35 protein-coding genes and 3 pseudogenes are annotated in these 48,683 nt (G+C 58.3%); 23 read left to right on the forward strand and 15 right to left on the reverse strand.

Going from position 1 to position 48,683, the window contains the following annotated elements; genetic code table 11:
• Window positions 1–210, reverse strand: a 210-nt coding sequence (locus BN77_RS24050; protein WP_040678393.1) for a LysR family transcriptional regulator, incomplete at its 3' end; no start/stop codon positions are given.
• A gap of 108 nt (window positions 211–318) precedes the next feature.
• On the opposite strand from BN77_RS24050, the gene BN77_RS24055 reads away from it, so the two are divergent.
• Window positions 319–582, forward strand: coding sequence for a helix-turn-helix domain-containing protein (locus tag BN77_RS24055; protein WP_007536963.1), 264 nt, complete (start codon window positions 319–321; stop codon window positions 580–582).
• Between the two features lie 251 nt (window positions 583–833).
• Here the strand turns inward: BN77_RS24055 and BN77_RS24060 are convergent, their stop codons facing one another.
• Both BN77_RS24060 and BN77_RS24065 read right to left on the reverse strand, forming a co-directional pair.
• A complete protein-coding gene (locus BN77_RS24060) occupies window positions 834–2,819 on the reverse strand; it encodes a CHASE2 domain-containing protein (protein WP_007536965.1) in 1,986 nt (661 codons plus the stop codon).
• Window positions 2,819–6,598 (reverse strand): FecR domain-containing protein, encoded by a 3,780-nt coding sequence (locus BN77_RS24065; RefSeq protein WP_040678397.1) that lies wholly within the window; start codon window positions 6,596–6,598, stop codon window positions 2,819–2,821. The genes BN77_RS24060 and BN77_RS24065 overlap by 1 nt, the downstream gene beginning before the upstream one ends.
• A 114-nt stretch (window positions 6,599–6,712) precedes the next feature.
• Between BN77_RS24065 and BN77_RS24070 the strand changes: the two genes are divergently transcribed.
• Entirely contained in the window at window positions 6,713–7,252 is a 540-nt protein-coding gene (locus BN77_RS24070; protein WP_007536969.1) for a Pycsar system effector family protein, read from the forward strand.
• Between the two features lie 320 nt (window positions 7,253–7,572).
• On the opposite strand, the gene BN77_RS24075 is transcribed toward BN77_RS24070, so the two are convergent.
• Complete coding sequence (locus tag BN77_RS24075) at window positions 7,573–7,920, reverse strand: ArsR/SmtB family transcription factor (protein ID WP_007536971.1); 348 nt, start codon at window positions 7,918–7,920, stop codon at window positions 7,573–7,575.
• Between the two features lie 107 nt (window positions 7,921–8,027).
• On the opposite strand from BN77_RS24075, the gene BN77_RS24080 reads away from it, so the two are divergent.
• The gene (locus BN77_RS24080; RefSeq protein ID WP_007536973.1) at window positions 8,028–8,774 is read left to right on the forward strand and encodes a glucose 1-dehydrogenase; all 747 of its coding nucleotides are present in this window, start codon (window positions 8,028–8,030) and stop codon (window positions 8,772–8,774) included.
• A 572-nt stretch (window positions 8,775–9,346) separates the two neighbouring features.
• Complete coding sequence (locus BN77_RS24090) at window positions 9,347–9,763, forward strand: ACT domain-containing protein (protein ID WP_040678725.1); 417 nt, start codon at window positions 9,347–9,349, stop codon at window positions 9,761–9,763.
• A 434-nt stretch (window positions 9,764–10,197) separates the two neighbouring features.
• Here the strand turns inward: BN77_RS24090 and BN77_RS33700 are convergent, their stop codons facing one another.
• Window positions 10,198–10,563, reverse strand: a complete 366-nt coding sequence (locus BN77_RS33700) for a hypothetical protein (protein WP_157224507.1) — start codon at window positions 10,561–10,563, stop codon at window positions 10,198–10,200.
• A gap of 1,041 nt (window positions 10,564–11,604) precedes the next feature.
• Here BN77_RS33700 and BN77_RS35020 point away from each other — a divergent pair.
• The 3 genes from BN77_RS35020 (at window position 11,605) to BN77_RS24100 (ending at window position 14,237) form a co-directional block, all read left to right on the forward strand.
• Window positions 11,605–11,745 (forward strand): hypothetical protein, encoded by a 141-nt coding sequence (locus BN77_RS35020; RefSeq protein ID WP_244426233.1) that lies wholly within the window; start codon window positions 11,605–11,607, stop codon window positions 11,743–11,745.
• Window positions 11,746–12,623: 878 nt separating this feature from the next.
• Complete coding sequence (locus BN77_RS24095; RefSeq protein WP_007536982.1) at window positions 12,624–13,742, forward strand: DUF4331 family protein; 1,119 nt, start codon at window positions 12,624–12,626, stop codon at window positions 13,740–13,742.
• A 300-nt stretch (window positions 13,743–14,042) separates the two neighbouring features.
• Entirely contained in the window at window positions 14,043–14,237 is a 195-nt protein-coding gene (locus tag BN77_RS24100) for a hypothetical protein (protein ID WP_007536984.1), read from the forward strand.
• A gap of 362 nt (window positions 14,238–14,599) precedes the next feature.
• On the opposite strand, the gene BN77_RS24105 is transcribed toward BN77_RS24100, so the two are convergent.
• The 3 genes from BN77_RS24105 to BN77_RS24115 all read right to left on the reverse strand — a co-directional run bounded on the left by BN77_RS24105 (window position 14,600) and on the right by BN77_RS24115 (window position 22,961).
• Window positions 14,600–14,818: a hypothetical protein gene (locus tag BN77_RS24105; RefSeq protein ID WP_007536988.1), complete on the reverse strand. Its 219-nt coding sequence runs from the start codon at window positions 14,816–14,818 to the stop codon at window positions 14,600–14,602.
• A gap of 1,348 nt (window positions 14,819–16,166) precedes the next feature.
• Window positions 16,167–21,710: a trifunctional serine/threonine-protein kinase/ATP-binding protein/sensor histidine kinase gene (locus tag BN77_RS24110; RefSeq protein WP_007536992.1), complete on the reverse strand. Its 5,544-nt coding sequence runs from the start codon at window positions 21,708–21,710 to the stop codon at window positions 16,167–16,169.
• Between the two features lie 618 nt (window positions 21,711–22,328).
• Window positions 22,329–22,961, reverse strand: coding sequence for a response regulator transcription factor (locus BN77_RS24115; RefSeq protein WP_007536994.1), 633 nt, complete (start codon window positions 22,959–22,961; stop codon window positions 22,329–22,331).
• Window positions 22,962–23,399: 438 nt separating this feature from the next.
• Between BN77_RS24115 and BN77_RS24120 the strand changes: the two genes are divergently transcribed.
• Entirely contained in the window at window positions 23,400–23,795 is a 396-nt protein-coding gene (locus BN77_RS24120) for a response regulator transcription factor (protein WP_007536996.1), read from the forward strand.
• 503 nt (window positions 23,796–24,298) lie between these two features.
• Entirely contained in the window at window positions 24,299–24,523 is a 225-nt protein-coding gene (locus tag BN77_RS24125; RefSeq protein WP_007536998.1) for a hypothetical protein, read from the forward strand.
• 598 nt (window positions 24,524–25,121) lie between these two features.
• Here BN77_RS24125 and BN77_RS24135 read toward each other — a convergent pair.
• Together BN77_RS24135 and BN77_RS24140 are read right to left on the reverse strand one after the other, a co-directional pair.
• Window positions 25,122–25,802, reverse strand: a complete 681-nt coding sequence (locus BN77_RS24135; RefSeq protein WP_007537001.1) for a peroxiredoxin-like family protein — start codon at window positions 25,800–25,802, stop codon at window positions 25,122–25,124.
• Between the two features lie 185 nt (window positions 25,803–25,987).
• The gene (locus tag BN77_RS24140; protein WP_007537003.1) at window positions 25,988–26,353 is read right to left on the reverse strand and encodes a winged helix-turn-helix transcriptional regulator; all 366 of its coding nucleotides are present in this window, start codon (window positions 26,351–26,353) and stop codon (window positions 25,988–25,990) included.
• Between the two features lie 347 nt (window positions 26,354–26,700).
• Between BN77_RS24140 and BN77_RS24145 the strand changes: the two genes are divergently transcribed.
• Complete coding sequence (locus BN77_RS24145) at window positions 26,701–27,120, forward strand: GlcG/HbpS family heme-binding protein (RefSeq protein ID WP_007537006.1); 420 nt, start codon at window positions 26,701–26,703, stop codon at window positions 27,118–27,120.
• 28 nt (window positions 27,121–27,148) lie between these two features.
• Complete coding sequence (locus BN77_RS24150; RefSeq protein ID WP_007537008.1) at window positions 27,149–28,168, forward strand: zinc-binding alcohol dehydrogenase family protein; 1,020 nt, start codon at window positions 27,149–27,151, stop codon at window positions 28,166–28,168.
• Window positions 28,169–28,353: 185 nt separating this feature from the next.
• Here BN77_RS24150 and BN77_RS24155 read toward each other — a convergent pair whose 3' ends face one another.
• The 3 genes and pseudogenes from BN77_RS24155 to BN77_RS33705 form a co-directional block, all read right to left on the reverse strand.
• Window positions 28,354–28,734, reverse strand: coding sequence for a YkvA family protein (locus BN77_RS24155; protein ID WP_040678400.1), 381 nt, complete (start codon window positions 28,732–28,734; stop codon window positions 28,354–28,356).
• 46 nt (window positions 28,735–28,780) lie between these two features.
• Window positions 28,781–30,832, reverse strand: coding sequence for an acyltransferase family protein (locus BN77_RS24160; RefSeq protein WP_007537012.1), 2,052 nt, complete (start codon window positions 30,830–30,832; stop codon window positions 28,781–28,783).
• A gap of 169 nt (window positions 30,833–31,001) precedes the next feature.
• A pseudogene (locus BN77_RS33705) lies at window positions 31,002–31,238 on the reverse strand (IS66 family transposase); the annotation flags it as partial.
• A 221-nt stretch (window positions 31,239–31,459) separates the two neighbouring features.
• On the opposite strand from BN77_RS33705, the gene BN77_RS24165 reads away from it, so the two are divergent.
• The 9 genes and pseudogenes from BN77_RS24165 (at window position 31,460) to BN77_RS24205 (ending at window position 43,159) form a co-directional block, all read left to right on the forward strand.
• Window positions 31,460–32,569 (forward strand): sulfite oxidase, encoded by a 1,110-nt coding sequence (locus BN77_RS24165; protein WP_007537014.1) that lies wholly within the window; start codon window positions 31,460–31,462, stop codon window positions 32,567–32,569.
• Window positions 32,570–33,058: 489 nt separating this feature from the next.
• Window positions 33,059–33,582: pseudogene (locus BN77_RS24170) on the forward strand (P-loop nucleotide/nucleoside kinase family protein).
• 370 nt (window positions 33,583–33,952) lie between these two features.
• Window positions 33,953–35,002, forward strand: coding sequence for a DUF2332 domain-containing protein (locus tag BN77_RS24175; protein WP_007537017.1), 1,050 nt, complete (start codon window positions 33,953–33,955; stop codon window positions 35,000–35,002).
• A 261-nt stretch (window positions 35,003–35,263) separates the two neighbouring features.
• On the forward strand, window positions 35,264–38,872 hold the full coding sequence (locus BN77_RS31525) for a PAS domain S-box protein (RefSeq protein WP_007537019.1): 3,609 nt from the start codon (window positions 35,264–35,266) through the stop codon (window positions 38,870–38,872).
• The gene (locus BN77_RS24185; RefSeq protein WP_040678401.1) at window positions 38,865–39,227 is read left to right on the forward strand and encodes a response regulator; all 363 of its coding nucleotides are present in this window, start codon (window positions 38,865–38,867) and stop codon (window positions 39,225–39,227) included. The genes BN77_RS31525 and BN77_RS24185 overlap by 8 nt, the downstream gene beginning before the upstream one ends.
• Window positions 39,228–39,381: 154 nt before the next feature.
• Window positions 39,382–39,576 carry a hypothetical protein gene (locus BN77_RS24190; protein WP_040678403.1) on the forward strand — a complete coding sequence of 65 codons (195 nt, stop codon included), beginning with the start codon at window positions 39,382–39,384 and terminating at the stop codon, window positions 39,574–39,576.
• A gap of 316 nt (window positions 39,577–39,892) precedes the next feature.
• A complete protein-coding gene (locus tag BN77_RS24195) occupies window positions 39,893–41,212 on the forward strand; it encodes a glucoamylase family protein (RefSeq protein WP_007537021.1) in 1,320 nt (439 codons plus the stop codon).
• 208 nt (window positions 41,213–41,420) lie between these two features.
• Window positions 41,421–41,686, forward strand: a pseudogene (locus tag BN77_RS32510) (hypothetical protein); the annotation flags it as partial.
• Between the two features lie 132 nt (window positions 41,687–41,818).
• The gene (locus tag BN77_RS24205) at window positions 41,819–43,159 is read left to right on the forward strand and encodes an epoxide hydrolase family protein (RefSeq protein ID WP_007537025.1); all 1,341 of its coding nucleotides are present in this window, start codon (window positions 41,819–41,821) and stop codon (window positions 43,157–43,159) included.
• Window positions 43,160–43,324: 165 nt separating this feature from the next.
• On the opposite strand, the gene BN77_RS24210 is transcribed toward BN77_RS24205, so the two are convergent.
• A complete protein-coding gene (locus BN77_RS24210) occupies window positions 43,325–44,011 on the reverse strand; it encodes a DUF1214 domain-containing protein (protein WP_007537027.1) in 687 nt (228 codons plus the stop codon).
• On the reverse strand, window positions 44,002–44,316 hold the full coding sequence (locus BN77_RS35710) for a DUF1254 domain-containing protein (protein WP_007537030.1): 315 nt from the start codon (window positions 44,314–44,316) through the stop codon (window positions 44,002–44,004). The genes BN77_RS24210 and BN77_RS35710 overlap by 10 nt, the downstream gene beginning before the upstream one ends.
• 326 nt (window positions 44,317–44,642) lie before the next feature.
• On the opposite strand from BN77_RS35710, the gene BN77_RS24215 reads away from it, so the two are divergent.
• From BN77_RS24215 to BN77_RS35955, 3 genes are all read left to right on the forward strand, one after another.
• Window positions 44,643–46,991 (forward strand): PAS domain S-box protein, encoded by a 2,349-nt coding sequence (locus BN77_RS24215; RefSeq protein ID WP_007537032.1) that lies wholly within the window; start codon window positions 44,643–44,645, stop codon window positions 46,989–46,991.
• Between the two features lie 150 nt (window positions 46,992–47,141).
• The gene (locus BN77_RS33710) at window positions 47,142–47,987 is read left to right on the forward strand and encodes a response regulator (RefSeq protein ID WP_007537034.1); all 846 of its coding nucleotides are present in this window, start codon (window positions 47,142–47,144) and stop codon (window positions 47,985–47,987) included.
• A complete protein-coding gene (locus BN77_RS35955) occupies window positions 47,977–48,258 on the forward strand; it encodes a helix-turn-helix domain-containing protein (RefSeq protein WP_007537036.1) in 282 nt (93 codons plus the stop codon). Before BN77_RS33710 ends, BN77_RS35955 begins: the two co-directional genes overlap by 11 nt.
• Window positions 48,259–48,683: the final 425 nt, after the last annotated feature.

Consider the following 48,683-nt stretch of genomic DNA (forward strand, 5'->3'; position numbering starts at 1 on the left):
GCGCACACAGCGATCATAGAACGTCTCCCCTGCCCTGGTCAGTTCCACCCGTCTGGTCGAGCGGATGAACAGCGCACAGCCAAGCTCCCGTTCCAGTGCCATCACGTGATTGCTGAGCGCCGGCTGGGCAATCCGCACCCTTGCTGCCGCCCGGCCGAAGTGCAGTTCCTCGGCCACCGCTTTGAAATAGGAGAGTTGGCGGAGTTCCATGTCGACCACCGATCTCGGGCGCCCATCGATGGTCGGTGGCCCGCCATATTGGTAATATGTAGGATATATCCGATGGATTAACGCAATGCAAGATGGTGGCCATGAAACATGGACACTCGTGCTCGCATCGCCTGGAATCTTCGACAGTTGCGCTCAACGCTGGGCGTAACGCAGGAGAATCTTGCTGTCGATGCGAACATCGATCGGACGGTCGTGAGTGACTTGGAGCGAGGTAGGCATAATGCCTCAATCGATCTCCTTGATCGCCTTGCCACCGCGCTCGCTGTAGATATCGCGGTCCTTTTTGCCGAGCCGGATCCCACCGACCCCAGGCCAACACCCCTTCGGCCCGGTCGGAAAGCCACTAAGTGATCGGGCATGGAGGCGGTTTATTCTGCCGTACGGACAATGACCTGCGCCTGGGTGGTCGGTGATATCATTCTGTTGTGAGACGGACGTCAAGCAAGCACCATCCTATGGAAGCATTGCGTTTGCTTCGCGAAGCAATCTCCGGAACGGAACAGATAGGAAAGTTGAATAATGTTTCAGGTGGAGGCGGTACCAAGGCGTGAGTAGCTTGGGTGCCTGTACGCACTTAGCGGATGGACCGCTTTGACGTGCTGCTACTCCTCCGTCGAGCGCGCAAGTTCGCTTCGAATGATCGAATAATAAAGCCGGAGAGATGGAATGGCCGTCTCTAGCTTTTCAAATATAGGATCAAGGGGCGTAAGCGTTTTATTGTACTTTCCCGATAGGAAAGCGGCGTGCATATCCAGATCCTCCGGTCGGGCGCCTTCGATGATGGTAAAGACGGGCGACGGTACCGTTCTGCCCTTTACGACGATACGGTCAAGCTCGACCACGGTGTAAGCGCCCCTGACAAGCCGCGCGGTCTCCTCCCCGAGCAGAATAGCCACCCCGTAGTTCTTCGATGCGCCTTCAAGCCGAGAGGCAAGATTGACCGAATCGCCGAGGCAGGAATAGTCGAAGCGCCGGTTCGACCCCATGTTGCCGACGACACATTCGCCTGTGTTGATGCCGACACCCATCTTCAGCACGTGCAGGGGTGCGCCACTTGCCTTGGCTTCTGCTTCAAGTTCCTTGTTTAGTTTTCCGATGGCGGCCTGCATGGCAAGCGATGCTTGGACAGCGTGAAGCGCGTGTTTGGGGTCATCAAGCGGAGCGTTCCAGAATGCCATGATGCAGTCGCCCATATATTTGTCGATCGTGCCTCCGTGATCCATGACGATATCGGAAAGGGGCGTCAGCAACCGATTGATCAAGCCGGTCAGCTTTTCCGGATCGTCCTTCATCGTTTCGGCAATCGTCGTAAAGCCCCGGACGTCGGAAAAGAGAACTGACAACGTGCGTCTTTCGCCGCCGAGCTTCAGTTGCGACGGATCGTCAGAGAGCTTCTTGACGAGATCAGGCGAAAGATACTGCGAGAACGCCCGCGTAATGCGTTGCTTGTTTCTTCGTTCTTCCGCGAAGTCGAATGCGGCCTGGCCGAAGGCGACAGACACGTAGGCGACCGTTGGACCGAGTGGAGATACAAAGACCTGACCAAAGCGAATGCCTGCATACGACAGTGCGGCAAATGCGAGGATGACACCAACAGTCGCAACGAGCGTTGTCCAACCGGTCGACTTCCACACAGTCGCTGCCGCAAGGAGTGCCGCAAACAGGCTAACCCCGAAAAACGGCAATGCGCCGGTCTGAGCGATGGCCAGCTGTCGGCGTAGATTGTCGTAGATGGTCGCCTGAATCTCTACGCCGGCAGTAAGCTTGCCAGTGTGCATAGTGTAGGGTGTGGCGAAAGCATCAGCGCCCCCCTTATCGAGCTCCGGTGCATTCTGCAGACTAAGGCCGACGAGAACAACGCGATCCTTGAAAGTGCCCTCGGGAAGAAAGTTCTTCGGGTCGAGGGCCTGATAATAGGAGACGGTTGGATAGCTACGCGCCGGGCCGAACGACTGGATCATCGCGCGTTGCGGGATCGCCACGCCGTCATCGCCCGTTGCTCGTAAAAGCGTGACGGCAAAACCATCTTCGTAGAGCGGAATGTTGCGGTAGACGCCATCACCTCCGAGCTCGATGGAAGCAATGCCCGTGTGTGCACCGGCCGCCGTCAGCTGGGGCAACGGCGTCGCCCGGACCAGCTGATCTGCCTGCTGCGTCTGAATGAGCGTCTCGTCGCCCGCGAGCACGACATCCGGGCCAACCGCAGCGGTGATCGCTGCATCGTTTTCGGGCGTCGAAGGCTCGGCCATAATGATGTCGAGGCCGATCGCCTTTGCGCCGGCTGCCCGCAATTGCCGGATCAACTCGGCATGCAGGCTGCGCGGCCACGGCCATTGCGCATTGATGGCTGAAAGTGAAGGCTCGTCAATTGCCACGATCACCGGCCCTCCCTCCGGCGGCGGCAGGTCATCGACCGTCGACAAATAGTCGAAGGACTTCAGCTCCAGCAACGGCCAGGCCGGAAGGCGCGAAATCAGGGAGATTCCGATGATGGTCACCAGAATGAGGACAAGCAGTCGTAGGCTGCGGCTCGTGAACGGTGAACCGAGAAAACCTGTATATTGGCCAGGCGTCGCGGCCCTTTGCATCAGAAACGAACTTTGAGAGTGCCCTTAACGGCACGCCCCCAGCCGGGAACGCCCGGGGTTATCTCAAAATCCTCGTCGAGCAGGTTGAACGCTGCCACCTCAAGAGCAAACCGCTTGTCGAATGGCTCCCAAATCATGTTGGCATCAAGCGTCCAAAAGTCATCAAGCTCTGTCCCGATGTCGTCGCCGTCTCGCTTGCCGATATAATTGGCGGCGATTGTCGCTTTCACCTTCGCTTCGTTAACCCAGGTTAGGGCCACTTGACCCGAGTTTCGCGGGATGAACGGAAGGGCCCCACCGAAGTTGGCGCTTGTTTCATCCTTGTTTTCCGACTCCATGCGGGCGTAAGTCGCTGAAAGACCGAACCCATTGCCCAACGCAACATTGGCTGTGATGCTTGCCCGCTCAATGCTGCCTCGCTCCAGAGGCAGGCTGTCAATCGCCGGCAGCGCCGTCAGCGGCAACCCGATCGTCATGTCATGCAATTCCTGGTGCTGGTAGCCCATGGACGTGAAGAACCGATCAGTCCATTGGGAATCCCATTGCAACGCGACGGTATCGACGTAGCCGTCCAGCCCGACCGCAATCTGATTGGGCTGCAGCCCGACAATGCCGATCGGGGCAAGTGTCGGCACGCCTGTTTCTACGCTCTGGCGCATGAATGCAGCGCGCAACCATTGGTCCTGGATAGGCGCCCAAGCGACACCCAGCCGCGGTTCCAGACGACTGACGTCGGCGCCATCCCCATCCAGTCTCGTTGCATGCAGCGCATATTCTGCTGTCAGGTCTGGCGTAATCTCGTGCAACAAATCAACGTAAGCACGCGCCAGATTTGTTCGGCTGGACGCGTCGTCTGGGCCGCTCGTGATATCCGGGACAATCCCGAGTGGAAACAGCTCAAAAAGCTCGGCGAAGCTACTTCTATGGGTATCAATCCATCCGCCCTCGACACCGTATCGCCAAGTCAGGCCGTTGTCAGTGCCCAGACTGTGGCTGATGGCTGCGACATAGCTCTTGGACGATAAACTTTCCCGGGTTTGCCCGAAGGGGACTAAGTCCGGCGGTGGTCCTCCTAGAAATGGCACGGATGATTGGTCGAACACGAAGTCGTTCGTACTCTCCGACTTGATCTTTGAATAAAGAAGCGCGGCGTTCACGATATTTCGGTAGCCGAAGGTGTGACTCCAGCCTACGCCACTATTGAGATTATCCAGGCTGTTCTGCTGAGTGCGATAGAAGGGCAGTTCCGGTGGTGCGACTGGAACCCCGAAAAGAGGAATGAAAAGCTCATCGTTGAGCCGTGTCGAAGGCGATGGGTCAAGCGTCAACGAATTCAGATCGAAATCGCTGCGGGTCTGGTTGACGAACGCGACCACGCGATCATCTGGGGTGGGCGTGGCCGTTATATAGCCGTTGGCGTTCAGCAGTTTGGTCTCGGTGGAAAAATTGCCGAAGTCCGCATAGTCTCCTTCAGCCGGTATTTCCTCCCACTCGAAATTGCCGAAGAAGCTGATGGGGATTGTCTCGTTGCTAAAGCCCTGGATTTCGGCTTCGGCAACGCGTCCCGTGTGACCGCCAACGCTATTTATGCCGCCGCCAAGTGAGCCTTCAATGAACGGTGTGCGCAGCAACGTGGCCGATCTTGACCGGCCTGACAACATGTGCGGGTCGAGCAACAGTCCTTGAAACAGGGAAGAAAAGCTCGTTGCGTTGCTCGTGTTTTCGATCACGCTATCACCGAAGGTGATCGCATTCTTGAACGGATTGATACTGCCCTTGAGCGCCTGATCCGCAAAGCCGCTGCCTTCGAACGGATCAAAAACCGCGTCGCCATAATATCGCCCCCAGGCATCGAGCCCCTGCAGACGAAAGGCGTTGTTGAGCGTCGAGCCGGCATCCTGGTTGGCTCCAAGTGCGCTGAAATCTCCCCCACGGGCACGGGCGCGCCTCAAAAACTCTTGGGCGTTTGCGATCGCACCATCAGCGTCGTAGTCATCAATAGCGACTGCGGTTCGAAACGCCGAGATGACGGGATCATTCTTATCCAGTCGATCCGCATTTTCGACAGCCTGATTTGAAGGATCCCGCTCCCCTCTTTCGTAATGGCCTGCCGCGAGCATTAGCTGCGCTTGCGAGTAACTCGGATTGGCCGTCGACGCCGCAAGAAGGTCGTCGATCGCCTTTTCTTGTTCACCTGACTGGAGATAGTAGCGTCCACGCGCGAGAAGTGCCACGTCGAAGGCTGGGTCAGCAGCCAATGCCAGGTCGATCTCGCGCTTCGCTTCCTTCATACGCGACTGATCGAGATAAAGGACAGCGAGATTGGCGTGGCTGATCGGGTCGTCCGGATCGAGTTCAATCGCCTTCTTCAAGGCAGCTTCCGCTTCACGGCTAGCACCCCGGGCAGCCTGCAGAAGACCGAGATCGTTCCATGCCATCGAGGAACCCGGTGCCACTTTGATTGCGTTGTTCAGGTCCTTCAGCGCTGCCTCGAGATTACCTTCGAAGTCGGCACGATAGCGCGCGCGGGCCTGGAGGCCATCGGGATCGTTCGGGTCGATGGAGAGAGAACGCTCGATCGCTTCCTTCATTTGGACGCGGTCGTTGATAAGGAGTGCGAGTTGAGCACGCAATGCCGGCAGGCTGGAATCCGTCGGGAAGCGAGATTCCGCTTCCTTCATCGTCCTGATGGCGGCTGGAATATCTTCGAGGAAGCCGGCCGTATAAGCCTTCATGACGGCAGCGTAGGGACCGGTGACGTTGGAAGGTGGCCGCTCTACGTGGTCCGGGTCACGTAAGGATCGCGAATAGTAGCCACCGTAGGCAGCGATACTGCGGCGCTGAGGATCGAGCCCCGGCTCAGCACGCGAAAACAGCTTTGCAGCATCATCGTAACGTTTCTCTGAACCAGCGATCAGGGCTTCGATAAGATCGGCGCGGGCAAGTTGGCTTGCTGAAAGTTTGAGGGCCCGTGCCTTGGCCAACGACTTAAGGGCCTGCTGACGCCCATCGAACGACATCTGCACTTCGGCAAGTGTCAACCAATCTTCTGCAGTTCTTGCTTCCGGCGCCTTGGCCTCGATGCGGCTGCGTTCGGATCGCATTTTTTGCATCGGCAACGGCGAAGCGGGCATGAATGTAAAGCCGCTGCGCAGTGTCAGATAAAACAGCATCTGCTCGCGATCGTCAGGGGTAACGATGACCAGCTTGCGCGGCGCCTGCCCAATCGTTGCGACCGCCGCTTCACCCTGCGCGACCTCGACGCTGCCGTGCTCGTTCTTGAACTCGACCCGCCCCTCAAGCACGATCAGCGAGGTCTGGTCGCCCTTGACCGTCAGCGTCCAGTCAGTCCCGCGAATGGCGGCAGCAGCCGCCGGCGTCTCCACCGTCAGTCCCTGGCCACCGCGCTGAGCACGCGCCCACATGGTGCCAGATTGCAGATTGAGAACCGTATCGCCATCGGCGGCCATCTGCTTGACCTGCAGCGCGGAATTGCGGCCCAGGCGAACCTGCGTGTGATCTGCAAACAAGATCGCCAGCTGACCATTGGCATTGGTGCGCAGTACGTCACCGCCGAGCAGGTCCTGATGAAGGGCGACGTTCTGCCAGTTGGAGAGATCGACAAAGCGAACTTCCTCGCCCGTCTTGCGGTCAATGACCGAGCCGGCAGCCCGGCCCGTTCGCTGAAAAGGCTCCGCGAGGGCCGGCTGCGTCAGGCACAACGCAGCCACCATGATCACCGTGCCCCCGCACGAGAATCTCGTAGACCTACCCCTCATGCCTCAAGGTTTTGTCTACCTGTGCTTGAAAAGTCAAGTAGACATCATAGGACAGACTTGCTTTGCTTGGCGGGTGTAATATCAAGGAAACACTTTGGCACGGGGGGCTGCAGTGTGAGCGATTTTGAGAATGCCTCAGATTATTTGGTCAGCGTACCTTCGACTGATGACGTGGGCTCGGAATACATTGACCACATCAAGAAGATAAACGACATATTTTACGACCAGATCAAGATTTCTGATCAGAAGGCCGCCTATATCTTTACTTTCATGCTGGCCTTTTTAGTCACTTCCAGTGAAGGACGCGAGGTCTTTACCTGGGGCCGCTATGCACAAGGCACCCCACAGGGCATCGTTCTTTCTGGCGTCTTGGCACTGGCCTCGATCGTTTCTATCCTCTCAGCGATTCTGGTAGTTCTGCCGCGTCACGTTAACTCCTCGACTTCTCTCTTCTGGGGCACCTGGCCCAAGCATCGTGGTCATTTTCGCGAGGCGGCAATGAAGCGAGATAGGAGCTATCTTTTCGAGCAGTACGTTGAGAACGCGGATATCCTTGCAACCATTGCACGTGGAAAATACCGCTGTGTCAGCTATGCATTCCGAGCGTTGATGATCACTGTGGTCGCCTACATTCTTCTTCTGGTTAGCACCTAGTTGGAGAAAACAGTCCTCACTCGATCTTGAGGCAGCAGACAGGCTGGCATGCCGCTGGACGCCGGTTGCGACAGGAGCGCGCTTCGGCCCGTCCCTCCGGCTACGTCAACCGCCCGACGTTGCCTTGGCCGCCGTTCGGCGACCGGAAACAGGCCATGTAAGCGAAGTCACCAGGCGCCGTTCTGGGCAGGGCGGCGACTGCAGACTTCGTCGTGCTCTGAGCGATGTGGTTGGGGGTCAGACAGAGCCGATTGCGAGGCTGTATGGAAATGCATCGCTGCCGGCCGCAATCATGCGGGAAGCGTTTCCGTCTTAGACAGTTAATCCGCCTTTGCCTCCTCACCGGGAGTCCATCCGTAAGCACTCAGAATGGCCTTGGCGAGACCTGGAAATCGTTTGTCCAACTCCGAGCAGCGCGAATGGTTATGCATTTCCACGCCTTGACGTTCGCAGCGTATAAGACCGGCCTCGCGCAACACCTTGATGTGGTTCGATAGCGACGACTTGGGAATAACGCGCGCGCATATGTTGGCAAGAGCAGTACACGTCCCACCGGAGCTTCCTCCCGCAATTTGCGCAAATATCGCCGCGCGCTCCGGATCGGAGAGAGCATGCAGGATCGCTTCAGGCCGAACGTCCTCAATTGCTGGATGAAAGAGTGGTCTCATGTTTTTTGTATATGGGGACTTGAAACCCGGATCAACAGTTCCGAATTTCCGAACTACGGAACAATGCCGCCAATTCCGACGGCACTCCGAGTCGAAAGGAATGGGTCATGGGTAAGCTCGCTGGAAAAGTCGCCGTCGTGACGGGAGGCTCCAAAGGGATCGGTGCCGCGATTGCCAAGGCACTCGCAGCCGAAGGTGCTAAGGTGGTGGTGAACTACGCTTCGAGCAAGGCGGGAGCGGACGCAGTGGTCGAAACGATTACGGCAGCCGGTGGCAAGGCCATCGCGGTGCAGGGCGATGTTTCGAAGGCCGAACAGGCTCAGGGATTGGTGAAGGCTGCAGTCGAGGAATTCGGTAAGCTCGACGTGCTCGTCAACAATTCAGGGGTCTACGAGTTCGCGCCGATCGAAGAGGTGACCGAGGAACAGTATCGCCGCATGTTCGACGTGAACGTTCTGGGCGTTCTGCTGAGCACCCAGGCAGCGCTCAAGCATCTCGGTGAGGGTGGCAGCGTCATCAACATCTCGTCGGCTGCGACCAGCCTGGCTCCGCCGGCCTCCAGCGTCTACACCGGGACCAAGGGCGCATTGGACAGCATAACCAGCGTGCTTGCCAATGAGCTCGGCCCGCGCAAGATCCGGGTCAACGCGATCCTCCCTGGCATTGTCGAGACCGAGGGCACTCACACCGCAGGGTTCATCGGCTCGGATTTCGAGCGTAGCGCAGTGACCCAGACTCCGCTCGGCCGCATCGGCCAGCCGGACGACATCGCTGGCGTCGCTGTCTTCCTCGCTTCCGACGATGCTCGCTGGCTGACCGGCGAGCGATTGGTCGCCAGCGGCGGTTTTCGCTGATGATCGGCTACTAGTGCGCGCTCCTAAGAGGGCGCGCGCTCCGTTTCGCAGTTTTTAACATGATAGCATCGACGCGGATCGTTGGTCACCCCGCAGGCAAATGGTTTTGGGAAAGGCTCCAAATCAGTTTTTGGCGCTTCGGAACATTCCGGTCGACCCCTCGCCTGGTTCCCAGGGCGACACGGTGCGCCAGCTTCTCGGCCAGATTGGCTTTCCGGGCTATCTCGTCCCTCCTGATCGCGGTCAAGCTCCTTGGGGGGCCGCGATGCTCTCGCGGGTCAGCGTCGCGCTTTCCGACCTTGCCGGCGTTTTCCTTCCAGCAAGTCAACGGAGAGTTGACCCTAAAATTGTTGGAGCCGCCTAGACGAAGTGCTTCGTTCGGCCACATCTCTTGAAGACCAGCGCTCTGCACGGGGCGGATCCGCGCTTCGCTCCACGAAGAGGACTTTCTCGAAACCGGGGACGCAATCGAAGCACCAATGTCACCCGCGATGGGGCGAAGGGACATGAGAGGCACTTCGCCACGGAATGACAAACACTTTCGCGATCAAACGAACCTTGGCCGGATTGAGATGACAAAGCAGGCTGTACGAGAAACTACCGCGATGCTGTCTGCAATGACACCCGTCCTTAGCGAGGACGAGTTCGTCTTTTGTACAACCACTGACGAGGACATCATTCGGCGCGCGGCAATCGACGCGCTGGCGTCGTTTCGCGAGCATGAGGGAGTTTCCTTCATTCTTTCGAAAAGCAGGGCCTCAGAATTGGGCTTCAAGTGCGATACGCCGATGCGGCGGATCGTTCTCGAGGTTTTTTCGTCGCTGGAAGGTGTCGGACTGACGGCTGCTGTTGCCACTGCCCTCGCCGCGCACTCAATCCCCTGCAACATGGTTGCGGCCTACCATCACGACCATGTCTTCGTTCCGACCGCCGTGGCGGAGGTGGCACTGGAGATTTTGCAGAAGCTGCAGGAAGAGTCCTCCCGCTGAGATAGTGGATCACGCCACATGAGGGAGAAACAATTCCTCACACTCGCAATCCACTCTCTCAGCCCACGCCTTGACGCGGTTATTCCATGCTCTCGGCCTGCTACATCGGGAAGGCGGAGAAGTCCTACAGTTCCAGGAAATTTCTACCGAGGAGGCCGACCCTGAATGGAGGCGCGCGTCCGCTCGAAGCTTGGTGGAGATATTGCCGAAATCACCCCGCCAAAATGCCTTTCGAGTTCTCTGGATAGGTCGTCGGGGGAGGTCATCCCACGTTGGAAACGTTCGAACAGTAGCTTGGCTGCGATGTTGTATCGCTCAGGATGAGCAACACTATTGGCAGCACTGTATCCAGCCGCATCCAAGATGCCTTGCAGCATCGTGAGGTCCCTGGAATGTAAGACATAGCCGAATTCGGAAGACACTTCGGTCCTCCTTCAATTTGGGGCGAGGGCTCTGAGCCCTGATGCAGCAGCGCCCGTAACATTGGCTGCTGGACACATAACCATGCCTGAGCGTAGCTCCGGATGCAACGCAATTCGTGCAATTTTTATTTTTATCAGACTTCGATAACAAAACTGAAAATTGAGCTTGCGTTTCATGCCCCGAATGCCTATATGGCTCACATCGGCATTGCTGATGAGCGCTGGAACGCGTCTGCCGCTCGCAATTTGCCGCAAATTGCTTTCTGCTTTTGACCACGGATGTACTGGCACTGGTATGAGTAGCGATGTGAGGAAGGTCGGTGCGGTTTCGCCCCGGCCTTTTTTGTTGCCTGCTCCGCTGATCGCGATGCTAAGCATAGGCTATCTCACCAACGCACGCTAATAGCGAATCTTGGGATACGAGACAGACCGCTCAGCCGGCCTGTTCACTTTGCGACCCACGCTGCCTTATAGGGTTGCGCGCTGCGCGAATATACTGCGTAGCCGCTGGGAAACTTCGGCCAATGTCTAGGTGCCCATGGAAGCGCGCGAAAGTCCACCGGGGGCTCGCGGCGGCGATTTATCAAGCGGCATTATGAATGCCGAATATACGCGAGCAGTTTTGACTGTCGATCCTGATTTTGGTCAACCTTTGATTTCCATGTCACTTACACCGCCTTAGTCCTTGTTCATTTCTCACTTTTCTTCTTTCTTCCGCCTCGGTCTCACGCTTGATGAATGGACGCACAATTTTAACGCGTCCTTCCCACCACGTCCGGATCAAACTATCGGATATCCACACTGTACGAGTGTATAATTGCTGTAGAGGGAGCTTCCGCCTAGGGTACGGCTAAGTAGAGCCCAAGGCGTGGTTCCCGGAGTTGATACATGGTTCGGTAATGAGGCAATGCAAGCGGCAACCTCTGTGGTCGTTGATCCCTTCTCTTGCACATCGTCGTGCGGAGGCACTGGAAGACCTTTCCGCACCGACTCACCCTTGTCGGCGAAGTGCTTATGGGCGTGGTGACTAACACGCTCGCTCGACAGGCTAGGCGAGCTCCGAAGCGAAAACGCCGTGCTTTGGGTTTCGTCCAGAATTTCGATTGCTGCGTTTACCGATCGCCCGGTGCAGATCACCCCGTCAGCGGCGTTGCCTGGCTCTGTCATTCGGTTTGGTTATCGCTGTCGACCTGGGTTGGAGAGTTGCCTGGTGTCAACATTCGGCGCAGATGCCCGGGTACCAATGTTGACGCCGGCAACTTTTGCCACTATTTGACGACGGAGTGGGCGTTGTCAACATTCGAAGACTACTACGCAGATCAGAATGGAGTTTCAAATGGATCGTGAAGTACGCAGCGTAGCAGTACCGGAAGCCAGCACACACGCCAGTTCGTGGGGCCTGCGTTACCCGGCCTTGTCATGAGCACGGGCAGTAAGAACGAGGTCATGGAGTTCACCGGCATGTGGCCTCTCAAACCTGACTTCGATCTGAAGCAGATCACCGACACGCTAGGCCCCGGCGGTTGCTCGTCCCGCCCGGAGCATCGTTTGCTGCGATGACGACCAAGCTTGGACTGATCCGCACGATGCGCTGGTTCGTTGGTACGAGCGGGGAATTCGGCCCGACGCTCTATTTCATGTCGCAGTTCGACGGCTCGCTTGCCAGGTACTTCGATGACTTCGTGCTCAATGGTGCCGAGAACCTGGCGAAGGTGTGGGGTCAGTGCATCCCCCACCTCTCCGAATGCGACGGCGCGCGACGTCGTCGAGTACATCGCACGAGGCCAGATCAAGACCCCTCGCCTGCTACGATGTATTCCCGAGCCTCAGCATCAGCCAGATCTACAAGGCGGCCGATTGGTACGAGAAGACCCAGAGATTCCAGCGCGCGGTCGCAAAAGGTGATGGAGCGCTCGGGAAGCAGGTTAGCGCCTTCATCAAGGAGCTGGCGGAACCCTACCGGAGGTCGCGAGTGACGCGATCATCGAGACCGAGGCCGTCAGCGAATGGCAGTACGAGGACGTCGCTGAGCGGCTCCAGAAGTACGCGGCGGCAGAGTAGCAGGCCAACCCCACCCCGGCTCTCCGACCGTCGGATCGACCTTGGGCGTGTTCCCAAGGTCGATCGCAACCCCGAATACTGGGCTTCGAGTATCGCGACAATGACCACCCTCGCTCCTGTGAGGAGCCTGACGTCTGTCGATCTGAAAGACAATCTGCACGACATTCAGGACAACGAACGAGCAGGATCCGATCAATGGTGTCGGCGGAGTAGGATCGCAACCGTCGGTGCCCGGCGCCAAACAACCGTTCCTATTCGACCTGCCGACCTTCGCCACGGTGAAAAGTGGCGAATACCTGTTCGCCCCTGGGCTGAACGCGCTCAGGGGAATCATCGAACAGAAGTTTTGAACAGCGGGAAAAACTAAGGCGAACACAATGTCAGATCATTTCAGCGGCCCCATCGTTATTGACGATCCAGCGGCGGACATCACGGATTTCTACGCTTTCCCCAGCCCGGAACGCCCCGGAAATCTCGTCCTGATCATGAACGCGTTTCCGATGGCAACGGCGCAGGCCTTCTTCAGCGATGTCGTCACCTACCGTTTTAGACTGCGGCCGCTGTTCCGATCGGCTGGCAAGTTCCTGCATGGCCCAGCGGAACATACGATCGAAGTCCGCTTCCGAGATGGGCCGAGCGTGACCGCGGTTCAGAAAGGAACCGTCATCACGTCGGACGGGTGCGAGGCGGGGTTCGTTACTGGCGAACCCTTGGAACTGGATGGCATGCGTGTCTTCGCGGGACTGATCAGCGACCCCTTCTTCATGGATGTCCAGGCTACCATCCGCACGGATCTTTCGGGGAAGCTCTCCTTCAACGAGAAAGGTACGAACACCCTACAGTTCCGCGACGTACTCACGATCGTCGTTGAGGTAGAGGCGGCTTCGATTGTCGAACGTTTCGAAGGCGTCACCCTCGTTGCCGCTGTTGCGGAAACGATCGTTGCGCGGCGCGGCAAGCCTATCCGTCTCGAACGCGTCGGCCGGCCGCAAATCAAGAACGTCATGCTGTCAAACACGACACGCGACCCGAAGGGCGTCGAACTTCGCGACCTCTACAACAAGGAGGACGCGTTTTCCCTCTCCCGGGACTATCGGCCGCTCTACGAGGCGCGTCTCGCTGCGACCCTCGCGTTCTTCGATGCACTCGACGGCGCAACTGCATGGCCGCCAGCTGCCGACGGGCGCCACCCCGCGCTCGATTTGCTGATGGGAGATTACCTAGTCTTGGATCTTTCACGTCCCTTCGCGCCGGGAGGATTCCTGGAGATCGAGCGCGCGGCGCTCGAGTACAGATCGCACGCGACCGCTGGCGGTCGCTGGCTAGACGACGACATCCTGGACGAGATGCTTACGCTCTTCGTGAACAACGGCAGCGGCAAGCGCCTGGGCGACGGCGTCGATGGCCCAACCAAGCCGGCAGCTCTGGTCTTTCCCTACGTGCGCGAGCCCAACCGGCGCACGGATCTTCCCATGCCCGCGTTTGTGGAGAATTGAAAATGGACAACATCAATGATGGACGATGTGAGCTTTTGGAAGGCTATACAAGTAGATAGCGTTCCTAACGCTAACGCATCTCTTCACTGGCGGCGTATAAAAATGCTCTATTGTGAGCGCGCCGTCTTAAAGGCAACAAGCACCCGACCCTGCAGGGGCTCTGCCACCCGCGGCGATGCGGGCCCTCTTCCTCTGCCTGGCTACGAGCCTCGCAGATGTCCAAGAGCCGCCGAGCAGTCCTCTCAGATAGACCGCTCACAATCGACGAAAGTCGTTACCGAGCCCAGAGGCAGTACACGGATGGCAGAGCAAAGATACAGCCGTCGCAAGAACCTCAACATTTACTGGACGGTGTTCGATAAAGTCGTCGGACAGCCGGCGGTCATGGATGGGTTTGTCATGGACATGCTCACCGCCGAGGAGGTCGATAACCTGGTCGATTTGCTAAATCGCGGCAACCAACCGAGCCTCTGGGGCTTTGCCGAATCGTTTTAGAAGCAACACGACTGTCCATTAGATGCGGCGAAGCTCGCGCTGGAACGTGGCATCTCCGTTGGAGCATCGATAAGCGGGAACATCGTTGTGACGTTCCCATTGAACCCGCGAATCCTTGGCGACGTCGAACGCCGGGTGATGTTGTTCGTCGCAACCACAAGGAGAATCTATGTAGCCCTGAGTCTGCTGTGCAGACCATTCCACACCAAAATTCGGATAGACCAAAATTCCAGGCTGGAGACGGTTCCGTTGACACAGCGCTGGATCGTGCCGCTGGATAATCCCTCGTCGGATCGATTTGCTTTATCGCGAAGCCTTCCATCTCGTTCGGGTTTTTTTGGCTGAGGTCGATATGCTGGACCTCAATTCTCTCGGCCGAGAATATTGAGGGCGTCTTGCAATCGAAGGGCAGCCAGCGCCTTGGTTGCCTCGTCGGCGGGCCATCCGGCCTCCATAGCCGCCGACAGCACGGTGGTCTCGGTGTGAAGCTCCAGTCTCTCATAGAGGGACTCAAGCGCCTCTTGGGCGGTGACAACATGCTCGTCTGGAGGCGTGATAGGAGTCGGAGATACCGTCGGCATTCTGCGTCCCGTCCTAAGGTTCTGGAACCTGATTGGCCGTGGTTCCAACGTCTAGTGAATGGCTGCCGACGCCGGTGCGAACACCATCAATTTGGGGAGCCAGCATTCATGAGCAAAGATAAAACAAAGTGTGTAGGTCCGCAATCATACTTGTGTTTCCGCAAATTATACCGAGGCAGCACATAAGGCGGGTTGCTAGGGAATTATGACCGCTCAGCCACTCGTTTCGACCTGAAGCGTTCATGCGTTGCTCCCTCTCATAGCTAGGCGGCGCGCACGCGGCTAAAAGGAAATGCGGTAACGCAGTTCGGGACGAAGTTCTATCTGGTCGATGTCATCGGCCGTGGGAGGAGGAGCGCGCCGAAGGCAACTCGTCGCGAAGGAGCCGTGGTGGTCTGATTATTCATAGCGGGCCTCGATGGAAGACTCCTAAACCCTGGTATAAGCCGTCTCCTCCTCTTCGCTACCCGATCCTTCCTCAAGATCAATAGCAGGTCCAGCCGCGTCCTGTTACGGTCAGTGTACTTTCTCCCCTGCGGCAATGTCATCAAGCTCACAAAAGCGCTGATCACGCCTCGTGATGCCTGCACCAAGAAGAGAGTTGAGGCGGTTCACCGACGATCGGTGGCCGCCAAGCCGATGGGTCGGACTGTTTGCCTCTTCGTTCCTCCACGTTCCTTCCAAGGATTGATACAATGACAGACGAACTCCACCGCATCCAAATCGAGCTGGTCCCGCTGGCGATGTTTCCCAGCACATATGGGGAAGTTGGGCCTTGCGCTCCCGCCTCCCCGCTTCACACGCCGCCAGATATTTCATCATCGCCGACAACGGACTTGGAGGCTCATTTGATAATGTGCTCCGTCGTGCCACGCGAAACGATCAAGTCTCCCTGGGGACAAGCTTTGCACGCCTGGAGGTCCGCCTTTACCCTATACGTTACTGGAAGCCAGTTCGGTCTTTTGTGCTACTCCGTCGGGCTTGTCCGTCTTTTAGACAACTTCGGGATCTCTGCCCTTCAATGATTTCCGTGACCATGTATTAAGCCGGATCCGCATCTTGGGTCCGGAGTTAAGGCTCATCGAGCTTGGTGCCTAGCACTTTTAGCTGATGGAAACAGGTTCACGCTCTCCACGGCCTCGTCCAGTTTCCGGTCGCGCAATTTCGCACCGCGGTCGATGCGTTTGTTGCTTCCGCCAGTGCCGCCTGTCGGCGTGATGGCTCGTGAAGGTGAAACCAGCTCGGGCACCCCGTTCGTCTCGTGATGGAGAAGAGAGGAACTTCCGAAGCCTTCACGCTTCGCAGAAACCTGGCTGGCGCGAGAGCTTCAGCCAGTCGTTGGTCCCACTTAGTCTCCCAACAAGGCCTCTTGGCCGGCATTCTTTGCATCAGCGGTTTCGTCTCGTGCGAGAGGTAGGGTGAACTGAAACACTGCCCCACGAGGTTCATTCGCGGTGGCCCACAGCCGGCCCCCGTGAGCCTCGATGATCGAACGGCAGATCGCCAGGCCCATGCCCATGCCGCTGGATTTGGTCGTGTAGAAGGCCTCAAAAAGGCGGTCCATACATTGCGGGTCCAGGCCTGGACCCGAGTCGCGCACCCCGACGACCACGCCTCCTGAGGCCTCTGTCTCGGTGCTGATCAGCAACTCGCGCTTTTCCTCATCAAAGCCGCTCATCGCCTCGACGGCGTTCATGATCAGGTTCAGGATCACCTGTTGCAGCTGGACGCGATCTCCTTCCACGGACGGGAGGCTCGTTGTGAATTCGGTTTGCAGCGTGACGCCTTGGCGGAGCACTTCACTTGCGGTCAAGGCAATCACGTGACGAATGGCTTCATTGAGGTCGAGCTGCCCTTTGAGAGGGGGGGCCTTCTTCACCAATGCGCGGATTCGGCTAATGACATCGCCGGCCCTATTGGCGTTCTCGACGATCCGGCCGAGCGCCTGAGCCGCCTCCTCCAGATTCGGTGGTTGGGCACCGAGCCAGCGCAGGGCCGCCTGGGCGTTGGTGAGCGATGCGGCGAGCGGCTGATTGACTTCATGGGCGATGGAGGCTGTGAGCTGCCCCATGGTGGCGACGCGGTTTGCATGGGCCAGTTGCCCCTGCGCCTCGCGCAAGGCTTCCTCGCTCTCGCGCAACGCTTCTTCGGCCTGCCGGCGCTCAGTCAAATCGAGGACGAATGAGACACCCTCGTTCCCACTTCCTTCTAACAGTGCACCACCGATCAGCACCGGTAAACGGCTGCCGTCTTTGCGAAAGTACTCTTTCTCGAAGGGTTGGACCGCCCCGATCATCTTCAGCTCTGCGACAGTTCGTGCGTCGCGATCGCGCCATTCGACCGGCGTCAGGTCCGTCCAGCATAGCCGACCCGAGGCAATGTCGTCGCGGTCGTATCCTACCATGCTGAGGAACGCGTCGTTCGCCTCAAGAATGCGACCTTCGATATCCCAGATGACGATCCCGATGATGTTGGCCTTGACGAGGCGACGGATCTTGGCCTCGCGTTCAGCGAGATCGCGGTACAACCGCGTATTCTCCAGTGAAATTGCTGCCTGAGAGGCGAGCAGCTTCAGGATCGCGATACGGCCCGGCGCGAAGACATGAGGGGCAAGGTTGTTCTCAAGATAGAGTACTCCGGTCAGTTGGCCCTGGTTGAGCAACGGCACGCAGAGAATGGAACGAGCATGGTGCTGACAGATGTATGGGTCGGCGGAAAATGGACTCTGAGCTGTGGCATCGCCGAGAACCACGCTTTCGTTTGTGTGCAAGACATAGTGAAGGAGCGATTCCGGCAGCGTGGAAGCGGTCACGATCTCGTCACGCACGTGCACCACGACCGTGTCGCCGGCGGTCGTAGCCTCCGCCGTGATCCGTGACTCGCCGCCACGCGACAGGATCAACAGGCCGCGCTCGGCCCCTGCTTGCTCAACGGCAGTGCGCAAGACCGTGTCGATCAGCTTTTGAAGGACAATTTCGCCAGACACGGCTTGCGAGATTTTGATAACGGTTGCGAGATCGAGTTGTTCGAGGGGTGCATCAATGGTGCTTGTTGGAGGCGGAGCGCGTTCTTCGCTTCTTGGGTCAGGCCAGAGTTGGTCGAGTTGCCGAACCTTACCGTCGGCGCCCCAGCGTCGATAGCAGCCACGCGCGTTGCGGAGATAAAGACGGGTGAAGTCCTCGAAGCCGGCATGCGCATAAAAGCGGGCGGCGAGTTCATATGCGAGGGCCTCATGATGTATGAAACCGTTTGCGCGCGACGAGAGGATCGCTTGTTCGTAAAGACGCGCGGCGTCGAATTCGCGGCCTTCAAGGCGTGCGATCTCGGCGCCAACCAGCGCGGCTCGGTTCTCGAAGTTCTCCGGGCAATTCTTTGCATAGATCTGAAGCTGTCGGTGGTGGGCGACCAGAGCCTCCGTATGCCGCGTTCGCTGGTCAGCCATAGCAGAGTCGCAGCATGCGGCGCGGGCTAAGGCGCCGTAAAAATGATGCTCCGGCGTTTCTTCGAAATGCGCCACCGATGTCCACGGCAGCCTCTGCGCCCGCAATGATGCATCGACGGCCGCCTCATAGTCACCCGCAAAGAACCGCGCCTGGAGTTTTCTGACAAAGTAGCAGGTTTCCGCAAGAATCAAGTTCGGATCGTCTGAAAACCGGCGTTCAATCTCACGTTCGTCAAATTCGTCATCGTCAAGTGAGCCGAATTTCCGGGTCAAGCCACGTAGCGTCCGGACGAGGCCGAGTTGCGCGCTAGCGAGGTCTATGACGAACTGGAACCGCACATTCTGCGCAAACGTGACGCCAATCTCCGCTTGGCGTTGCACTTCGACGAGCGGATCTCCCGCCGCAAGCATGTTCGAATTCAAGCTGGCATAGCTGTATCCGGCAAAGGTGAGATCGCCGCTCTCGTTGGCAATCTCAAGCGCTCGCCACAAGATGTCGCGGCCGGTTCGAAAGTGTCGCGTCCACGGAATGACGTGCGCACCGAAGTCTTTATAAGTCCTGGCTTGGAAGCGCTTGAGTTCGCTCCCTTCGACCAGTTGGCAGCCAAGCCGACCGAATCGAAACCCGGCCGCATAATCACCGAAGCGTGGCCCAGCAATATAACCAAGTGACACATAATGGTAGCAGGACCCGTCGCTGTTGCCGCGCTCGAGGCTCAGATTAACAGCTAGGCAGATCGCCATGCATGCAAGATTCGCATCGGTATGCCATACCGCCCCCACAAGCCGGGTGAGGATATCCAGCGCCGCGCAGGAGGCCGGATCGCTCATCAACGGCAGATCAATGAGTTCCTCGATCGCGCGGCTCCCAAGCTGCGACCAGATCCGGCTGTATTCTCGTTGCACCTCCTCGTCGGCCGGATGCGGCGACCAGTCGATGCCGAGATGCTGCCTCAGGTAGTCGAGACCGACGGCGGCGGAGCGACTGGTCTGACCGAGCGCAGCATAGAGGTCGATCCGCAGGCAGGCGACAGCAGCCTGGTCGTCGGAGCAGACGGCGCGATTTGAAAGCTGCGCCAACCGCTCCTCCGCGTCCGCCAGTGCGCCAAGAAGGAACTCGCATTCGGCTCGGTTCAGCTCAAGCGCGAACACCAGTTGGTGCTGGCGTTCCCAAGCGTGTTCTGGCAGCAATGTCGTGCCGGCAGCGAAATAGTTGAGCGCTGAGGTGTATGCCGTCGAGGCCTTGGCCCGCTTGCCGGCCAAAAGGTTGAAGTGGCCCAGTTGCTCGCGCTCCCCAACTGAGGTGATCAGTGCGGCTCCGCGATTGAGCTGGCTGACAATCTCGAAAACATGATCGTCAATCAGCTCTGGCGCAGTGTTCGCCACAAGCAGTCTTCCTATGCGAAGATGGAACTCGGCGCGTCGCTCTTCCGGGATCAGCGAATAGGCGGCTTCCTGAACGCGATCGTGGACGAACCGGTAGGCGCCTGCCAGACGCTCGAGCAGTTCATGAGCGACGGCAGGCCGCAAGGCCCCGGGGACCTGCTCCTCCTGGATCCCGAGGACGAGTGCAAGCATCCTGGCATCAGCGATGTTTCCAATGCAGGCGAACTGCTGCAACGCCTCCCGCGTTTCCGGCGGGAGGCGCGCGAGCTTGCCGACCATGAGGTCCACGACGTTGTCGGTATATCCCTTGGCGTGAATGCGCTCGAGATCCCAGGACCAGGATGCCGCGTCATGATCGAAGGTGAGCATTCCCTCTTCCGCGAGCGAAAACAGGAACTGACGGACGAAGAACGGATTGCCGCCGGTCTTGTAGTGCATCATTTGTGCGAGCGGGGCTGCTCGCTCGGGCTGACAGTGGAGCGCATCTGAAATCAACTGCCGGAGATAGTCTTTAGTAAGCGGCGCAAGCGCGATTGCCGCGACCTTGCCGCCGGCCGCTTTGATCGCGTCGATCTTCCGCATTAGGGGATGAGCGGCAGTGACTTCGTTGTCGCGATAGGCACCGATGAACATGAGATGCTGCAGATCCGACCGGGTCAGCAGATCCTCCAACAGGTCGAGCGTCGCCGCGTCTAGCCATTGGAGATCGTCGAGGAACAGCGCCAGTGGATGTTCGGGTCTTGCAAAGACGCTGATGAACCGCCGGAATACCAGCTGAAATCGCCGTTGCGCGTCCTGTGGCGGAAGTTCGGCGACCGGCGGCTGGTCGCCGATAAGGAGCTTCAGTTCGGGGACCAGATCGACCATCAGCTGTCCGTTCGGCCCCAGCGCCTCGCTCAGAGCCTCGCGCCACGGCGCCAGATCGACCTCGCTTTTCACGAGGAGCCCTTTGAGAAGGCGCTGAAAGGCCTGCGCCAGGGTCGCATAAGGGATGTCGTGCTTGTACTGGTCGAATTTGCCGGACGCGAACAGCCCGCGCGGCGGCACCAGTGCTTTGTGGAGTTCATTGACGACCGCCGACTTGCCGATACCGGAATAGCCAGAGACGAGCACCAATTCCGGCGCCCCCCTCGACACCACGCGGTCGAAGGTGGTGAGCAATGTCTCGACCTCGTGCTTTCGCCCGTATAGCTTCTCTGGAGTCAGCAAGCGGTCCGGGATGTCGCGTTCGCCCAGCGGGAATGCCTCAATCCGGCACTGCATTTCCCATTGGTTAAGACAGCGGCGCAGATCGTATTCGACACCGCCTGCCGTCTGGTATCGTTCCTCGGCAGTTTTGGCGAGCAGCTTCATGACGATGGCCGAAACTGCCGGTGAAACATCCGCCGCCCGTTCGTTGGGCGGTATCGGCTGCCGTGCAATGTGGCAATGCACCCATTCCATCGGGTCGGAAGCGGCGAAGGGCAGTCTCCCGGTCAGCATTTCGTAGAAGGTCACGCCGAGCGCATAAAGGTCGCTGCGGGAGTCGATCGAGCGGTTCATGCGCCCAGTCTGCTCGGGGGCCATATAGGCAAGCGTTCCGGCGACTACTTCGGGCGGCTCGGGCGCCTGCCGTTCGCGGGAGAGTCGCGAGGCGATCCCGAAGCCGGTAAGCCGCACATCGGCGCCCGTGTCCGTTACTAGGATATTGGCTGGTTTGATGTCCTTGTGGACGAGGCCGCGCTCGTGTGCCCTGCCCAGCGCAGCGGCGATGTTGACCGCGAGGCGCAGGAAAAGCGCCGTCTCCATTGCTGTTCCGAGCCGCCGGGCGAGCGGCTCGCTGCCCGGATCTTCAAGCACCAGCAGGGTCCGGCCGCCCTCGCGCACCAGCGCAAGCGGTCGCACCGCCCATGCGCTATCGAGCTCATCCTTCAGTTCATATTCATGGACGAGGCGTTCGAGGCTTTGAAGTGTCGGGTGCTCGAGGGCCGAAAACACGACCAGTACCGAGTTCCACTTGCCGTCGGCGCCGCGGCGCCGCTCTCGGTGGAACACGCGATCCCCATCCTCCCAAAGAACGTCCAACCTGCTATCTCCACCAACGCAGAAGAAAGAGGATTTGCTGATTTGCCGACTTCGTCACCTCGCCTGTCTCATTTGGCACTGTCGTTTCGGAGATCCGTCCATCCATATGGGCAAAAACGAGCACATATGATGAACCGCGACCACTTCCCCACTTTCTTACCACATCTCGCAGATGCGTCCCAGCGGATCAACTGACTGGCCATCAGCCGCCCTTGGTCATGCTCCTCCGCTGCTGACGACCGCCCAGCGCCGCTAGGATAGCTGGGCGATCGCATGCATTCTCCCCGACATTGCCATTGCTGATTACGCGGCTACAGGGTTGTCTTCAACAGCCCGAACTTGGCAGGGAGTACTTGGAGGCGTGGACCTCGTCCCACATGGCGTGGCGCGATCTTCAAATCCATTCGCTCGGTCTGCGCGCGCGACCTCATCTGGTTATGCGAGAGGCCAAAAAAGGGAAGCCCCGGGAGGGGCTCAAGGTGGGCCGATCGGGGACGACACGGCCTGGGAGGAGGATTGAACCGCACGATAGCAGAGGGCTCCCGCCCTAGCTATTGGCCACCTGGAAGGATTAATTATCCATGCGGAGGGGGCTACCTATACGCGCGGCCAAGACCTTTATGCGTGCGGCTTTCCCGGCGCGAGCTTTAGCTTGTCAGCCATACGCGCGAGTTCGGGCAGGGACTTGGTGCCCATCTTCTGCATGACCTGGCTGCGGTGAACCTTCACGGTAATTTCACTCACGCCTAGATCGTTGGCAATCTGCTTGTTGAGCCGTCCGGTCACCACCAAAGCCATCACCTCACGCTCCCGAGGGGTCAGGCTATCGAAACGCGCACGTACCGTCGCCAACGCCCTTTCATTTTCAAGCCACACGCGGTCGCGCGCCAGGCCGACGTGAACGGCGTCGAGCAAATCCTGGTCTCGAAACGGTTTTGTCAGAAATTCGACCGCGCCCCCTTTCATCGCCTGGACGGACATGGGAATGTCGCCGTGCCCGGTGATGAAGACGATCGGCAGCTGAATATTTTGTCGCGACAGCTCGAGCTGAAAATCAAGACCGCTTTGTCCCGGAAGCCGCACATCAAGCACGAGACAGGTTGGTCCGTTGGGTCGTCCAGACCTGAGGAAGTCGCCCACCGAAGCGAGGAGATTAACGGCAAAGCCGACGGAACGGAGCAGACCGCCAAGCGCATCGCGGATATCCGGGTCATCATCGATAACAATGACGGTTGCTGCCTCGTCAGTCATGTCAGTGCCCTCCAAGGTCAACCGAAGCTGTGGATGTGCTGGATCGCACCCGCTGCAGCAGCAGTGGGCGATGCCAAGCAGCAGAGCGCCGATGACGCGATGAGAACACTCCTCCTCTCTCCTTCGTCGCTGCCGAACCCTTTCTTTGTACACGAGAATGCGCGCTAATGACCTCGGCCACAAGGCAAAATGCGGGATCGTTCTTGACAGCCAACATGTCTGAGCGAATATGTCGCCTTGGAAAACGCTCCTTCGGCCGGGTGGTCGCGCCACTGTCTGGCCGTTTCTCTCTTGGGCAGATATTCCGCAGGTGCTAGACAACTTATACGATCGTATAGCTTGCGAGACCTTTGTGGCCGCTCAATACTAAATCCTCCAGTCAAGCGCGCCACAACGCCAATTCGGCACGACGCCGAACGGCGAAGTCGGGAGGCGGCAGTGTCAACCAAGAGACCTCTGATTGCGATCGTCGACGACGACGAGTCGATGCGGGAGGCTATCAAGGGGCTCCTACGGTCGATGGGATTTGACGCCCAAACCTTTTCATCCGCGGATGATTTCTTGAGATTCCCTAATATCCGCGGCACGGTCTGTCTCGTGACGGACATCAACATGCCCGGAATGAGCGGGCTCGATCTGCATCACCGGCTTGTCGCCCTCGGCAAGAGCATTCCGACTGTTCTGATCACCGCCTTTCCGGAAAAGAATGTGCTCGCGTCTGCGTTGGGCGCTGGCATCGTCGGCTGCCTGACAAAACCGTTTGGCGAACAGGTTTTGCTTGATTGTATTCATTCTGCGTTGGCCTTTGGTAGTGAAGGCGAAAGCGGTTCGTAAGTCCCAAGGCCCTCTCCTCGACAAAGCGCGCTGCAACTTCACTTCGCGTGTTTCATAAAATGTTGCTCTTGCCGAATCCTAAGGACCCTTTGCGGACGCGAGGTTTTAAAGAGCCATTCTGGACCTGCTAGCAATTGCAAAACGCGTTGGTTTGCCATTACAGATCCCTGCTCCACAAAGATGGCTGCGGCTGTTCTCAAAAGGAGTTGCTGTGGTGTTGGCGGTGGGTAATTACCCCGCGCTGAGCAGGCGATCGTTGCCAACCAAGTCTACAAACTGGAATTGCCACCCCGGCCCTTTGCCAAGCCTCGCAGGGGAGGCTTCCTGCACATCTGTACCTCCGACTCATACAAACTAGTCGAATGGGCTAAACCAAGGGACATATGAGCATGACTGAAATTCAGAAAGTCTCCCCGTGAGTATAATTTACCGAGTTAATGCTTTGGGACTAGCCTCAAAGGTGCCCCACTGAAGGGGAATACCCGCGACCAAGGAAGCACAGTATGGCTGACACGTTGGAGCAGAATGATCCTGCCATCGAAGAACTGATGAAAGACGCAATAATCAGTTACATGCTGGACAATTTCGGCGTCGAGGATCGGTTGAAGGCAGTCGTCCAGAAGGTCGCCGTGGAACTGCTTGTGGAAGAGCTCGCTATTCTGAGGGAGAAGGTTGCGAGGGCCAAGTTGGCGTATATTCCGGTCGAAGATGTGTGGACAGCGGCTTAGGCTTAGGTCGGTCAGATAGTCCCAACCTCGGCAGGGGAAGTGTTTTGCGAGCGCTGCACCCGATCCTGGGCAATGTTAATGCGAGTGCGAAATCACGAGCTCGGTTGCTGGCCCCGATGCAAGCACCCAAAATGTCGGCAGGTCACCGATCGCGAAGCTTGGGATGTTGCGGATGTGAATGTTGCGGCCTGACGCCGGAGCGGTCGGCGCGACCAGTGGCGGCCGCGTGTCCGTATCACTCTGGTCCCCATTCTGCTGATCTTGGAGACCTCGTGCGATGTCAGCGGGCAAGCCGGCCAATGTTTGCGAGGGGCTCGTCGTCCCAATTGAAGCATGGAGCGAGGACAATGCAAGTTGGGCATGGCGCAGGATGCCATTCGTACGCCGGGTAAATCCGGCGGCATATCTGACCGGAGACCGGCTGCGCCTCGATCGTCTTCCCGCAACGACAAGTCTTGGATTACCCCGGAGCCCTCTCGGGCTCCTCCTCTTGTCCGGCTGTCGGCCAAAGCGGACGAGCTCTGATCAGATTGAACTGTAACTGAAGGACGTTGCGGCCCGTCGAGTTATACCTCCTGATGTCGGAGCTGCGACGCCTTCAGTGTCGAAGCCTGCCGGCCGCGGCGAGCATTTCCGCCGCAGTTGGAAAGATGCAAAGGCTGTCGGGACCGTCGCGCGCTTCAATTTGTACCCAGCGAACGACGCCATCGGCGTCGATCAGAAAGTGCCCGACAAGTTGTGTGGGGTGGTTTGCGAAGATGGCATTATCAACTTCAGTAAGCTCGAAGCCATCTTTGGCATTGAGCAAGGCATTGGCCGCCATCGGATGTAGCGCTTCCGGCAATTCGCCCGCCGGGTTGATGCGAGCGGCCTCGAATTGCTCCATGCTTGCCCGATAGGGCCATACTGGGTTCTCGCGGCTGTCCTTGGGCAGGAAGTTGCCATGCGGCACGCCGAACGCCCGGTGCGTGGTGCAATCTTGGTCACATAGGAGCATGACCGGCGTCGGCCGGTGTTCGAAATAGATGCGAGCGCGTTCCACGGGCGTGTTGATCACGGCAACAGTTTCTACTCCCGCGGCGCGCAGGGAAGGCTGTAGGCCACCGAGCTGTCCCAGGTGACGCCGACAGAACGGGCAGTGCAGCCCGCGGAAAAACGCGATCAGAAACGGCCGGCCGTGGAGGTTGGCGAGAGAAACCGTTTCCTTTTGATTTGCCGAGGGAAGTGCAAAGGCGGGCGCGTATTCCCCCGGTTGCAGCGGGCGTATCTGGTCTCCCATGGCATCTGTCCTTCAGGTAAATGCTGGGCTTGATCCAAGTCCAACACCTATCACGCCACGGCACCATTCGCTATCTTCACAGTGCAAATCGGTCGCGCTGCGAGCCTTCAGACGTTTTGCGACGAGCCAGGTCCCGTTTAACGCAAACCGCCGAGCGACTCGTCGCCTCTCGACCCCAACCGTCATCAAGCGGCCTTCGCGGCCTCAGGTTTGCCAAATCGACCGATATTATCATCTCCCCATGCCTTCAAAGCCACGAGAATAGGTTCGAGGCTGCGGCCGAGCGGCGAAATCGTATATTCGACCTTGGGCGGGACCTGGGCGTAGACCTTTCTTTCGATCAGGCCGTCGTCCTCAAGTTCGCGCAGTTGGTTTGTCAGGGTGCGTTGCGAAACGCCTGCGACGTAACGACGGATTTCGTTGAAGCGCATTGTCCCGCCAAGAAGATGGAACAGCACGACGCATTTCCATTTACCATCGATAAGGCTGATAGCAGCCTCCACCGAACAGCCGGGACTGCAGTCGAAGCGCGAATGACGGACTTTGGCCATGACAGTATCCTTGTTGCACCTACATGCACTTATGCATGTACTCGTTTGTGCCGTGCTTATCGAGCTTGCTGTGGCGTGACAAGGTCATCCCACCTCTGGGCCGGCCGCAAGATGCGGTCTGCCGAGGCGCAAGATGTCCGTGTCAATCTTACGCAAGTCACTGTCCGAAGAGGAAAAGCCACTTCTGAGAGAAGTCGCCCTTCGCGACGGTATCAAGATGGATACTATGTGCAAGCGTTGTGCGTATCCCTGAGCGAGGTACGTATCGCTACATGGAGGTCGCTGAGGGACATTCCGATCGCAGCCTGCGACCGAAGATCGTCAGCAACAACAAAAGAGGACTATCCATGTCTGGAAACAGCTTCATTTCACGCTCAGTCACACGAGAGGCCGCAGCTCGCCTTATCGCCAAGGCCATCGCCGCCTCCGAGCGCGTCGGCTTCGAACCGGTCGTCGCCATCGTTGACGCCGCCGGCAACCTGAAGGCTTTCGAACGGAGCGACAAGAGCTCCTACCTCGCCGTAAACATCGCCATCGACAAGGCCTACACGGCCGCGTCTTTCGGTCTCTCGACTGCGCAATGGGTCGATCTCCTCGAAGATCGCGGCGCATCCAACCTGAGGCATGTCCCCCGCGTCATGGCTGCCGCTGGCGGCTTCCCCATCATGGAAGACGGCGCGGTCATTGGCGGCCTCGGCATTTCCGGTGGAAGCTGGGCGCAGGACCAGGAAGCAGGCGAAGAAGCTCTTCGGAATTTCGGACAATGAATCGCCGGACAACTACAGGAGAAACTTTATGAGAGCCATCGGATACAGGTCCCCTTCTCCAATCTCGGTACAGGATTCGCTCGTCGATATCGTGCTGCCGAAGCCTGCGCCTGAGGGCCGTGACATCCTCGTCGATGTGAAGGCCGTTTCTGTCAACCCGGTGGACTACAAGGTTCGCCGAAGCACTCCTCCGGCAGCCGGCCTCGAATGGAAGGTCGTAGGCTTTGATGCCGTGGGGGTTGTTGCCGCCGTCGGTAACGAGGTCGCCAGTTTCAAGCCCGGCGACGAAGTCTGGTACGCAGGGTCGATTACCCGTCCAGGCGCGAACGCCGAATTTCATCTCGTCGACGAGCGCATTGTCGGGAAGAAGCCATCGAAGCTCGCCTGGGCAGACGCCGCGGCACTTCCGCTGACGTCGCTCACCGCGTGGGAGGCGTTCTTCGACCGCCTCGACGTCCAGAAGCCTGTGCCAGGCGCTTCTCCTGCCATCTTGATCATCGGCGGCGCTGGCGGTGTAGGATCGATCGCCATCCAGATCGCCCGGCAGTTCACCGATCTGACCGTCATCGCGACGGCCTCGCGTCCGGAAACAAAAGAATTCGTCAAATCGCTTGGTGCACACCTTGTTATTGATCATTCCAAGCCGCTCGCTGGCGAGATCGCGGCACTCGGCATCGGCGCTCTTGCCTTCGTCTTCTCTACGACCCAGACGGCGCAGCACATCGACGACATTGCAGAGCTCATCGCCCCGCATGGCCGCTTCTGCTTCATCGACGACCCGTCAGGATTCGACATCATGAAGTTCAAGCGGAAGTCGGTGTCGATCCATCACGAGCTGATGTTTACACGCGCCATCTACGGGACACCTGACATGGACGAGCAGGCACGAATCCTTAACGAGATTTCTAGCGCAGTTGACGACGGACGGATCCGCTCGACTGCGATGCAGCACCTCGGCGTGATCAATGCCGAAAACCTGAAAAAGGCCCACAAACAGCTCGAGAGCGGCTCAACGATCGGCAAAGTGGTACTCGAAGGCTTCGCCTGATCGAAGACGGAGTGTTCCGGTCACCGGGCCGCTCTTTCATTCAGATACTTGCGACTCCTCTAGCCTCCGATGTGCGGGTATTTTCTTGCCGAGAGAAAGCATTTTTGTAACCGAAGTTCTGCTCGCACATTTGTTTATCCGTCGGAATTTCATGCCCAATGTTTCGTGAATGCGCAGTAGCAGTTCTACAAGGAAAGCACATGATAAGCGATGACGGCTGCAACCATGATCCACGTAACAACAATTGCAGCCATAGCAACTCTGCTGACGGGCCTGTCGTGACGTTTGGACGCTTCGACTCGATACTCCTGCATCAGAGTTGCCGGAATGAGACGCAGGGCGAGCATGATTCCTAACGGAACAATTAGGAGATCGTCGAGGTAACCAATGACCGGAATAAAGTCTGGGATCAGATCGATTGGCGACAACGCGTAAGCGGCCACAGCACCAGCGACGATTTTCGCTGCAAGAGGGGTACGTGGATCACGGGCCGCAATCCACAAAGCCAGAACATCACGTTTGAGCGCACGAGCCCATTGTTTAGCGTTGTCCAGCCATTTGCTCACGATACAGACCTGTCCATCCCTTCGATCCGAGTACAGAGCGAAACAGTTAAGACGTTTCGGGCGATGTCGAAGCACTGTGATTGAAGATCCGGTCAAACAAGTAGCTTAATTTTCTTGAGGCTGCGGCCGTTATGTGATCGGCATCTTTGTACAGGGGCAGCCCGTCACGCACGGCGTCGCAGTGTCCGTTGGAACAAAATGCCGGGAGAGGATCGACGATGCCGGTATTATGTTGCTCTGCCATGCGCGTCACGAGCGCGCGAGACAAGGCCTGCCGCTTCATGATGTATTCCCAAGGTGGCGCGATGTCTTGTGAGGCACCAAACATCTTAGCCTTTGCGGCGGCTTCCGGGACGTATCGGCCCATTTCCGGTACATCGTGGACAAGAACAACCTTCGTCCCCGATGCTCTCAGATCCGTCAAAAGTTTATCGAGGGCGCGGGCGATGGGAGCAGATTCGTCGGAAACCGGGGGCGGGATCGACGGATCGAAATAAACGCCTTGGTTAGGCAGCTCAGCGGCATGAACATATTTGGGCCAATAGGCAACCAAGATGACCAGCGGAATGTGTTGCGATGTTACCAGATCGCGCACTGCTGTATTGAACTCGTTGCAATGAGATTGGGGTGACATCACAAGGTCGGGCAGTGGAGGACAGGACCCGTGTCCCGCAAAGAGCCCAGACACGCCAGCACGTCGCGCTGCTTCGTCAATGGCCGGCGTCATCGCTCCCGCGTGAGAATCTCCCCACACCAGGAATTTAGGCGTTCCCTTTCCTGCCGTTCCGACCGAGCAGAGTCTTCCGGCGCGAACATCTGCCGAGGTTATCCCGCTATTATCCCAATCAATAAAACAGGGCGGGTTTCCGAATTGACTGGTGTCGTAAGTGGCAGCGTAAACCTTGTAGATTGCGGCGGGTAGCCGATCAGGGGCTCCCTTAAATTCGGTGACCAATGCGCCGAACACGATGGCTGTCGTCCCGCAGGTCAAGGCTCCGGCGATGAGCGCTTGCCGTCCTATCCGCGACTTGGTGCCCCGGAAAGGGCGCTCCACGAAAACCCATGAGCCCGTTGCAAGACAAACCGAAGCCGCGACAACGAGCCATCCTTCAGCTGTCGTCAAGGCGTGGCCAGAAACGAAAGGAAAGAACACGATTAATGGCCAATGCCACAAATAAAGGGAATAAGAGATGAGACCGACGAATACCATAGGTCGAGAGCGGAGCAATCGAGCCGGTCCCTGGCTTTCCTTTCCGAAAGCTATGACGAGCGCTGCGCCCAAGCATGGCACGAGCGCTGACAAACCGGGAAACGTGGTCCGATCAGTGAAACCGAATACGCCGACGGCAATCATGGCCAATCCAATAGTGACCAGAAGTTCCCTAAGACTTGCCGCGACACCCCCTGTCAACGGGATCAAGGCGATAAAAGCACCAAGAAGCAGCTCCCAAGCCCTGAATTGCAGAAGATAGAATGCACTGGCCTGAGAACGCGTCACCATCCATGCACTTGCCGCAAGTGAGACCAGAAACAATATCCCGATGATGGCCATCAGTCGTTTCGGCGCAAATCGTTGGATGACCATCAGGAGCACAGGAAACAAGATGTAGAACTGTTCCTCGACCGCCAGCGACCAAGTGTGAAGCAAGGGCTTCGTGTGCGCAGCGATATCGAAATAGTTGCTTTCGTTACGGAATTGAATGTTCGAGCCGAACAGGGCCGCTGCTCTGACACTACGGGCAAAATGCTCCATCTCAACAGGCATCAAAAAATACCATGCAGCGATCACGCATACGGAAATCATAGCGAAAAGAGCTGGTAGTATTCGGCGGACGCGGCGCTCGTAAAAGCGTAACAGACTGAACCGCCCACGTTCCAGTTCGCCAGCGATCAAGGTCGTCATCAGGAAACCCGAGATGACGAAAAAGACATCCACGCCAACAAACCCACCAGTGAACCCCGGAATCTCGGCGTGATAGAGGATCACGGGAAGAATTGCGATTGCACGAAGTCCATCGATCTCAGAACGGTAGGCAAAGCCAGTTGGCAATCTTCCGATGTCGTTTAGCGCATGGGCTTGCCGGTATGCTATAGTCAATCTGTCATCTCCGTGTCTTCCGAGTTCAGAAGCTCTATCCGAGGAAACTGATGGCAAAATGAACGCTGAAACTTGGCGGGACGCGGTAAATTGGCGCAGCGCTAACATATTTCGCCACGACCAAACTAAGAGACGCTGTCAGCCCGCAAATGCCCCCACGCTTTTGGATATTCCAAAACAGCAGACTATCGATTTCGCATTGTTTGTGGCCATTCGCGATGGCAGTCCGCACTCAGGTTAAATATGCGAACGGATCAACAGAGTTGAGCTAGTCTCGATCAGTGAGGCGATGATTGCCCAGTTCTCAGCCCCGTGTCGTGACCTGCGAAGAGAGTATTTTTGCGGTTCAGGGCTATCGGCCTGTTCTCTCGACTGTGTTGTTATCGATTTCGATACGACCGTCGGTCCCCCGGGTTCTATCGTCCTAACGACAGGCGATTGCCGAACGCGGAGTTCTGCAAGTGGCCCCTTTGCTGCGTGCGCGGTCGATCCGAGGAACGTGCAGTGTGTGCTAGAATGCGGCCCGAAGGCGGACGCGACCGACGCACTGCAAGGGGCGGTGTGATCGTACCGGAATTTCCGCGACCGAGAGCCGACGTTGTACTCTTGAAAGGGGAGACGAGGACGATGCCGACAACACAGCAACCCAGTCTGATAGTTCGACAGAAATCCCCACCGAACATCGAGTTTCCGTTTGCGTCGCTCTCCGATTGGCTGATCCCAACCGAGCTGTTCTTCGTGCGAAACCATTTCCCGTCGCCAGACCTCGATGCCCGAGACTGGAGATTGCGCGTTGACGGGGCGGTGGAGCGGTCGGTCGAACTTGACCTCGATAGCATCAAGGCGATGCGGAGCACGACTTTCACCGCCGTCGTCGAGTGCGCAGGCAACGGGCGCGTCTACTATGTGCCGCCGATGGAGGGGTTGCAATGGCAGAACGGAGCCGTCGGCAATGCCGCGTGGACAGGTGTTCTTCTGCGCGAGATTTTGGAAATGGCGGGCGTTAAGCGAACCGCACGTGAGGTTCTGCTCGTAGGCGCCGACAGGGGCGTCGTCGACACGAACAAGAAAACGGCTTCTCCCGGCCCGATCGCTTTTGCGCGCAGTTTACCGCTTGAGAAGGCCATCGCTGACAGCACGATCCTTGCCTATTCGATGAACGAGCAGCCGTTGACGCGCGATCACGGCTACCCGCTCCGCGCGGTCGTGGGTGGCTGGTTCGGCATGGCTTGGGTCAAGTGGATCACACATATCACGGTTGTGGAGCAACCGTTCCTTGGCTACTGGCAGGCGCGCGACTATTTCCGTTGGGAGCGCAGCCTCGGGGAACCGAGGCTGGTCCCCCTCACGGAGATGGAGGTCAAGGCGCAGATCGCGCGTCCCGTACAGGGGGCGCATCTCATCGTCGGCCAACCGTGCCGGATTTTCGGAGCTGCCTGGAGCGGAGAGGCCGGTATTCAGCAGGTGCAGGTCTGCACCGGAGATGGCAGAGGCTGGCGCGATGGAAGGCTCCTCGAAACAGAACGACCCTTTGCATGGCGCTTGTGGGAGTACATGTGGACCCCTGAAGAAGTGGGACGATATATGCTGCGATGTCGCGCGATGGATGAGGCCGGGCGCGTGCAGCCCGACGTCCAGCGTTCCGACTGCGAGAGCTACGCGGCCAACTGGATCATTCCGGTGGAGGTTACAGTCATTCCCGAGCCACAGACGTACGAGGAGGAATTCGTGATCTAATCGCCCGCACGAGGCGGGATGTTGGCTTTTGGCACGTTTGGCCGAATGCAGGTAGTGGCCCGAACCGATCATTGGCCGTCGCAAAAGCCCGCCGCGAAACTCCAAATTTTGCCACAGAGTTTTGCGCCGAAAATCCTCGAACGTTCTCAGGAAAGACCGGAGTGTCACAAAAGTCAGGATTTCGGACTACAGATGGATTGTAGCCCACAAGCGCGATTTCGACCGACTGAAACGGCGATCGGAAAAGCAGGGCTCGACAGGGTACGCGGCTCATTTCGCACCGCCTCTCCTCCCAATCGGGAAGGCCGCGATGCGCGATTGCCACTGGATCACAGCCGGGAGATTTGCCATCCTGTTATCATGACCTTGGTATTTCACATCCCCATCGCGAGCAGCGGACGAATTAACCGCCCGGCCTGATGCGTCGGGCCGGGTCTATGCCCATGTGAATAATCACGATGCTACCCGCATCTGCGAAGGTCTTTGATTATGCTTTTAGAACAACCCACTCTACACCTCGTGTGCGGCAAGATAGCGGCTGGAAAGTCAACACTTACAAGCGCTTTGGAGAAAAGGCCGAATACGGTTTTGGTGAAAGAAGACTATTGGCTGGGCCGGCTCTACCCCGGCGAGCAAAACAGCCTTGCCGACTATGTGCGTAATTCGACGCGCTTGCGTGATGCAATGGCCGCACATCTCGTCGATCTGCTGCGATCCGGACTATCGGTCGTGCTGGATTTCCCTGCAAACACGCCAGCCAGTCGAGCATGGATGCGCACCCTGTTTGAGCAGGCCGGATGCGCCCACCAACTTCACTTTCTTGACGTATCGGACGAGGTTTGCAAAGCCCGGCTCCGACAGAGGAATATGGACGGCACGCACGAGTTTAGCGTCAGCGATGAAGACTTTTCCCTCTTCACCAAGCACTTTGTTCCCCCGCTCCTGACGAAGGGTTCGACGTAGTGTTACATCGTTCTGATGACCGTCCACTACCGCGCCCCGCGCGTCGGTAGCGGAGGCCATCAAACAAGGTAGGGTTCGGGTCTTGGGGCTGTCTTCAAGATCCTGAATCTCTGGACATAAATGCCTGCCGCAATATACAGCCGAAAGTTTCGTGACGTACAAATTCGCCGGCTGGATGGGCGCTTTGTATAAGCCGACCGCAATGTACACCCATACCAACATGCTGCGCAGCTGGCATTGACGCATCCCCCGAAACTCTGCGCTGGTTCCGGGCCGATCACCATACCGACTATCCGGCACGCCTCTGTAGGATTTGCAGCGCTGCCGGGAAGGCCGATGTAGGTTGAAATACGATGAGAACGTTGAATCTAATCCTGCACGGCCATGACCACCTTATATCAATGGAAAGTTGGTTGCTCGATGGACCAGACTGACACTTCCGCCGCAGTGCGAAACCTCGAAGCCCAAGCCGCCATATGCGATGCGCTCGGTTCGCCCTTCTCTGCCAAGGTCTGCCGCGCGCTTGTCGAGGGATTGGATCTCTCGACCGCTACCGGCCGACGCGCGCTCGGCTGGCCTGGCAACGCGACGGCCGACGCACTGGCGCTCAGGCTGCTGGGTGCCTTGCATGGACTCGTGTTGCGCGGCGCTGACGAAGGACTTGCTGCAGTGTATCCGCCGCGAGAGGTTGGCGATTCCATGCTACGGGACGCGATCACCGCTGCGATACGACAGCACGACGAGGGATTGTGCCAGGCGCTTGACAGCGTGCCGCAGACCAACGAAGTCGCTCGGTCGGCAATGCTATTGCCAGGCTTCCTCTCGATAGCGCGAGAGGCCGGTGTGCCGCTCGAAATTGCCGAAATCGGCGCAAGCGCCGGACTGAACCTCAACTTCGACCGCTTCCACTATCGTTATGGCACTGCCCAATGGGGCAGCTCCGCTTCCCCGGTTCGCCTCGCACCGGACCTCCGCGGCAATGTTCCGCCGCTCGATGGAGCGCTGACGATTTCGGCGCGCTCTGGTTGTGACATCGCGCCGGTCGATCTCTCGAGCGAGGCTGCGCGGCTTCGCCTCAGATCTTTTATCTGGGCCGACCAAGCCTCTCGACTTCAGCGACTGGACACGGCGATCGGGGTGGCTGTGGCAGCGCCTGTCACGCTAATTCAAGCCGACGCGGCCGATTTCGTGCGGCAAAAACTGGCTGCGCGATCAGAAGAGTCGGTTTTCGTGGTGTTTCATTCGGCTGTGTGGGACTACCTGCCCCACCCAACGCGGGATGCAATCAAGGAGGCCATACGCCAAGCCGGCACTGTGGCCACGAAACGATCTCCGCTTGCCTGGCTTTCCGTAGAACCGCTCGCCGCCGGCGCGCCACATGCGGTGCTGCGGCTAACAATTTGGCCACATGGCGAAACCAGGCAACTCGCCGCCTGCGACCACCATGGTCGCTGGATCGAGTGGCTATAGGAACTGGGCCTTAGCGACCCGCGGCCGCTACGCTAGTGGGTCGCCCACTTCGGGGATTTCGCAATAGAGGAAGACGGGCGTGCCATTGCGCGCTACACTAAGTCGGGAACTTACTGCCGAAGTCGTTGTTTGGTGCTTTTCCGGCCCAAAGATTTCCGTCCGCGCTGTGATCCTCGATCTTTCGCAAGCGCGAAGCTCTGGCTAAAGGGGCATCCTCAGACGCTCAGGGCTGTAATGCCTTGCAGGATGGAGAGCGATGATGTGAAGCACGGTTCCAATCAGCACAGAGGCTCTGCAAGCGCCCCAGAGGCGCAATCGTACCTTGAGGCGATATTTCGCACAACGCGCCAGTCCCTCATCGTTCTCACGCGCGACCTCGTGGTAGAAAGGGTCAATCGCGCTTTCCTGCAAATGTTTGACGTCGGTGTTGACGAAACTGAGGGCGTAAAGCTGTACGACCTTGGCAACCGCCAATGGGATATCCCAGCACTTCGGGAACTGCTCGAACGGATCCTTCCGGACAGTACAGAAATCACTGACTATCGGGTTGATCACGCCTTCGAAAATATCGGTCGTCGCACGATGATGCTGAACGCGTTCATGATGCGGCGCGAGGGTAGCAATGACCGCATCCTCCTTTCCATCGAGGACGTCACGGAACGCGAACACGCCCTATGGGAGCTCGAGGGTCAGAAGGAATATGCTGATAAGATCGTGGACGCATCCCGCGACGCGTTGCTGATCCTCGATTGGGACCTGAGGGTCAAATCGGCCAATCAGACCTTCTACGAGACCTTCAAGGTTGATCAAGAAAACACAGAGGGACGACTCGTCTACGAGCTGGGAAACAACCAATGGGACATCCCGGCGCTGCGGACGCTGCTCGAAGAGGTCTTACCTGACAACAACGCGTTCGATGACTTCGAGGTTGACCACGAGTTCGAACTCATTGGGCGAAAGAACATGGTCCTGAACGCCCGGCGGATTGATCATATGCAACTCATCCTGCTGGCAATCGAGGACAGGACTGAGCGGCGGCAGCGGGAGGAGCGTCAGGCGTTTCTGCTGAAGCTCAGCGATACCTTGCGCTCCTTGGGAGACCCTGGGGCTGTACTGACGCAGGCGATGGAGCTTCTCCTTCAGCATCTGGGCCTGATCGGTGCTTCTTTCTACGAGGTCGATGATGACCAGAACAAGATGTTGCGGCGAGCAAGCGTCGAGACCGTCTCTGTCGTTTGGCCCGACATACTCAGGATGTCCGATTTTGCACCCGACATATCCGCCGCTTACACGGCCGGAAAAAAATACGTGGTCAGCGACGCCGAGACCGATCCGCGACTGTCTGAAGAGGGGCGCGCGGCCATCCGAGCTTTGGCAATTCGAAGCCTGGCAGGTGTTCCGCTGGTCAAGGACGGCAACCTTGTCGCTGTGTTGCACGCACTGGAGCCGCGAGAATGGCAGGACGAAGAACTGCGGCTGGTCGAGGAGGTCATGGATCGGACGTGGGCGGCCGTCGAGCGTGCGCGCGCGGAGGCAACATTGCGCGAGAGCGAAAGTCGACTGGCTGCCGCTTTCCAAAGTGTGCCGGCCGGCCTCGCCGTTATCGATGCCGAAGGACAGGTGGTTGTCGCGAACGACGAGTTTCGGCGTTTCCTACCCAGTGGTGTCATCCCGTCGCGCGATCGCAGCCGCGGAGACCGTTGGAAGGCGTGGAACGAAGACGGCGAGCCGCTCCCAAAGGATAATTGGCCTAACGCAAGGGCGCTGCGCGGGGAAAGGGTCGTACCCGGCCAGGAGCTTCTTTACACTGACGACGAGGGTCGGCAGTTCTGGACCGACGTAGCGACAGCGCCAACGATGGATGCTGCGGGTAATGTGACCGGATGCATCTCCGTCATCAGTGACATCACAGAACGCAAGCGAGTTGAGACTGCCCTCAGAGCCAGTGAGGCAAGCCTTGAGGTCGAGCTCAGACAGACCGCTCTGCTGCATCAGTTGGCTGTCAGAATGACGCGGGAAGAAAGTGTGTCAGCCCTCTATGAGGAAATCCTGTCGACCGCCATTGCCATCGCGGGTTCCGATGCCGGGACGGTCCAGGCCTATGATCCCGAGACCAGCTCACTTGTGCTGCTTGTGACGAAGGGCATCCCTCGCGAGATGATCGATTACTTTCATCACGTTGACGCCGACAGCAGGACGGGTTGTGGCATCGCACTAGCTACCGGCCAGCGGAGCTTCGTCGATTTCGACCCCAACGACACTGACCGGGCGTGCCAGATGCATGTCGAAGCAGGGCTTCGTTCTGCTCAGGCAACACCGCTGCTGTCGCGCGGTGGAGCACCCATCGGCATGCTGAACACTCATTGGCGATCCTCCGGACATCGGCCGAGTGGGGACCAGTTGCGCTTTCTTGATCTGTTGGCGCGCCAGGCTGCCGACCTGATCGAGCAGCGGCGGGCCGAGGCGGCGTTGCGGGAAAGCGAAGAAAAGCTTCGCCAGTTCGGCGACGCCTCGCAGGATGTGCTCTGGATTCGGGATGCAGAAACGCTGGCTTGGACCTATCTCACGCCAGCGTTCGAGGTCATCTATGGAGTGAGCCGCGACCAGGCACTTAGGGGAGACACCTTTGACAACTGGCTTGAATTGATCCTCCCCGAGGACCGCGAGCATACCCGGTCCATGATCGATTTTGTACGCTCCGGCGAACCTGCAACCTTCGAATACCGCATAAAGCGCCAACCTGATGGTCAAATCCGGTGGCTCCGGGACACTGACTTCCCAATTCGAGGGCATAACGGCAAGGTCGTCAGCATCGGCGGCATCGGGCAGGACATTACCTCGATGAAGGCATCCGAGGTGCTTTTAGCCAACAGCGAGGAACGTCTCAGGAGCGCGGCGGAAATCGCCCGGTTTGCGCTTTGGGATTGGAATGTTCAGAGCGGTGACGTGACCTGGTCAGACGAACATTTCCGCATGCAGGGTTACGAGGTCGGCGAGGTCAAGCCCAGCTTTGAGGCATGGATTGCTCGCGTGCATCCAGATGACCGGGAGGACACCCAAGCGGCCATTGCGATTGCCCGCGACACACGTAGCGAATACGTCCACGAATTTCGGACCCTCCACCCTGACGGCTCATTGCATTGGCTATCTGCGCGAGGGCGGTTCTTCTACGATGGGGAGCACCCCGTCCGGATGATAGGAGCAATGCTTGACACGACCGAACGGCATGAATGGGAGGAGCGACAAAAGCTGCTGATCGCCGAGTTGCAGCATCGCACGCGCAATCTTTTGGGCGTTGTGCGATCCATGGCGGATGCTACCGCACGCAGCAGCGCGGATTTCCCTGACTTCAGGGCACGCTACCGTGACCGCATTGCAGCTCTAGCCAGAGTGCAGGGTCTTCTATCGCGTCTTAATGAGCATGATCGGGTCATGTTCGATGAGTTGATAACCACAGAACTCACGGCAATGGGCGCTGAACCCGACCGTGTGAAGGTAGAAGGCCCGAAAGGCGTCCGCTTGCGCTCTTCGACTGTTCAAATATTGGCGATCGCGATCCACGAACTGGCGACAAATGCATCGAAATATGGCGCGCTCGTGCAACCGTCCGGGCAGTTACAGGTTCGGTGGACATTCGAGCCCGCTGGCGCCTCGGACAAGCCATGGCTGCACATCGACTGGCGTGAGACTGGATTGACCCTGCCTCCTGCGGATGCGCCGAGTGGAACAGGTCAAGGTCGCGAGCTGATCGAAAAGGCCTTGCCTTATCAGCTTGGCGCGAAGACGTCATATAGCTTCGAACCTGACGGACTGCACTGTACGATCTCGATTCCGGTCTCGACGGCAGTCAAGGAGGCAGAACATGCCTGAGCACGGCATAGCCGGTCTTCGTATCCTCGTCGTCGAAGACGAGTACATGCTCGCCAACGAGCTGCGAAATGAGCTTGAGCAGGAGGGGGCAGTGGTCATAGGTCCAGTCGGTCGCCTCGAAATCGCGTTCGAGCTGCTTGAAAGCGAAGGGCAAATCGACAGTGCTATCCTCGATGTCAACGTTGGCGATGATGATGTCTTTCCAATCGCCGAAGCTTTAGCTGATCGTAACGTGCCATTCGTTTTCGCCACCGGCTACGACGCGTCGACGATTCCTTCGAAGTTCAGCAGCGTTCCAGTCTGCGACAAGCCAGTCGAGATGTATCGGTTGAAGCAGGCGCTTAAAGAGGCCTGACAGCTGCCCAGTAGAACTTCTGCCGGATCGCCGATTTGGCGGGTTAGGGGATCATTTCGGCAGGACGGCGAATTGCCAAGGCCAGTTTGTCGGGCGAGCGCCGTTTGGGCCGATATCATGCACGATTACGGCTACACCTAATGGAGGCGAACAAATGGCACACATGCGCAAGCTTACCAGCACGGAACAGCAACTCTCGGCCGAGGCGTCGAAGCGCCTCGGCTTCGAGGTGACCGTCTATGAGGACGACCGCTGGATCTGCGACCCGGATGACAAGAACAAGCAGATGGGTTTCGGCGACACGGCCGCCGAGGCCGTCGAGAACTGTCACCGCGAGAACGCCAAATAACCGACGCCGCAGCAGACAATCGAGAGAGGTCGCCCAATCCTTGTTGCAGGCTCTGAACGGCCCGAGCGCGTCGCCGGCTGTCTCCGGAGGATCGCTTGCAGCGGCGGCGAGCGTCCCCAGGATGTTCGGAGGCCATGTGGCAGCACACTTGACGGTTTAACGCCGCGGCCCCTTGTCAAGGTGCGAAGAGATTCCATCTCTGGACGCAGGCATCGCTCGCTGACTGGGCGGCGGTGGGCAAGGGCCTCACTGGGTGAAACGTCTCACTCGCGGACGACACTCGAAACCATGAGGTCCAGTTGGTGGTGGGGTAGTCATGTCGGAATTGCTGTCGACCGATACCGGACGGAACCAGATGCCAACAGACGAGGACTTCCGTCGACTGCAGTTGTCGACGTTGCACTACTATCTGTATTGTACGAACCCGGACAACGGCCTCGTTCGCGACAAGACGCAACCCGGCGCACCGGCAAGCATAGCTGCCGTCGGCATGGCGCTTGCGACTATTCCCTGCATGGTGGAGCGCGATGTCCTCATCCGAGAGTTTGGCGCCAAGCTTGCCCGACGTCGTCTCGAATTCCTGATGCAATGCCACCAGGGACCGGAACCTAACGCCTCCGGTTATAAGGGTTTCTTCTATCATTTCCTCGACATTGAAACGGGACGCCGGGTGTGGGAATGCGAGCTCTCGACGATCGACTCGGCCTTTCTGTTTGCCGGTGCTTTGACAGTCGCCACCTATTTTGACGGGGAGACCCCCGAAGAAGCGAAAATCAGGGAGCTAGCGACAGCGCTGTACCAGCGGGCAGACTGGAACTGGGCGCGTAACCACGGTGCGACGCTGACGCATGGCTGGCGACCGGAGAACGGCTTCATTCCCTATCGTTGGCGTGGGTATGACGAAGGCCTGCTTCTCTACATCTTGGGGCTCGGGTCGCCGACGTACCCGCTGCCGCCGGAAAGCTATGCGGCCTACACGGAAAGCTACGAATGGCGCAACATCTACGGGCGGGAGCTGCTGTATTCCGGTCCGCTCTTCACCCACCAGTTGTCGCACATGTGGATCGATTTCCGGGGCATCCGCGATGAATTCATGCGCGACCATGACAGTGACTATTTTGAGAATAGCCGGCAGGCCACCTATGTCCAACAGGACTACGCGATCCGAAATCCAATGCAGTTCGAGGGTTATGGTGAGCATTGCTGGGGATTCACCGCCTGCGACGGCCCCGGCTGGCGGACTCTACACGGGGGCGAATCGCGCCGGGAGTTCTTCGATTACATCGCGCGCGGCGCTCCTTTCGGGCCAGACGACGGGACCATATGCCCCTGGGTCGTTGTGGCATCACTGCCTTTCGCGCCCGAAATCGTCATTCCAACCGTCTGTAACTTCGCGGGCCTGAAGCTGGGGATGGCTCGGCTCTACGGGTTCAAGCCGTCCTTCAACCCAACGTTCAAGGATCCAAGCAGTCAGACGGGTTGGTGGATCAGCCCCTATCATTTCGGGATCGATCAGGGGCCGGTGGCGCTGATGATCCAAAACTATCGCACCGGCTTCCTTTGGAATCTGATGAGGAATTGCGAACCCATCGTCCGCGGACTGCGCCGGGCCGGATTCGCGGGCGGCTGGTTATAACGCTGGACTTCAACTTTTCTGCGGGGCGCGCGCGTGAGAGACGAAGTCTTATTTCCTAGGTCTAGTGTCCTTGCCGCAATTACCTCCGGGCGGATTTGAACGCCTCCCAGCGTTCATCCCGTTCCAGCGCATAATAGCGGTTCAATTCTGCGCGCATCTCCTCGCGCTTCAGCGGTTTGCCGCAGCTCTCGCAGATCGGTCCAAGGCCTCTGTTTCGGATATAATCATGCCGACGGGCAGGACAACGATCCATGTTCTCTGGGGACTGAGCGTTCGTCGTATCGACGACCGGTCGTGCGAATTCACCAATCTCGTCCGTTCCAGAACAACGGACGAGTTCAAGGCATTTCTCGACAGGCAGGGCATTCCGTTCGACGTTTTCCGTGCGCAGCGACAGCCGATGTCGATTGCCCACAATCAAGGCGAGACCCACTCTTTGCGGCCAGCATCGAGCGCGCTGCGCTGGGGAACTGAATCTCGGTGAACTCAAATGGAGACGAATATGTCAAAGCCGAACTACAGCGAGCAGACGACGACAGCACTCCTTCGCCATCCTGACAGCTGCCGAACTGCTCAACAGCTTGCAGTTGGAAAGGAGGAAATCAAATGACCCCGGAAAAGAAACGTCTCGACTTCAACCAACCCCAGGAAGTCGTCGATCAAGGACGACGGAAACTCGTGGCCTCGGCTGTGATCGGCCTGGCTGCCGCAAGTGTCGGCACCTCTCTTCGATCGGCTCCAGCGGTGGCATCCACCGACGCCGAAGCGGTAAGGCCGTTTCGCGTCAACGCGAGTGACAACGACCTGAATGACCTGCGCCAGCGCATCCGCATGACGCGCTGGCCGGATCGGGAGACAGTCTCCGACCAGTCGCAAGGCATCCAACTGGAAAGGCTGAAACCGCTGGTCGAGCACTGGGGCAGTGACTACGATTGGAGGAAGGCCGAGGCAAAGCTGAACGTGTTGCCGCAGTACACCACCAACATCGACGGCCTCGACATCCACTTCATCCATGTTCGATCGAAGCATCCGAACGCGTTGCCTGTCATCATTACCCACGGCTGGCCGGGTTCCATATTCGAAAACCTGAAGGTTGTCGGGCCGCTCACCGATCCTACGGCACAGGGCGGACATCCAGAGGACGCTTTCGATGTAGTTATTCCTTCGATGCCGGGTTATGGCTTTTCCGGGAAACCAACAACGACCGGCTGGGGTCCCGACCGCATCGCCAGAGTCTGGGCTGAACTCATGAAGCGGCTTGGCTACCAACGCTACGTAGCCCAAGGCGGCGATTGGGGCTCTCCGGTCTCAAGCGCGATGGCGCGGTTGGCTCCCGAGGGATTGCTCGGCATCCACATCAACCTTCCGGCGGTGGTTCCGCCGGAAGTGGCTGCCGTCCTCACACAGGGCGGACCCGCGCCCGATAGCCTCACGGCCGAGGAACGCGCCACCTTCGATGCGCTCAACACGAGCGCGAAAATGGGCAACCGATCCTATGCCATCATGATGGGGACGCGCCCGCAGACCGTCGGCTATGGCCTGACGGATTCCCCAGCGGGGCTTGCGGCATGGATGCTCGGCCATCCGGGCTTCTCACATTGGTCCTACAGCAACAGCGACACTGAGAAGACACTTGATGAGGTGCTAGACGACATCACGCTCTACTGGTTGACGAACAGCGCCATCTCGTCCGCACGGCTCTATTGGGAAACCGGCGGAACGAGCCCGGCGTTCTCGGCCCAGCAGAAGACCCGTGACATAGCGTTGCCAGTGGCGATCACTGTCTTTCCGGGAGAAAGCTATCAGGCACCGGAAAGCTGGGCGCGGCGTGCGTATCCGAACCTGAGTTATTTCCATATCGTCGACAAAGGCGGGCACTTTGCCGCTTGGGAGGAGCCGGAACTGTTCTCGGCTGAGTTGCGATCAGCATTCCGCTCACTCCGATAATCACTGATCCGATGGCGCGGCAACGAATGCCGCGCCATCAAAGGGCGGTGCCGTGACTGCGTTCGGGCCTTTTGCGGACGTTGGTGTCGCAGTCGTGGCGCGATAATTGTTAGCGGCCACAAACAATCTCGGAAATCAGTTCGCGATCGCCGCCTCGGGGAATGTTCAGGAACCGTCGAGAATTTCGGCTCGTGGGCGGTAGAGGCGGACCATGTAATTCCACTCCCTCGCGACCGGTAGGCAGTTGACAATCTTGCCGTCGCAGCCTCCAAACTGAACCGTGACTGAGCCATCATCGCCCTTCTCGGCCGTCACGCTATTGAGGGCGTAGGCATTGTAGGGGTTCTTGTCGTAAAAGCCCTCGGCGTTATAGACGCTGATGGACCAGAAGCCGTCGACAGGCACGTCCTTGACCTTGAGTTTGTAGATGGTCGTGCCATCGTTCTTTTCTGGAGTAATGTTGAGGTACCTGGCGTCTTTATCGGGGTTTCCGCCCCACCCGTAGGCAGCGCCCAACAAATGGCGGATGGGATCGACCTCTGCCTTCGTACCGAACGCCCTGTCGAAATTCGAAAGAGTCGATGCGAGAACGAGAAGCGCGTCGTGCACCTTCTTTTGGCTAGCGGTGTCGTAAGTGGGCAGTTCCAACGTGCCGGTGCCATTTTGGCTGGCTGTGATACCATCCTGAAGCGCATGCACCTGATCGATATCCTTAGGCTCGTTGGGATCAACCAGGATGCGGGTGCCGAGCAGGACATATCGCGTTCCGACGGTGGCCTTGTCGAAGGTGTGTGTTCCGGCTCCGTAAACGGTCGTCGCATAATGGTCCTGACTTACGGCCATCAGAGACATGAAGCGCGCGCCAGATCAGGCAACGTGAAGGTCACGGGGCCGGCATCGAGGTCAAAAATGCCGTAGCTATAGAGGGTGTCCCGGTTGAGCCTGATGACCGAATGGTCCTCGACGGGTGTCGGTTCACGATGATGAACCAGCTTCCCAAGTCCGCCGGCCTGCTTGGCGAGACTGCCGATATAGGTGTCGGATTCGGCACGCACAAAGTTATCGACGGTCACCGGTGTGGGGCCAGATTGCCCTGAGGCGACGGACGGCAGGCCAAAGAGCAGTGCAACGCCGATGGTTCTTACGTGACGGTTCATGGAAGGCTCCGATGTTAGGTTGGAACCTTCTGGGTGATCGTCGTTGATGCAAAGAAGTACGTAACAGTAAATGCTGACGTAAATTGCGGATATCGGGTTGCGCGGATCAGCCAAGTTCAGCGGTGAAAGCGTGCGGCCGCCTTGTTCACGGGCCGGTCTTCATGGGAGGCCCGCGGTCAACATGACCGCTCGTTGCGCAATCCGGTCAGGACGACAGTCGGCCCGAACCGCGCATTGGCTGTGAAAGAGCCGAGCTACCGCCAAGTTGTGTGATACGGTGCAGCTTATCGACTTCGTGAGCGATGTCCTACACGAGGAGCTTAACTGTGGCTGACGCACGAGAACTGGAGCGCCTCCTCGCGGATGCCAAGACCGAGAACGATGCCTTGCGGGAGAGCGAGGCCAAGTTTCGTGCGGTTTTTGAAACAATGATAGAAGCCTGCTGCATTTTCGAAATGATCTATGACGACGTTGGCAGGCCTGTAGATTGGAAGATCCTAGAAGCAAATGCTGGTTACGAAAAGCAGAGCGGATTGAAGGATGTCGCAGGTAAGCTGGCTAGTGAGGTAATGCCTGGAACAGAGGCATATTGGACTGAAACATTTGGCCGGGTGGTTCAAACCGGAGAGGCCGAGCAGATTGAAAAGTGGCACCAACCCACGGGACGATGGATTCATAGTTCTACAGCACGCGTCGGTGGCTCTGGAAGCAGGCGCTTAGTCAGCGTTTTCTATGACATCACCGAACGCAAACGCGCCGAGATCGCCCTGCGCGAAAGCGAAGAGCGGCAGGCATTCCTGCTCGAACTCAGCGATACGCTTCGACCGCTGGCGGACCCGGCAGCGATCCAGCTCGCTGCCGCCACGGTCCTTGGTCGACATCTGGGCGCAAGCCGCGTCGCCTATGGAGAAGATACTGGGGATGGCGAGACCTTCGTCGTGTCCCCGAACTATGTCGACGGCGCGCCCGACATGTCCGGGACGTTCCGCTATGCTGACTACGGGTCCGACATTCTGGCGGATTTGCGCGCCGGGCATAATCGCATCCAGCCCGACCTTGCTCAGGACGAAAGGTTGAGCGAAGCAGAGAGAGGAGCTTTCGCCGAGGCGGGCATCGGTGCGTCCCTGAATGTACCGCTGGTAAAGGCAGGAAGACTCGTCGCCTGGCTGGGGGTCAACTACGCCACGCCGCATGAGTTCACGCTGTGCGATATCCAATTGACCGAGGAAGCAGCGGAGCGAACATGGGCGGCCGTCGAGCGCGCCCGCGCCGAAGCGGCACTGCGCGTGAGCGAAGAGCGGTTTCAGCAGTTCGCCAACGCCTCCGCAGCGGCCCTGTGGATGCGAAACGCCGAGACGCTCAACATGGAGTTCGTCAGCCCGGCCATCGCGACAATCTATGGCACCGCACCCGACACTTTCATCGGCGACATCAGGCGCTGGGCAGCGATGATCGTACCTGAGGATCGGGACACGGCTATGAACCACATCAATCAGGCGCGCAATGGTGAGCCGGCCGTCCATGAATTCCGCATCCGGCGGAACGATGGTTCATTCCGTTGGATCAGGGACACAGACTTCCCGCTCTGTGACGAGAAGGGCAACGTGGAGCGCATTGGTGGTATCGCTGAAGACGTCACCGAGACAAAAATGGCCGTTGAACACCAAGGCGTGCTGCTAGCCGAACTGCAGCATCGCGTAAGAAACATCATGGCGATAATCCGTTCCACCGTGGTGAGGTCCGCCGATGGAGCGGGCGATGTCGAGAACTATAAGGTGTCGCTCGCTGGTCGGCTGCTGGCTTTGGCCCGGGTTCAGACATTGCTCACGCGTCAGGCCAATGCAGGCGGATCGCTACGCGGCATCCTTGAAAGCGAAATCGGAGCGCAGGCGCATTCCGAAAACCAGTATGAACTGACCGGCCCCGATCTTATGCTGTCCCCCAAGGCCGTCGAAGTCTTGACCTTGGCGTTCCACGAACTCGCCACCAACGCTTTGAAATATGGCGCGTTGTCGGTCAATGGCGGCAAGGTATCGGTCACGTGGACACTCTTCGAGAAGCGGGAAAAGCCGTGGCTTGCAATCGATTGGGTCGAGGAAGGCGCGCCATTTCGGCCTCCATCAACACGCCGCGGCTTCGGCTCCGAATTGATCGAGGCGAAAATACCTTACGAACTTCGTGGTACAGGCAAGACGTCGATTGAGCCGGGCGGCGCTCACTGCCACATTGAGTTTCCGCTTAGAGAAGCTGAAAGCATTCTGGAGACTGACGCCCCCGCGCCAACACGACTATACGGAGGAACTGTCGACATGACCGGAGCGCCGGACCTCACTGGAAAGACCGTTCTCGTGGTCGAAGACGATTATTACATCGCATCCGACACGGCGGCGGCGCTGCGAGGAGCAGGTGCCGAGGTCCTTGGCCCATGCCCAACTGAGGAGGACGTGTTGCGCCTTCTCGAAGAAGAGACGCCAACCGCCGTTGTGCTCGACTTGAATCTTGGTGGAGGTGGCCCGCGGTTCGAGATCGCACGTAAACTCGTTGAGCGCGGGACGCCATTCGTTTTCCTGACGGGTTACAATCCGGATGTGATCCCCGATGAACTAGCTGATGTCACCAGGCTTCAAAAGCCGATCACGTTGCGCGATATCGTCGAAGCGGTGAGCAAGCTCTAGCCGCAGACCGCAGTCGGCGGACCAGCGTGGCGGCGGGAGGAACAAGTAGAGGATAGGACGCCAGTCGGCCCAAAGCAGACCTCTCGCCTTGCTAAGCATGAACCCTGCGCTACATACCGTCCCTTTCAGTATGTGTGAGCGAGGATCGTCATGGTCGCGCGAGAAGCCCTTGAGGGAAAACGCATTCTCGTCGTTGAGGACGATTACCATACAGCTACCGAGCTGGCGAGTTGGCTTGCAGATCTCGGTGCCGTCGTCGCTGGTGCTTCGCCTTCCGTGGACATCGCACTTGAGTTGATCGCGTCCACGCGCGACCTCGACGGCGCGATCCTCGATATCAATCTGGGCGGAGAGATGGTGTTTCCAGTAGCGGACGAACTGGAACGCCTTGGTGTCCCGTTTGTCTTTGCCACGGCATACGAGCCCGATATTGTTCCTGCCCGCCATGCAGACAAAATCGTGCTGCGCAAACCTCTCGATGATGAAGGATTGGCGCTAGCACTATCGCGATCGGTGAGACCGAGGTCGGTGCCGTTGGAGGTGGCCTGTCGCAATGAAATTCTCGCTCGGCTGCCTCGGCATCAATTGGGAAACCTACTTCCACTCCTTCGGCACATCGCTCTGCCCAGAGGCGCTGTCCTGGAGGTAGCGAACCAGACCATCAGCCGGGTCTATTTCCCCACCGATTTCGTTGGATCGCTTATCGCAGTTGGCTCCGCCGGATCGCGGATCGAGGCGGGTTTGATTGGACGAGAGGGAATGACTGGCACCGGGATCGCAGTAGGCGACGACCGAACACCACATGAGCTGATTAATCAGATCGAGGGCGAGACTCTTGCAATGGCGGCAGATGACTTCCTGCTGTTTCTCAAGGAGTGTCCCGAGCTTGAGATCCTGGCTGCACGCTTTGCTCGATCCCTCGGTATCCAGGTCAGCCACACCGCCCTCGCCAACGGCAAGTTCGAGGTTAGCGCGCTGGCTACTCATGGTGGATGATCGCTCGGCAACGAACTCCTTCGGTCTGACGCACGAGTATCTGTCGATCATGCTTGGAGCGCGTCGGCCCTCCGTAACGGATGCAATTCACGTTCTCGAAGGCGAGCAGTTGATCCGGTCGACCAGGGGCAATCTGGGAATTCGGGATCGGAGTAGGTTAGTCGAGTTCGCAGGCGAGTCATATGGCACCCCGGAAGCTGAGCATCGGCGGTTGATGTCTCTGCCTTTGACCAGCCGGAAGACCCGAGCCAGCACGCACGCCCTCGCCTAGAAGCTACCGTCGCGGTGCAGCGCCCCCAACCGATATCTCGTGCGTCTCATCCCTGCCAACTGCCGATTGGCGTCGCTACCTTGCAGCTTTCGTCAGAACGAACCCTCGACAGTTAGCGTGATGAAATTACAGCAGCAGGGGCAATATCATGCCTCCAAGTCCGACCCTGACGCAGCGCCGGGAGATGAATGGCCCAACGGCCCCTGGTTCTTCACGAATGGCAGTGCCGACAACCGCTCGACCAATCTACATAGGCTGGGGAAAGGATATGGTGTCCCTCTACAACGACGGCTACATCCGATCCTCGGTGGGAAGCATCCAGACTGCGTAGGCAAGCCTATCGCGAAACCTGGCCGGAAATCTGGGACGAGTTAAATCGCTACATCGCAACGGCGATAGGACACCGCAAATCCTTTAGCGATTCT

The organism is Rhizobium mesoamericanum STM3625 (assembly GCF_000312665.1).
GTDB lineage: Bacteria > Pseudomonadota > Alphaproteobacteria > Rhizobiales > Rhizobiaceae > Rhizobium > Rhizobium mesoamericanum.

What these genes read in the sequence shown, in the direction of transcription:
- BN77_RS24080 (WP_007536973.1), top strand. Translation starts at nt 8,028, where the DNA reads ATGGGTAAGCTCGCTGGAAAAGTCGCCGTCGTGACGGGAGGCTCCAAA.
- BN77_RS24105 (WP_007536988.1), bottom strand. Translation starts at nt 14,818, where the DNA reads ATGCCGACGGTATCTCCGACTCCTATCACGCCTCCAGACGAGCATGTT.
- BN77_RS24065 (WP_040678397.1), bottom strand. Translation starts at nt 6,598, where the DNA reads ATGAGGGGTAGGTCTACGAGATTCTCGTGCGGGGGCACGGTGATCATG.
- BN77_RS24075 (WP_007536971.1), bottom strand. Translation starts at nt 7,920, where the DNA reads ATGAGACCACTCTTTCATCCAGCAATTGAGGACGTTCGGCCTGAAGCG.
- BN77_RS24095 (WP_007536982.1), top strand. Translation starts at nt 12,624, where the DNA reads ATGTCAGATCATTTCAGCGGCCCCATCGTTATTGACGATCCAGCGGCG.
- BN77_RS24060 (WP_007536965.1), bottom strand. Translation starts at nt 2,819, where the DNA reads ATGCAAAGGGCCGCGACGCCTGGCCAATATACAGGTTTTCTCGGTTCA.
- BN77_RS24205 (WP_007537025.1), top strand. Translation starts at nt 41,819, where the DNA reads ATGACCCCGGAAAAGAAACGTCTCGACTTCAACCAACCCCAGGAAGTC.
- BN77_RS24140 (WP_007537003.1), bottom strand. Translation starts at nt 26,353, where the DNA reads ATGGCCAAAGTCCGTCATTCGCGCTTCGACTGCAGTCCCGGCTGTTCG.
- BN77_RS33710 (WP_007537034.1), top strand. Translation starts at nt 47,142, where the DNA reads ATGGTCGCGCGAGAAGCCCTTGAGGGAAAACGCATTCTCGTCGTTGAG.
- BN77_RS24100 (WP_007536984.1), top strand. Translation starts at nt 14,043, where the DNA reads ATGGCAGAGCAAAGATACAGCCGTCGCAAGAACCTCAACATTTACTGG.
- BN77_RS24185 (WP_040678401.1), top strand. Translation starts at nt 38,865, where the DNA reads ATGCCTGAGCACGGCATAGCCGGTCTTCGTATCCTCGTCGTCGAAGAC.
- BN77_RS24135 (WP_007537001.1), bottom strand. Translation starts at nt 25,802, where the DNA reads ATGGGAGACCAGATACGCCCGCTGCAACCGGGGGAATACGCGCCCGCC.
- BN77_RS24145 (WP_007537006.1), top strand. Translation starts at nt 26,701, where the DNA reads ATGTCTGGAAACAGCTTCATTTCACGCTCAGTCACACGAGAGGCCGCA.
- BN77_RS35710 (WP_007537030.1), bottom strand. Translation starts at nt 44,316, where the DNA reads ATGAACCGTCACGTAAGAACCATCGGCGTTGCACTGCTCTTTGGCCTG.
- BN77_RS35020 (WP_244426233.1), top strand. Translation starts at nt 11,605, where the DNA reads ATGAGCACGGGCAGTAAGAACGAGGTCATGGAGTTCACCGGCATGTGG.
- BN77_RS24190 (WP_040678403.1), top strand. Translation starts at nt 39,382, where the DNA reads ATGGCACACATGCGCAAGCTTACCAGCACGGAACAGCAACTCTCGGCC.
- BN77_RS24210 (WP_007537027.1), bottom strand. Translation starts at nt 44,011, where the DNA reads ATGTCTCTGATGGCCGTAAGTCAGGACCATTATGCGACGACCGTTTAC.
- BN77_RS24090 (WP_040678725.1), top strand. Translation starts at nt 9,347, where the DNA reads ATGACAAAGCAGGCTGTACGAGAAACTACCGCGATGCTGTCTGCAATG.
- BN77_RS24175 (WP_007537017.1), top strand. Translation starts at nt 33,953, where the DNA reads ATGGACCAGACTGACACTTCCGCCGCAGTGCGAAACCTCGAAGCCCAA.
- BN77_RS24115 (WP_007536994.1), bottom strand. Translation starts at nt 22,961, where the DNA reads ATGACTGACGAGGCAGCAACCGTCATTGTTATCGATGATGACCCGGAT.
- BN77_RS24055 (WP_007536963.1), top strand. Translation starts at nt 319, where the DNA reads ATGGACACTCGTGCTCGCATCGCCTGGAATCTTCGACAGTTGCGCTCA.
- BN77_RS33700 (WP_157224507.1), bottom strand. Translation starts at nt 10,563, where the DNA reads ATGCTTAGCATCGCGATCAGCGGAGCAGGCAACAAAAAAGGCCGGGGC.
- BN77_RS24150 (WP_007537008.1), top strand. Translation starts at nt 27,149, where the DNA reads ATGAGAGCCATCGGATACAGGTCCCCTTCTCCAATCTCGGTACAGGAT.
- BN77_RS24165 (WP_007537014.1), top strand. Translation starts at nt 31,460, where the DNA reads ATGCCGACAACACAGCAACCCAGTCTGATAGTTCGACAGAAATCCCCA.
- BN77_RS24195 (WP_007537021.1), top strand. Translation starts at nt 39,893, where the DNA reads ATGTCGGAATTGCTGTCGACCGATACCGGACGGAACCAGATGCCAACA.
- BN77_RS24125 (WP_007536998.1), top strand. Translation starts at nt 24,299, where the DNA reads ATGGCTGACACGTTGGAGCAGAATGATCCTGCCATCGAAGAACTGATG.
- BN77_RS35955 (WP_007537036.1), top strand. Translation starts at nt 47,977, where the DNA reads ATGGTGGATGATCGCTCGGCAACGAACTCCTTCGGTCTGACGCACGAG.